Source organism: Burkholderia sp. SR8, assembly GCF_052851275.1.
The window spans coordinates 112,198-169,868 of record NZ_JAULUC010000003.1 but is presented as its reverse complement, the minus strand read 5'-3'; the positions used below and the strand labels follow the sequence as shown (position 1 = coordinate 169,868).

48 protein-coding genes (2 of these 48 only partly in view) are annotated in these 57,671 nt (G+C 67.8%); 33 read left to right on the top strand and 15 right to left on the bottom strand.

Annotated features, from left to right (window positions below; translation table 11 throughout):
• Nucleotides 1-405: the final stretch of an MFS transporter gene (locus tag Q3A80_RS04960; protein WP_446327955.1), read on the top strand. Its footprint begins 921 nt before the window's first position; the window shows 405 of its 1,326 coding nt (coding positions 922-1,326); its start codon lies off the left edge, out of view; its stop codon occupies nucleotides 403-405.
• A gap of 242 nt (nucleotides 406-647) precedes the next feature.
• On the top strand, nucleotides 648-1,190 hold the full coding sequence (locus Q3A80_RS04955; RefSeq protein WP_446327954.1) for a cysteine hydrolase family protein: 543 nt from the start codon (nucleotides 648-650) through the stop codon (nucleotides 1,188-1,190).
• A gap of 97 nt (nucleotides 1,191-1,287) precedes the next feature.
• Here Q3A80_RS04955 and Q3A80_RS04950 read toward each other — a convergent pair whose 3' ends face one another.
• The 5 genes from Q3A80_RS04950 to Q3A80_RS04930 form a co-directional block, all read right to left on the bottom strand.
• Nucleotides 1,288-2,391, bottom strand: coding sequence for a porin (locus tag Q3A80_RS04950; RefSeq protein WP_446327953.1), 1,104 nt, complete (start codon nucleotides 2,389-2,391; stop codon nucleotides 1,288-1,290).
• Nucleotides 2,392-2,454: 63 nt separating this feature from the next.
• On the bottom strand, nucleotides 2,455-2,874 hold the full coding sequence (locus Q3A80_RS04945; protein WP_446327952.1) for a DoxX family protein: 420 nt from the start codon (nucleotides 2,872-2,874) through the stop codon (nucleotides 2,455-2,457).
• Nucleotides 2,875-3,052: 178 nt separating this feature from the next.
• On the bottom strand, nucleotides 3,053-4,330 hold the full coding sequence (locus Q3A80_RS04940) for a c-type cytochrome (protein WP_446327951.1): 1,278 nt from the start codon (nucleotides 4,328-4,330) through the stop codon (nucleotides 3,053-3,055).
• A 2-nt stretch (nucleotides 4,331-4,332) separates the two neighbouring features.
• Complete coding sequence (locus tag Q3A80_RS04935) at nucleotides 4,333-5,952, bottom strand: GMC family oxidoreductase (RefSeq protein WP_446327950.1); 1,620 nt, start codon at nucleotides 5,950-5,952, stop codon at nucleotides 4,333-4,335.
• Nucleotides 5,952-6,458, bottom strand: a complete 507-nt coding sequence (locus Q3A80_RS04930) for a sugar dehydrogenase complex small subunit (RefSeq protein ID WP_446327949.1) — start codon at nucleotides 6,456-6,458, stop codon at nucleotides 5,952-5,954. Before Q3A80_RS04930 ends, Q3A80_RS04935 begins: the two co-directional genes overlap by 1 nt.
• Nucleotides 6,459-6,762: 304 nt before the next feature.
• Here Q3A80_RS04930 and Q3A80_RS04925 point away from each other — a divergent pair, with 304 nt between their 5' ends.
• Together Q3A80_RS04925 and pbpC are read left to right on the top strand one after the other, a co-directional pair.
• Entirely contained in the window at nucleotides 6,763-12,801 is a 6,039-nt protein-coding gene (locus tag Q3A80_RS04925; protein ID WP_446327948.1) for an alpha-2-macroglobulin family protein, read from the top strand.
• Between the two features lie 10 nt (nucleotides 12,802-12,811).
• Entirely contained in the window at nucleotides 12,812-15,073 is a 2,262-nt protein-coding gene (pbpC, locus tag Q3A80_RS04920) for a penicillin-binding protein 1C (RefSeq protein WP_446327947.1), read from the top strand.
• A 17-nt stretch (nucleotides 15,074-15,090) separates the two neighbouring features.
• On the opposite strand, the gene Q3A80_RS04915 is transcribed toward pbpC, so the two are convergent.
• A complete protein-coding gene (locus tag Q3A80_RS04915; protein WP_446327946.1) occupies nucleotides 15,091-15,711 on the bottom strand; it encodes a LemA family protein in 621 nt (206 codons plus the stop codon).
• Between the two features lie 66 nt (nucleotides 15,712-15,777).
• Nucleotides 15,778-17,037: a TPM domain-containing protein gene (locus Q3A80_RS04910; protein ID WP_446328132.1), complete on the bottom strand. Its 1,260-nt coding sequence runs from the start codon at nucleotides 17,035-17,037 to the stop codon at nucleotides 15,778-15,780.
• Nucleotides 17,038-17,497: 460 nt separating this feature from the next.
• On the opposite strand from Q3A80_RS04910, the gene Q3A80_RS04905 reads away from it, so the two are divergent.
• Nucleotides 17,498-18,190, top strand: coding sequence for a hypothetical protein (locus Q3A80_RS04905; protein ID WP_446327945.1), 693 nt, complete (start codon nucleotides 17,498-17,500; stop codon nucleotides 18,188-18,190).
• A 96-nt stretch (nucleotides 18,191-18,286) separates the two neighbouring features.
• Here the strand turns inward: Q3A80_RS04905 and Q3A80_RS04900 are convergent, their stop codons facing one another.
• Nucleotides 18,287-19,534 carry a multidrug effflux MFS transporter gene (locus Q3A80_RS04900; RefSeq protein WP_446327944.1) on the bottom strand — a complete coding sequence of 416 codons (1,248 nt, stop codon included), beginning with the start codon at nucleotides 19,532-19,534 and terminating at the stop codon, nucleotides 18,287-18,289.
• 349 nt (nucleotides 19,535-19,883) lie between these two features.
• Between Q3A80_RS04900 and Q3A80_RS04895 the strand changes: the two genes are divergently transcribed.
• A complete protein-coding gene (locus Q3A80_RS04895; protein ID WP_446327943.1) occupies nucleotides 19,884-20,420 on the top strand; it encodes a hypothetical protein in 537 nt (178 codons plus the stop codon).
• A gap of 90 nt (nucleotides 20,421-20,510) precedes the next feature.
• Here the strand turns inward: Q3A80_RS04895 and Q3A80_RS04890 are convergent, their stop codons facing one another.
• Nucleotides 20,511-21,407, bottom strand: coding sequence for a glutamate/aspartate ABC transporter substrate-binding protein (locus Q3A80_RS04890; RefSeq protein ID WP_446327942.1), 897 nt, complete (start codon nucleotides 21,405-21,407; stop codon nucleotides 20,511-20,513).
• Nucleotides 21,408-21,809: 402 nt separating this feature from the next.
• On the opposite strand from Q3A80_RS04890, the gene Q3A80_RS04885 reads away from it, so the two are divergent.
• The 4 genes from Q3A80_RS04885 (at nucleotide 21,810) to Q3A80_RS04870 (ending at nucleotide 27,781) form a co-directional block, all read left to right on the top strand.
• Complete coding sequence (locus Q3A80_RS04885) at nucleotides 21,810-23,462, top strand: S8 family peptidase (protein ID WP_446327941.1); 1,653 nt, start codon at nucleotides 21,810-21,812, stop codon at nucleotides 23,460-23,462.
• Nucleotides 23,463-23,973: 511 nt separating this feature from the next.
• The gene (locus Q3A80_RS04880) at nucleotides 23,974-24,132 is read left to right on the top strand and encodes a hypothetical protein (protein ID WP_446327940.1); all 159 of its coding nucleotides are present in this window, start codon (nucleotides 23,974-23,976) and stop codon (nucleotides 24,130-24,132) included.
• 47 nt (nucleotides 24,133-24,179) lie between these two features.
• A complete protein-coding gene (mgtA, locus tag Q3A80_RS04875; RefSeq protein ID WP_446327939.1) occupies nucleotides 24,180-26,969 on the top strand; it encodes a magnesium-translocating P-type ATPase in 2,790 nt (929 codons plus the stop codon).
• Between the two features lie 65 nt (nucleotides 26,970-27,034).
• The gene (locus Q3A80_RS04870; RefSeq protein ID WP_446327938.1) at nucleotides 27,035-27,781 is read left to right on the top strand and encodes a transporter; all 747 of its coding nucleotides are present in this window, start codon (nucleotides 27,035-27,037) and stop codon (nucleotides 27,779-27,781) included.
• 71 nt (nucleotides 27,782-27,852) lie between these two features.
• On the opposite strand, the gene Q3A80_RS04865 is transcribed toward Q3A80_RS04870, so the two are convergent.
• Nucleotides 27,853-28,137: a transcriptional regulator gene (locus Q3A80_RS04865; protein ID WP_446327937.1), complete on the bottom strand. Its 285-nt coding sequence runs from the start codon at nucleotides 28,135-28,137 to the stop codon at nucleotides 27,853-27,855.
• A gap of 71 nt (nucleotides 28,138-28,208) precedes the next feature.
• On the bottom strand, nucleotides 28,209-29,084 hold the full coding sequence (locus tag Q3A80_RS04860) for a LysR family transcriptional regulator (protein WP_446327936.1): 876 nt from the start codon (nucleotides 29,082-29,084) through the stop codon (nucleotides 28,209-28,211).
• A 93-nt stretch (nucleotides 29,085-29,177) separates the two neighbouring features.
• Between Q3A80_RS04860 and Q3A80_RS04855 the strand changes: the two genes are divergently transcribed.
• The 6 genes from Q3A80_RS04855 (at nucleotide 29,178) to Q3A80_RS04830 (ending at nucleotide 34,992) form a co-directional block, all read left to right on the top strand.
• Entirely contained in the window at nucleotides 29,178-29,414 is a 237-nt protein-coding gene (locus tag Q3A80_RS04855) for a hypothetical protein (protein WP_446328131.1), read from the top strand.
• Nucleotides 29,415-29,610: 196 nt separating this feature from the next.
• On the top strand, nucleotides 29,611-30,687 hold the full coding sequence (locus tag Q3A80_RS04850) for a serine hydrolase (protein WP_446327935.1): 1,077 nt from the start codon (nucleotides 29,611-29,613) through the stop codon (nucleotides 30,685-30,687).
• Between the two features lie 176 nt (nucleotides 30,688-30,863).
• Nucleotides 30,864-31,319, top strand: a complete 456-nt coding sequence (locus Q3A80_RS04845; protein WP_446327934.1) for a MarR family winged helix-turn-helix transcriptional regulator — start codon at nucleotides 30,864-30,866, stop codon at nucleotides 31,317-31,319.
• A gap of 76 nt (nucleotides 31,320-31,395) precedes the next feature.
• Nucleotides 31,396-31,959: a cysteine hydrolase gene (locus tag Q3A80_RS04840; protein ID WP_446327933.1), complete on the top strand. Its 564-nt coding sequence runs from the start codon at nucleotides 31,396-31,398 to the stop codon at nucleotides 31,957-31,959.
• Complete coding sequence (locus tag Q3A80_RS04835; protein ID WP_446327932.1) at nucleotides 31,956-33,410, top strand: DHA2 family efflux MFS transporter permease subunit; 1,455 nt, start codon at nucleotides 31,956-31,958, stop codon at nucleotides 33,408-33,410. Before Q3A80_RS04840 ends, Q3A80_RS04835 begins: the two co-directional genes overlap by 4 nt.
• A gap of 340 nt (nucleotides 33,411-33,750) precedes the next feature.
• Nucleotides 33,751-34,992, top strand: coding sequence for a mechanosensitive ion channel family protein (locus Q3A80_RS04830; protein ID WP_446327931.1), 1,242 nt, complete (start codon nucleotides 33,751-33,753; stop codon nucleotides 34,990-34,992).
• 58 nt (nucleotides 34,993-35,050) lie between these two features.
• Here Q3A80_RS04830 and Q3A80_RS04825 read toward each other — a convergent pair whose 3' ends face one another.
• Complete coding sequence (locus Q3A80_RS04825; protein WP_446327930.1) at nucleotides 35,051-36,472, bottom strand: aminotransferase-like domain-containing protein; 1,422 nt, start codon at nucleotides 36,470-36,472, stop codon at nucleotides 35,051-35,053.
• A 160-nt stretch (nucleotides 36,473-36,632) separates the two neighbouring features.
• Between Q3A80_RS04825 and Q3A80_RS04820 the strand changes: the two genes are divergently transcribed.
• The 17 genes from Q3A80_RS04820 (at nucleotide 36,633) to Q3A80_RS04740 (ending at nucleotide 55,506) form a co-directional block, all read left to right on the top strand.
• On the top strand, nucleotides 36,633-38,957 hold the full coding sequence (locus Q3A80_RS04820; protein ID WP_446327929.1) for an FdhF/YdeP family oxidoreductase: 2,325 nt from the start codon (nucleotides 36,633-36,635) through the stop codon (nucleotides 38,955-38,957).
• A gap of 80 nt (nucleotides 38,958-39,037) precedes the next feature.
• The gene (locus Q3A80_RS04815) at nucleotides 39,038-39,217 is read left to right on the top strand and encodes a hypothetical protein (RefSeq protein WP_446327928.1); all 180 of its coding nucleotides are present in this window, start codon (nucleotides 39,038-39,040) and stop codon (nucleotides 39,215-39,217) included.
• Nucleotides 39,218-39,432: 215 nt separating this feature from the next.
• Entirely contained in the window at nucleotides 39,433-39,765 is a 333-nt protein-coding gene (locus Q3A80_RS04810) for a sugar ABC transporter ATPase (RefSeq protein WP_446327927.1), read from the top strand.
• 136 nt (nucleotides 39,766-39,901) lie between these two features.
• Nucleotides 39,902-41,491, top strand: coding sequence for an ABC transporter substrate-binding protein (locus tag Q3A80_RS04805; protein ID WP_446327926.1), 1,590 nt, complete (start codon nucleotides 39,902-39,904; stop codon nucleotides 41,489-41,491).
• 349 nt (nucleotides 41,492-41,840) lie between these two features.
• The gene (gene sapR, locus Q3A80_RS04800) at nucleotides 41,841-42,728 is read left to right on the top strand and encodes a sap1 transcriptional regulator SapR (RefSeq protein ID WP_446327925.1); all 888 of its coding nucleotides are present in this window, start codon (nucleotides 41,841-41,843) and stop codon (nucleotides 42,726-42,728) included.
• Nucleotides 42,729-42,744: 16 nt separating this feature from the next.
• Complete coding sequence (ddpX, locus tag Q3A80_RS04795; protein ID WP_446327924.1) at nucleotides 42,745-43,308, top strand: D-alanyl-D-alanine dipeptidase; 564 nt, start codon at nucleotides 42,745-42,747, stop codon at nucleotides 43,306-43,308.
• Nucleotides 43,309-43,372: 64 nt separating this feature from the next.
• A complete protein-coding gene (locus Q3A80_RS04790) occupies nucleotides 43,373-44,971 on the top strand; it encodes an ABC transporter substrate-binding protein (RefSeq protein ID WP_446327923.1) in 1,599 nt (532 codons plus the stop codon).
• A 10-nt stretch (nucleotides 44,972-44,981) separates the two neighbouring features.
• Nucleotides 44,982-46,052: an ABC transporter permease gene (locus Q3A80_RS04785; RefSeq protein ID WP_446327922.1), complete on the top strand. Its 1,071-nt coding sequence runs from the start codon at nucleotides 44,982-44,984 to the stop codon at nucleotides 46,050-46,052.
• Between the two features lie 66 nt (nucleotides 46,053-46,118).
• Nucleotides 46,119-47,033: a nickel transporter permease gene (gene nikC / locus Q3A80_RS04780; RefSeq protein WP_446327921.1), complete on the top strand. Its 915-nt coding sequence runs from the start codon at nucleotides 46,119-46,121 to the stop codon at nucleotides 47,031-47,033.
• Nucleotide 47,034: 1 nt separating this feature from the next.
• The gene (locus Q3A80_RS04775; protein ID WP_446327920.1) at nucleotides 47,035-47,949 is read left to right on the top strand and encodes an ABC transporter ATP-binding protein; all 915 of its coding nucleotides are present in this window, start codon (nucleotides 47,035-47,037) and stop codon (nucleotides 47,947-47,949) included.
• The gene (locus Q3A80_RS04770) at nucleotides 47,946-48,722 is read left to right on the top strand and encodes an ABC transporter ATP-binding protein (RefSeq protein WP_446327919.1); all 777 of its coding nucleotides are present in this window, start codon (nucleotides 47,946-47,948) and stop codon (nucleotides 48,720-48,722) included. The genes Q3A80_RS04775 and Q3A80_RS04770 overlap by 4 nt, the downstream gene beginning before the upstream one ends.
• 462 nt (nucleotides 48,723-49,184) lie before the next feature.
• Nucleotides 49,185-49,736 carry a fimbrial protein gene (locus Q3A80_RS04765; protein ID WP_446328130.1) on the top strand — a complete coding sequence of 184 codons (552 nt, stop codon included), beginning with the start codon at nucleotides 49,185-49,187 and terminating at the stop codon, nucleotides 49,734-49,736.
• 110 nt (nucleotides 49,737-49,846) lie between these two features.
• Nucleotides 49,847-50,587 (top strand): fimbrial biogenesis chaperone, encoded by a 741-nt coding sequence (locus tag Q3A80_RS04760; protein ID WP_446327918.1) that lies wholly within the window; start codon nucleotides 49,847-49,849, stop codon nucleotides 50,585-50,587.
• A 194-nt stretch (nucleotides 50,588-50,781) separates the two neighbouring features.
• Entirely contained in the window at nucleotides 50,782-53,379 is a 2,598-nt protein-coding gene (locus tag Q3A80_RS04755) for a fimbria/pilus outer membrane usher protein (RefSeq protein ID WP_446327917.1), read from the top strand.
• Nucleotides 53,380-53,691: 312 nt separating this feature from the next.
• Nucleotides 53,692-54,396 carry a fimbrial protein gene (locus Q3A80_RS04750; RefSeq protein WP_446327916.1) on the top strand — a complete coding sequence of 235 codons (705 nt, stop codon included), beginning with the start codon at nucleotides 53,692-53,694 and terminating at the stop codon, nucleotides 54,394-54,396.
• A 154-nt stretch (nucleotides 54,397-54,550) separates the two neighbouring features.
• The gene (locus tag Q3A80_RS04745; RefSeq protein WP_040140091.1) at nucleotides 54,551-54,805 is read left to right on the top strand and encodes a GlsB/YeaQ/YmgE family stress response membrane protein; all 255 of its coding nucleotides are present in this window, start codon (nucleotides 54,551-54,553) and stop codon (nucleotides 54,803-54,805) included.
• Nucleotides 54,806-55,170: 365 nt separating this feature from the next.
• Nucleotides 55,171-55,506: a type 1 fimbrial protein gene (locus Q3A80_RS04740; protein ID WP_446327915.1), complete on the top strand. Its 336-nt coding sequence runs from the start codon at nucleotides 55,171-55,173 to the stop codon at nucleotides 55,504-55,506.
• A gap of 23 nt (nucleotides 55,507-55,529) precedes the next feature.
• Here the strand turns inward: Q3A80_RS04740 and Q3A80_RS04735 are convergent, their stop codons facing one another.
• The 3 genes from Q3A80_RS04735 to Q3A80_RS04725 form a co-directional block, all read right to left on the bottom strand.
• Nucleotides 55,530-56,402 (bottom strand): LysR substrate-binding domain-containing protein, encoded by an 873-nt coding sequence (locus Q3A80_RS04735; protein ID WP_446327914.1) that lies wholly within the window; start codon nucleotides 56,400-56,402, stop codon nucleotides 55,530-55,532.
• A gap of 97 nt (nucleotides 56,403-56,499) precedes the next feature.
• Nucleotides 56,500-57,399 carry a class A beta-lactamase gene (gene bla / locus Q3A80_RS04730; protein WP_446327913.1) on the bottom strand — a complete coding sequence of 300 codons (900 nt, stop codon included), beginning with the start codon at nucleotides 57,397-57,399 and terminating at the stop codon, nucleotides 56,500-56,502.
• A 202-nt stretch (nucleotides 57,400-57,601) separates the two neighbouring features.
• Nucleotides 57,602-57,671 carry the 3' portion of a peptidoglycan DD-metalloendopeptidase family protein gene (locus Q3A80_RS04725; protein WP_446327912.1) on the bottom strand. The gene runs 782 nt beyond the window's last position, so only the last 70 of its 852 coding nucleotides appear in the window; its start codon lies off the right edge, out of view; it ends in the stop codon at nucleotides 57,602-57,604.

Sequence of the window (57,671 nt, the reverse complement as noted above, 5' to 3'; positions counted from 1 at the left end):
GGCCATCTGTCCGACGTGTTCGGCCGCAACCGGATCGTCTGGTGGACGCGCATCGCGCTGATGGCCGCGATCTATCCGGCGTTCATCGCGCTGAACCGCTGGCCGGGCGCCACGTCGCTGCTGTCGATCATCGCCGCGCTGTCGATCGTGCACGCGATCAACATCGGTGCAACCGGTGCGATGCTCGGCGAGCTGTTCCCGCGTGCGGTGCGAGCGACCGGCGGTGCGCTGGTGTACAGCGTCGGCGTCGCGATCTTCGGCGGCTTCGCGCAGTTCTTCGTCACGTGGCTGATCGCGGCCACCGGGAATCCGAATGCGCCTGCGTGGTATGCGATCGGGTGTGGCGTGCTGACGCTGCTCGCGATTCGCTGCATGGACGAGAAGGCCGGGAAGGCGCTCGATTGAACGGCGCGTGATGCGTGAGTGCGCGACGGTCGTCATTGACGTCACGCACGCGCATCGGGCATGATCGTTCCATGCACCACGCCACGACCTTCCTTTCGACGACCACGCGCACGACCGCCTTCGGCGGGCCCGTGCGGCGAGTGCGCGCAAGATCGTAGCGTCACCGATTCCCACAGGCCCCGCCGGTTCCGGACGGGGTCTCGCCGTTTCTCCGTCTGCATCGGCCACTCAGGAGAAACGCAATGTCCGAAACCCCTTCCCCGAAACGTGCACTGCTCGTCATCGACATGCAGGTCGGGCTGTTCCATGGCTCCGATCGTCCGCATGATGGTGAACGCGTACTGGCGAATATCAACCGGCTGATCGATCGCGCGCATGAAGGCGGTGCCCCCGTGTTCGCCGTGCGTCACACCGGCCCGGCCGGCTCGCCGATCGCGCCCGATGCACCGCTCGCCGCGTTGCTGCCGGAGCTTGCGATCGATGCGACGCGCGACATCGTGTTCGACAAGACGCGGCCGAGTTGCTTCGCGGGCACGCGGCTCGCCGAATGGCTGGACGCGGCAGGGATCGGCGAGGTCGTCATTACCGGGATGAAGACGCAATACTGCATCGACACCGCGTGCCGTGCGGCCGCCGATCTTGGTTTTCGAGCGGTGCTCGTTGCCGACGCGCACACCTGCACGGACACGCCCGCGCTACCGGCCGAGCGGATCATCGCGCATCACAATGCGACGCTTGGCGGGCCGTTTGCGACGCTGACGACGACCGAGGCGTGCGTGTTCTGACCGGCAACGCATACGGTGCTCGACACGCATGCCGACCGTCAACGCAACAAGGCACGGGCTGCCCTCACCCGTGCCTTGCCTGCACTACGCTTCGCCCTCAGAACGTATGCATCATCCCCACATACGCGCCCGTCTGCGACTCGCCCGTCATCGGGCTCGTGCCCGACGTCGCGTCGCGCGGCGACGCGAACAGCGAGAAGTTCGAATTCCCGCCGTTGCGCACATACGCGACCGTCCCGTACAGGAACGTCCGCTTCGACAGGTTGTACGTCGTGCCGAGCACGTACATGATCGCGTGGCCGGACGGATCGTGCGACGCATCACCGCCGCCGTCGCCGACCTTCACGTAATACCCGCCGCCCGTCACGGCCCACTGCGGCGTGGCCGTGTAAGTCGCGCCGAGCCAGTAGTGATCCGCACGATCGGCGACGCCGGCCGGGCTGTCCGGCGCCTGGTAGTGCGTGTACGCGCCCTGGATCTTGAACTTCGACACCTTCACGTTCGCGCCGACGAAGTACTCGCGCGATGCTGTGAAGATGTTGCTGAACTTGCCGTTGTTGTCGCGCAGCTCGTCGTAGATGCCGCGCACGTCGAGCACCGGCGAGTGGTACGAGATCATGATCCCGTCCGAGCGGCCGAAATCGTCGGCCGCGCCGTAGTTGAACCCGCGCGACTGATTGCCGAACGCATACTGCGCCTGCACGTCGAAGCCGCCGATCACCGGGCTGTGATATTCGATGTTGTTGCTGCTCTGCTGCCAGTTGCGGCCGCGCACGAGCGACGCCGACGAAAACGCCTGCTGGACGAACGGATCGAATTCCCACACGCCGTCGCTGTCGATGAACAGGTTGCGGCCGGCCTGCAGCTGGCCCCACGTGTCGCTCTTCAGCCCGACATACGCGCGGCGCGACCACATGCGTCCGCCGCCCGTCGTGCCGTTCATCACCTGGAACGCGGTTTCCAGGTTGAAGACCGTCGACATCCCGCCGCCGAGATCCTCGAAACCCTTCAGCCCGAACATGCTGGTGCCCCAGTCGCCGCCTTCCGCGCTCCAGCGCGTCGAGCTGCCGTTCGGTGTCGCGATGTGGTTCAGGTATTCGACGCCGCCGTCGATACGGCCGTACAGCGTCACGCTGGTCTGTGCGAACGCGGCCGCCGGTGCGGTGGCCGCGATCAGCCATGCGAAGTGTTTGAGTCGCAAAATGATGCCCCCTCGAAGTCTCGACCGTCCGACCCGCGCCCTATGCACGGACCGGCGGTCCGTTCACCCGCGATCGACCGAAAAACGCCCGGGGCCCGCCGCGCACAGCGCGAGCAAGCCGCCCGAGATCGCGATGTTCTTGTAGAAATGAATCATGTTGTCCATCTGCTCGCCGCCCGTCATCGTCCAGTAGTGGTGGCCGATGAACGCGGTGCCGATCGTGTACAACGCAAGCAGCAGCGCGAGCGGCCGCGTCTGGAAGCCAACGAGCAGCGCGATGCCGACGATCAGCTCCATCACGACGGCGATCGCCGCCGAAATGATCGGCGCCGGCGCGCCCTCGCTTCCCATGAACGCGATCGTACCGGAGAAGTCGACGATCTTCTTCCAGCCGAACATCACGAACAGGATCACGAGCAGGATTCGGGACAACAGCAGCAGCACATCGCGCTGGGACGCGAGAAACGGTTGATTCGGTGTCATGGTGTGATCAACGAAAACGATGCGCGCAACCGCACGCACCGGATTGCCAACGAACCAGGACGGGCGGCCGCCAAAGCCGCCCACCCCGCCTTGCAACAACCGGCATCGGGGCCAACCGATGTGCTGTGCCTCCTCTCCTTGTCAGTGTTGCGCTGCCTGTGCCCGGTCGTGCCCGGCGTCAACGCGCCTTCGCGACGTCCTGCTCGGTCACCTTCGCGGCCGGGTTGCCGAACTGCCCCGTCACGTAGTTCGCCAGCGCGGCGATCTGCGCATCCGTCAGCTCGTTGCGGAACGCGGGCATCCCGACGTCCTCGCTGCCGGCCTTGCGCTCCACGCCGTTCAGGATCACCTGCACGAGGTTGGACGGATTCGACGCGCCCACCGTCGAGTTGTGGAACAGCGACGGGTAGTAGCCATCCGGCGTGCCCTTGCCCTGCATCTGGTGGCACGTTGCGCAGTTGCCGAGGTACAGCCGCGCCGGGTCGATGCCCGACGACGCGAGCGGCACGCCGCGCAGCTTCAGGCCGTCTTCCGCGGGCTTGCCCCACGACGAACGCGACTGCTTCGCATCGCCGTTGGCGACGGCAGGCACCGTGCGGATGTACGTCGCGATCGCGCCGATATCGGCGTCGGTCATCTTCGAGAAGCTGTGCTCGACCGCCTCGGCCATCGGGCCGGCCGCCTGCGCGACGCCCGGCACGCTGCCGGTGCGCAGGTACTGGACCAGCTGCTGCTGCGTCCACCCGCCGATCCCCGCGTTCGGGTCGGACGTGATGTTGTAGCCGTCCCAGCCTGCCAGCACCGAGCCCGACAGGAAGCTGCCGCCCGTTTCGTCGAGCGACTTCTCCTGCATCGCGATGCCGCGCGGCGTATGGCAGGTGCTGCAGTGCGCGAGGCCCTGCACCAGGTACGCGCCGCGATTCCACTCGGCGCTCTGCGCCGGCTTCGGCTGGTACGCGCCGTCCTTCAGGAACAGCCAGTTCCAGATCTTCAGCGGCCAGCGCATGCTCAGCAGCGCGGGGATCTCGTTCTTCGGCGGCGCCTGCTTCACCGGTTCGACACCGTGCATGAAGTACGCGTACAACGCCTGCACGTCGTCGTCGTTGATCTTCGCGTACGACACGTACGGCATCGCCGGATACAGGTTGTCGCCGTTCTTCGACACGCCGTGACGCAATGCGCGCTCGAAGTCCTCGTACGTCCACTTGCCGATGCCGGTGTCCGGGTCCGGCGTGATGTTGCTCGTATAGATCTTGCCGAGTTTCGGCACCGGCATCGGGAGGCCGCCCGCGAACGGCTTGCCGCCCTTCACGGTATGGCACGCCATGCAGTCGCCCGCGACCGCGAGATATTCGCCGCGCTTGATCTGCGCGGGATCGGCAGAATCGGCCGCGCGCACGAGGCCCGGCAGCGCAAAGCAGCCGGCGAGCAGGAAGGTCAGGGTAGATTTCCGCACGGTCAGACTTCCTTCTTCAGCGTGTCCGACATCCGCAGCGCCAGCGCCGCGATCGTCAGCGTCACGTTTACCGTACCGACGGTCGGCATCGTCGAGCTGCTCGAGATGAACAGGTTCGGATGGTCGAACGTGCGGCAGTCCTTGTCGACGACGGAGTCGCGTGCATCGGCGCCCATGATCGTCGACCCCGTGATGTGGTTGTTCGGCGCGAACTCGTCGTTGAACACGACGTCCGTACCGCCGAGCACCTTCGCGGCGGTCGCGTAGACCTCGCGCGTATGCACGGCGCCGCGCTTCACGTAGTCGTCGATCGCATACGTGATTTCCGGGCGCGGAATGCCGATCGCGTCGGTGGCCGTCTTGCTCGGCACGATGCGGTTCTCGGGTTGCGGCAGGATCTCGTGGAAGCAGTCGAACTGCACGTAGCGCGCGGAGCGGTCGCGGATCTGCGCGTCGAGCTCGTCCGGCTTCATCAGCTTGCCGGCCTTGAAGATCTTCTGCGTCTCCTGGTTGATGCGCGACATGTTCGACAGGTGGATCTTCTTCGCGGCTTCGGTCGCACGGAACGGGCCGTCGCGGAAGCCGATCAGCGACGTCATCTCCTGCGGGCCGCGGCCCGGCCACAGCTTCTCGCTCGCGTAGAACGACACGCCCGTGCCCGGATGGTCCATCAGGTTGCGCCCGACCATGTCGGAGCTGTTCGCGACGCCGTTCGGGAAATCGCGGTTCGCCGACATCAGCAGGATCTTCGGCGTCTCGATGCCGTTCGCGGCCACCACGAAGTACTTGCCTTCGACACGATGGTCGGCGCCCGTCTTGTCCTTGTAGATCGCGGCGACGATGCGCTTGTCCGGGCCCGTCTCGAGCTTGTAGACGACCGCGCTGTCGATCAGCTTCGCGCCGGCCTGCTCGGCCTTCTGCACGTGCACGATACCGTTGTACATCGCGCCGATCGGGCAGATCGGCATGCAATTGTTGTTCCCGCAACAGGTCGGCCGGCCGTCGTACGGACGGCTGTTGCGCGCGACCGGCTCGGTCACCACGTGGAACTTCGGGTCATAGCCGTTCAGCGCGCTCTTGATCGTCTGCTCGTTGAACGACAACGGCAGCGGCGGCATCGGGTACGGCTGCTTGCGCGGCGAGTACAGGTCTTCCTCGGGACCGGGGCCCCACACGCCGAGCTCTTCCTCGGCGCGCTGGTAGTAATACTCGAGGTCGTCGTACTGGATCGGCCAGTCGCGGCCGACGCCGTACACGGTCTTCATCTTGAAGTCGTTCGGGATGAAGCGCCACGCGGACGCGGCCCAGTGCCACGTCGTGCCGCCCACCGCGCGGATGTACTGCGAGTTGAACTTGTGCTCGCCCTTCAGGATCAGGTAGTCGTTCGGCGGGCCGTATTCCGGATGCGGCGCCCACGGGCTCGACGGGTACGGCGCCATGAAGTCCGTCTTGTCGGGCTGGTTGCGAAAGCGCTCGACGATGTCGCCGCGCGGCATGCGCGGGCCTGCCTCGAGCAGGATCACCGACTTGCCGGCCATCGCCAGTTGGTGCGCGACGATCGCGCCTGCGACACCGGACCCGACGACCACGACGTCGGCTTTTTGCGTATCGGTATCGGCCATCAGGCTTGCCTCTCGATCGGTTTTTCGGCCCAGAAGCCGGGTTTGTTGGGGCAATACGAAGGAATCACGAGCGTATCGGACACGACGCTGAACATTAATGCTTCTTCGTATGCAATCACGACGTTGTCGACGATGCCGAGATACCAGGCGCCGAGCGTCGACAGCGCGGCGGCTTCCTGATCGGGGGTCAACGAGCCGGACGCAAGCGCGCCGGCGAGTTGCGACAGCGCGTCGGCGGTCTTGAACGAGCCCTTCTGCAATGCCTGCAGGTAGCGTTCGCCGAGCACGCGGCTCAGCCCTTTCTTGCCTGTCAGTGCTTCGGAGAGCGTCATGAACGCATCGAGCGGCGCGGTGCCGGGGTTGTCGGCCAGGGCCCGCAACGCCAGCGAGCCGGTGAGGCCCGCCGCCGTCAGCGCCAGTGCGCCCTGCAGCCATTGACGCCGCGTGATGCCGGTTGCGGCTGCGTCGCTGTCGCGACGCGAGTGGGGGGTGTTGTCGTTGTGCATGTTTCCTTCTCTCGAACACCGGATTCGGGAAAACCACGCTTGATATTTCTCAAACTTCGCGCGGCCCTGAAATGTACGCGCACAAACTGAATCGGACAATGCCTTTATAGTCCATTAAATGTTCCGCAATCCGAGACAATCGACATTTCGCTGCATCTTTGTGTCGTCGACGCGACAATTCTGCATCGGGAAGGTATGTGTCGCAAGCCGGTGACACATTGCCTTCCGTCATCCGCCAGAAAGTCCGTCGGTTAGAATCGCGTGCTGCAATCAAACAGAAAGCTTCCCCCGAGGGCATCGAGCGATGAAGCCGCACGACAAACACAACAACCCGAATCGAAACGACCACACCACGCGGCTGCTCTGGCGCATCGGCACGATCGCCGCGCTCGGCACCGCCGCCGCACTGTCGCTGCACGCGGGCGCGGCGCGCACCGTCAGCGTGTCGCCGCAAGGCACCGTCACCGAAGTGCGGCAGAGCGTCGTCAAGTTCGACGAGCCGATGGTCGCGTTCGGGTCGGCGTCCGCGCCGAATCCCGCACGCATGACCTGCAACGATTCCGCTGCCGCACGCGGCCAGGGTCGCTGGCTCGACGACAAGACGTGGGTGTACGACTTCGAGAACGACCTGCCGCCGGGCGTGCGTTGCTCGGTCGCGCTCAACGACACGCTGCGCTCGGTGGCCGGCAATGCGGTCGGCGGCCCGCGCCGCTTCACGTTTCAGACCGGCGGCCCGTTCCCGGTAACGGTGCGTCCCGGCTCGCGCGAGATCGAGGAACGCCAGGTATTCGTGTTGAAGCTGAACGGCCCGGCCGAGCCGCGTTCGGCGCTCGCGAACATCTGGTGCGAGGCGGCCGGGATCGGCAACCGCATCCCCGTCACCGCCGCCGACGATGCGACGCGCCACGCACTGCTCGACCACTTCGGGCTGAAGAAGGACGCCGCGCGCGTGCTGACGCTGTCGTGCGCGCAGGCGCTGCCGGCGAGCACGAAGATGCAGCTCGTGTACGGCAAGGGCGTCGCGAGCCCGAGCGGCATCGCGAACGATACCGAACGGCGCTTCGACTTCACCGTGCGCGCGCCGTTCGCCGCGAGCTTCTCGTGCGAGCGCGAGAACGCGAAGGCACCCTGCACGCCGCTGCGCCCGCTGACGCTGTCGTTCAACGCGCCGATCTCGCGCAAGAACGCCGAAGCGATCAAGCTGCGCGGCCCTGACGGTTCGCTTTCGCCGAGCTTCGCGGCCGACGACCACAGCGACGAAGTGACGACCGTCACGTTCAAGCCGCCGCTGCCCGCGCAGACGAACCTGACGATCGAGCTGCCGTCCGGCCTGCGCGACGTGACCGACCGCTCGCTCGCGAACGCCGACCTGTTCCCGCTCGCGACGCGCACCGCGCCGATGCCGCCGCTTGCAAAATTTTCGTCGGGCACGTTCGGGATCGTCGAACGCTTCGCGCAACCCGATACGCCGGCGCTCGTGCCCGTCACGCTGCGCAACGTCGAAGCCGATCTTCATATCGCAGGCCTCAATGCGGGCGGTGCGCAATTCGCGAACCTGAAGGTCGAGAACGACACCGCGATCCGTCAATGGATGCGAACCGTCGACCGCTTCGACAACTGGTCGATGACGGCCGGCACGATCGACGAGCGCATTCCGGGGCTGCTGCAACGCAAGGGCCAGCGCCCCGTCTACGTGCCGCTCCAGGCCGGCGAGAAAATGCCCGCGCCGCAGGATCGCCGCATCGACGTGCGCTCGCTGTCGCTGCTGACCGGCGAACCGGGCGTGCAGGCGCTGACGCTGCCGAAGGCCGATCCGAAGGCGCTGCGTCCGTTCGAGGTCGTCGGCGTGCCGATCGACAAGCCCGGCTTCTACGTGCTCGAACTCGCGTCGCCCGCGCTCGGCCGCTCGCTGCTCGCGAAGCCGTCGAGCATGTACGTGCGCACCACCGTGCTCGTCACGAACCTCGGCGTGCACCTGAAACAGGGCCGCGAGAACAACCTCGTATGGGTCACGACGCTCGACAAGGGCAAGCCGGTGCCGAACGCGCAGATCCGCGTGTCGGATTGCAACGGCGACGAAATCGCGTCCGGCAAGACCGATGCGCAGGGGCTGCTGAGCATCGACGGGCCGTTCGAGCCGAAGCACGAATGCAACCAGTCGGAACGCTTCGACGACTACTTCGTGTCCGCGCGCGTCGACGATCCGAAGACGGGTCCCGACATGGCGTTCGTCAGTTCGAACTGGAATCGCGGGATCGAGTCGTGGCGCTTCAACGTGCCGACCGACACCGACAGCGCGCCGACCGTGCGCGCGCATACCGTGTTCGACCGCACGCTGCTGCGTGCCGGCGAAACCGTGTCGATGAAGCATTTCCTGCGCACCGAGACGCTGCAGAGCCTCGCGTTCCCCGCGCAATATCCGACACGCGTGACGATCCGCCATCTCGGCTCGGACCAGACCTACAAGCTGCCGCTCACGTGGGCGGCCGACCATAGCGCGGACACGCGGTTCACGCTGCCGCCGGCGGCGAGGCTCGGCGAATACAGCGTCGCGCTCGAAGGCGGCCCGGACGATGCGCCGACCGCCAGTTACTACAGCGGCAGCTTCCGCGTCGAGGCGTTCCGGCTGCCGGTGCTCAAGGGGACGATCAGCGCGCGCGACGCGCAGAAGAGCCCGCTCGTCGCGGTCAAGGAAGCGCCGCTCGCGGTGCAGATCGACTACGTGTCGGGCGGCGGCGCATCGAACCTGCCCGTGCAGGTGTCGGCGCTGATGAAGTGGGCGTCGCCGCCGTTCGCGGATCGCTTCGAGGGCTTCAGCTTCACGCCGTATCGTCCCGACCGCGGCGACGGCAACGCCGACGACGATGCGCAGGACGGCGACAACGCGTCGGCCGCGAACGACGATCCCGACGCGACCCGGCTGATCGCCGACAAGCTGCCGCTGACGCTCGACCGCAACGGCGCGGGTTCGGTCACGCTCAAGGGCCTGCCCGACGTCGACGCGCCGAAGCGCATCGCGCTCGAGGCGACGTTCGCGGACCCGAACGGCGAAGTGCAGACGATTCGCGGCGACACGATCTTGTGGCCGGCCGCGGTCGTCGCCGGCATCAAGGCCGGCCGCTGGGTATCGGTCGGCCAGCGCGTGCCGGTGCAGGCGCTCGCGCTCGACCTGCAGGGCAAGCCGCATGCATCGGTATCGATCGAGATCAAGGGCGTCGCGCACATCATGACGTCATCGCGCAAGCGGATGGTCGGCGGCTTCTACGCGTACGACAACAAGAGCGACACGCGCGACCTCGGCGTGCTGTGCTCGGGCAAGACCGACGACAAGGGCCGCATGGCCTGCGACGCGACGCTCGAACAGGCCGGCAACGTGGAGCTGATCGCAGTCGCGAAGGACGGGGACGGCCGCACGTCGAACGCGTCGACGTCGGTATGGGTCACGCGCGAGGACGAGCTGTGGTTCGGCGGCGACAACACCGACCGGATCGACGTGATCCCGGAGAAGACGTCCTATGAACCGGGCGAGACGGCCCGCTTCCAGGTGCGCATGCCGTTCCGCTACGCGACCGCGCTCGTCGCGGTCGAGCGCGGCGGCGTGATGGAAACGCACGTCGTGCAGCTGAACGGCAAGAACCCGACCGTCGATCTGAAGGTCGCCGAATCGTGGGGGCCGAACGTCTACGTGTCGGTGCTCGCGCTGCGCGGCCGCATCCGCGAAGTGCCGTGGTACTCGTTCTTCACGTGGGGCTGGAAGGCACCGGTCGAATGGGCGCGCGCGTTCTGGCGCGAGGGCCGCCACTACGAAGCGCCGACCGCGTTCGTCGACCTGTCGAAGCCGGCGTTCCGCTACGGGCTCGGCGAGATCAAGGTCGGCACCGGCGTGCATCGTCTCGGCGTGACCGTGACGACCGACGCGACGCGCTACACGGTGCGCAGCAAGGCGCAGGCGCACGTGAAGGTGACGCTGCCGAACGGCCAGCCCGCACCGGCCGGCACGCAGATCGCGGTCGCGGCCGTCGACGAGGCGCTGCTCGAACTGATGCCGAACAACAGCTGGGACCTGCTCGACGCGATGCTGCAGCGACGCGCGTACGGCGTCGAGACGGCCACCGCGCAGATGGAAATCGTCGGCCGCCGCCACTTCGGCCGCAAGGCCGTGCCGGCCGGCGGCGGCGGCGGCAGCGCACCGACGCGCGAGCTGTTCGACACGCTGCTGCTGTGGAACCCGCGCGTGACGCTCGACGCGAACGGCAGCGCAACCGTCGACGTGCCGCTGAACGACGCGCTCACGCGCTTCCGGATCGTCGCGATCGCGGCAGTCGGCGCCGACCGCTTCGGCACCGGCAGCACGTCGATCCGCAGCACGCAGGACTTGCAACTGATCTCCGGCCTGCCGCCGCTCGTGCGCGAAGGCGATGCGTTCCGCGCGCAGGTCACGCTGCGCAACACGACCGACCGCGCGATGCAGGTCGTCGTGACGCCGCGCGTGACGGGCCTCGACGTCGCGCCGCAAACCGTGTCGCTCGCGGCCAATGCGGCGGCCGAGGTCGCGTGGACGATCACCGTGCCCGAGCAGGCGCTCGACGCGGCCGGCGCGCTGAACTGGCGCATCGAGGCGGCCGAGCAAGGCGGCAAGCGCGCGTCCGACGCGCTCGCCGTCGCGCAGAAAGTCGTGCCCGCGCTGCCGGTGACCGTGCAGCAGGCGACGCTCGCGCAGGTCGACGGCACGCTGACGGTGCCCGTCGCGGTGCCGGCCGGCGCCGTCAACAACGCGCAAGGCGCGCCGCGCGGCGGTATCGCCGTGTCGCTGCAGTCGAAGCTCGCGGACGGCCTGCCCGGCGTGCGGCGCTGGTTCGAGCGCTATCCGTACCGTTGCCTCGAGCAGCAGACGTCGCGCGCGATCGGCCTGCACGACGCCGCGCAATGGCAGGCGCTGGTCGCGCGGATGCCCGTCTATCTCGACAGCGACGGGCTCGCGAACTACTTCCCGCCGTCGTCCGACGATGCGCACTACGGCAGCCCGACGCTGTCGTCGTATCTGCTCGCCGTATCCGATGAAGCGAGCCGCCTCGATCCGCGCTTCGCGCTGCCGGAAGACGTGCGCACGCAGCTCGAAGCCGGGCTCGCGCGCTTCATCGACGGCCGCATCGAGCGCAACGCGTGGGCGCCGCGCCAGGACCGCGACCTGCGCAAGCTCGCCGCGATCGAGGCGCTCTCGCGTTACGGCGCCGCGCAAGGCCGCATGCTCGGTTCGATCGAGATCGCGCCGAACCAGTGGCCGACGTCGGCGTTGATCGACTATCACGCGATCCTCACGCGCGTGAAGGACATCGCGCAACGCGACGAGAAACGCGCGCAGGTCGAGCAGATCCTGCGTGCGCGCCTTACGTATCAGGGCACGCAGCTCGTGTTCTCGACCGCACGCGACGACGACCTGTGGTGGCTGATGACGAGCAACGAGACCAACGCCGCGCGTCTCGCGCTCGAATTCGCAGGCGACCCGGCGTGGAAGGACGAGATGCCGCGCGTCGCGACCGGCCTGCTCGCGCTGCAACGCCAGGGCGCATGGCAGACGACGACGTCGAATGCGCTCGGCCAGCTCGCGATCGAGCGGTTCTCGCGCACCTACGAGAGCACGCCGGTCGCCGGCACGACGAAGGTCGCGCTCGGCGGCAACGAGCGCGCGATCTCGTGGTCGCAAGCCCCTGCAGCCGTACCCGCCGATACGCCGGCGTCGGCCACTGCCGCGACCCGCGCCGCCGCCGCGCGCAGCGTGCTGATGCCGTGGCCGCGTGCGGCGCAAGCGCCGGCCACGCTGTCCGTCACGCAGGACGGCACGGGCCGGCCGTGGGCGACCGTCGAAAGCCTCGCGGCCGTGCCGCTGCGCGCGCCGTTCGCGGCCGGCTACCGGATCGCGAAGACCGTCACGCCCGTGTCGCCCGCCGTCAACGGCGTGCTGACGCGCGGCGACGTCGTGCGCGTGCATCTCGACATCGATGCGCAGAGCGACATGACGTGGGTCGTCGTCAACGATCCGATCCCGTCCGGCGCGACGATCCTCGGCTCCGGGCTCGGGCGCGACTCCGAGGCGGCGACGCAGGGCGAGAAAACGCCGGACGGTGCATGGCCGGCGTTCATCGAACGCGACTTCGACGGCTACCGCGCGTATTACGACTATCTGCCGAAGGGCAAATTCTCGGTCGAATACACGGTGCGGCTGAACAACGTCGGCACGTTCGGGCTGCCGCCGACGCGCGTCGAGGCGCTGTACGCGCCGTCCGTGTACGGCCTGTGGCCGAACCCGCCGATGACCGTGAAGGCGGCCGACGCGGGCAAGTAACGAGACCGTGATGATCGATCGTGAATGGCCGCGGCCGGCGCGTTTCGCCGGCCGCATCTTCGTCGCCGTCGTGCTCGCCGCGCCGCTCGTCGCGCATGCGCTGCCCGGCTACGACGACGTGCGCCGCAACTGGCGCAGCTCCGACTGGGTGCTGCTCGCGCGCGACGGCACGCCGCTGCAGCGCACGCGGGTCGACCTCACGGAACGGCGCGGCGACTGGGTATCGCTCGCCGACGTGTCGCCCGCGTTCCGCGAGGCGATCGTCGTGTCCGAGGACAAGCGCTTCTACGAACACAGCGGCGTCGACTGGCGCGGAATCGCCGGTGCCGCGTGGGGCAACCTGTGGAACGAGCGCACGCGCGGCGCGTCGACCGTGACCATGCAGCTCGCCGGGCTGCTCAGCGACTCGCCGCGCCGCTCGGGCCAGCGATCGCTGCCGCAGAAGGCGACGCAGGCGATGAACGCACTGCTGCTCGAACGCGGCTGGCGCAAGGACCAGATCCTCGAGGCGTACCTGAATCTCGTGCCGTTCCGCGGCGAGACGGTCGGGCTCGCCGCGCTGTCGCAGGTGCTGTTCGGCAAGGCGCCGTCCGGGCTCGACGCGCGCGAGGCCGCGGTCGCTGCGGCGCTGGTGCGCGCGCCCAATGCCGCGCCGGCGAAGGTCGCCGAGCGTGCGTGCCGGATCCTGCGCGACATGCGTGCGGAGCAGGCATGCGCGTCGCTCGACGGCTACGTGCAGCTCGTGATCGCGCGCCCGGCCAACGCCGCGCGTAACGACATCGCGGCGGACGGCGCCGCCCTCGCCCCGCACTTCGCGCGCCGCATCGCGGCCGAGGTCCGGCCGGCGGCCGGCGCGCAGGTGCGCACGACGCTCGACGCGCGGCTGCAGCGCTTCGCGCGCGACACGCTGACGCGCGCGCTGACCGAGCTCGACGCGCCCGCGCACCGGCGCAACGTGCAGGACGGCGCGGTCGTCGTGATCGACAACGCGAGCGGCGAGATTCGCGCGTGGGTCGGTTCGTCGGGTGCGTTGTCGAGCGCGCGCGACGTCGACGCCGTGCTCGCGCCGCGCCAGGCCGGCTCGACGCTGAAGCCGTTCCTGTATGCGCAGGCGATCGACGAGAAGCGGCTGACGGCCGCGTCGCTGCTCGACGACGCGCCGATCAACCTCGCGGCCGGCGGCGGCCTCTACATTCCGCAGAACTACGACAGGGATTTCAAGGGCTGGGTGAGCGCGCGCAGCGCGCTCGGCGGCTCGCTGAACGTGCCGGCCGTGCGCACGCTCGTGCTCGTCACGCCGCATCGCTTCGCGCGCACGCTGACGTCGCTCGGGCTGCCGCTTGCGCAGGAAGGCGACTATTACGGGTTCAGCCTCGCGCTCGGCAGCGCCGACGTCACGCTGCTGTCGTTGACCAATGCGTATCGCGCGCTCGCGAACGGCGGCGTCGCGCGCAACGTCGTCGACCTGCCGGCGGCACCTCCCGCTGCCGGCGCATCGGCGTCGTCCGCAACGATGAAACGAGCGGATGCCGGCACGCGCGTGTTCAGCGAAGCGGCCAGCTTCGTCGTCACCGACATCCTGGCCGACAACAACGCACGCGTACGCACGTTCGGCTTCGACAACCCGCTCGCGACGCGCTTTTTTTCCGCGGTGAAGACCGGCACGAGCAAGGACATGCGCGACAACTGGACCGTCGGCTTCACGTCGCGCTACACGGTCGGCGTGTGGGTCGGCAATGCCGACGGTTCGCCGATGTGGGACGTGTCGGGCGTCACGGGCGCGTCGCCGGTGTGGTCGGCCGTCGTCGGCTATCTGCATCGCGACGTGCCGAGCCGCGCACCGCGCCCGCCGGCCGGCGTCGAGACGCGCCGGATCACGTTCGAGCGCGACGTCGAACCGTCACGCAACGAGTGGTTCGTCGCGGGCACCGCGCTCGACACGATCCGGCTCGCGGCGCCCGTCACGCCGGGCAAGGACGGCGCACGCGCGCCGCTGACGATCGGCGCGCCGACTGACGGCACGATCTTCGCGATCGATCCGGACATTCCGCCGAAGAACCAGCGGATCTGGTTCGAGCGATCGTCCGGGCACGCCGCGCGGTTTGCGTGGCGGCTCGACGACAAGGTGATCGGACATGCGGACCGCGTCGCGTGGATGCCGTGGCCGGGGCGGCACCGGCTGGAACTCGTCGACGCGCGCGGCAACGTCGCGGACTCGATCGGGTTCGAGGTGCGAGGCGCGTTTGCGAAGGCGGCTGGGGGCAAGCGCTGAACGCCTGGGCCCGGAGCTTACTGGCCCGCTGCGTTCGTCTTCGGCGGCTGGGCCGAGAAATCGATGACGGGCGCGGTCGAGATCGCCGCTTCGTTCGCGACGCTGAAGTTCGGGCGCGGCTGGTAGCCGAAGATCCGCGCGATCACGACGCCCGGGAACTGGCGAATGCGCACGTTGTACTGCTGCACCGTCTTGATGTAGCGGCCGCGCGCGACCGCGATGCGGTTCTCGGTGCCTTCGAGCTGCGTCTGCAGATCGCGGAACGCGTCGTTCGCCTTCAGTTCCGGATAGCGCTCGGACACCACCATCAGCCTGCTCAGCGCGCCCGACAATTCGCCTTGCCGCTGATCGAACGCCGCCAACGCGGCCGGATCCTTCGCCATCTCCGGCGTCATCTGCACGCTGCCCACCCGCGCGCGCGCGGACGCAACCTCGGTCAGCACGCGCTCCTCGTGCGACGCATAGCCCTTCACCGCGGCCGCAAGGTTCGGCACGAGATCCGCGCGCCGCTGATACTGGTTCAGCACTTCGGACCATGCCGCGTTGACGTCTTCATCGGACGACTGGATCGCGTTGTAGCCGCAGCCGGCAAGCGGTGCGAGCGCGCAGCATACGAGCAGGATTCGAAACCATTTCATTTTGTGTGACTTCCGGTTGGACGCTCCGCACGGAGCGGTCAGTTGAAAAGAATGCGCACACGGCGGCTACCAGCGCCCCGATGCGCCACCGCCGCCGCTCGCGCCGTCGCCGCCGCTAAACGAGTCGGCGTCCGAGTCGGATGAACCGGACCTCGAACCGGACGACCAGGATGAAGACGACGACGTACCGCCGCCCGTCAATTTCGCCCAGATCACAGCGAGCACGCATAGCACGCCGAAGATCCCTGACAACACTTCCCCGATCGAATACTCCATCTCGCGGCCGATCGCGATCAGCATGAACAGCGTCCCGCCCCCGATCGCCGTGTACTTGCGCACGCGCGCGGACCGGAACAGGCAGATGCCGAGCACGCATGGCGCGGCGCCGGCCGCAGTCGGAACGAGCAATGCGGCGCCGAACATCGCAGCCGGATTGCCGCCGAAGATCGCGCCGACGGGCAGCATCACGATCGGAACGGCGGCCGCCACAAGACAGGCAGCGGCGAGCGAAAAAGTACGGCGGAGCTTGCGCCACTCGGCGAGCACGCCCAGCACGACGTTGGCGACGCCGAGCAGGAACCAGAACCGGATGCTGCCCGTGTTCAGGGATTTGCGCACCGGCAAACCGTTCGATTGATACTTTCCGCTGTCGGCCCGACGGACGCGCGGCTGTGCGTCGATGGTTTCCGCCACCGCCGCCGTGTCAGGCGCGTAGGGGGCGTCGCGTCCATGCATCGCCGCGTCCGGTGCTGCCCGATCCGGTGTGGCACTCTCCGGCGGCGTCATCTCGCGCACCAGCGCATCGACGGCATCGCTCATGCCGGCTTCGATACGCTGCTCGCGAAACGCCGGCACGATGCGCTCGCGGATGATGCGCCCGGCGGCGATGTCCGGAATCGCGCCTTCGAGGCCGTATCCGACTTCGATCCGCACCGTGCGGTCGTTCAGTGCGGCAACGAGCAACAGACCGTTGTCGATCTTGCTCTGGCCGAGACGCCATTTTTCGAACACCGTGGTCGCAAATTGCTCGATGGTCGACTGGCCGGTCGAACCAACCAGCAGGATCGCCATCTGCACGCCGAGCCGTCGCTCGAGATCGGCGAGCCGGTCGGTCAGTTCGGACGCGCACGCGACACTCAGCACGCCCGTCAGGTCCGTCACGCGGCCTTTCAGCGGCGGCGCCGCTTCGGGTGTGTCGGCGACCGGATAGGACGCCGCGGCAGCAATGTTCGTGCAGACCGACGGCGCCCCGGCTGCCGACGGAACCGCGCGCTCGCCAGTATCGACATCGGCCAACGCGGCAGACGCCGTGCCGCCAACGAACATGACGCCGGCCAGCACCACGGCGGCCAGCGCCGCGTTGCCGATGCCGCCGGCGCCTGCATTGCGTCGCGCGCGGGCGAGCCGCGGGAGTGTGCGGGTCGCGCATCCCGCCGGATCGCCCTCGCAATCCGGCGCGCATGGCCGCCCCGCCAATCGTTTCAGGTTCATGTCGGAAACATCGCGCCCGTTCCGTCGAAACGGCGCGCGCTCTCATCGTTTTTTAATCGTCCCGCAGCATAACTAATTGCGAACGGAATCGAAAGGTTCAGGACGCCGATCGCGCCCGTCGCGCGGGCGTGGCACGCCGCTCCCGCACGCAAACAACGCGACACGCGCCGCCAGCCACGCTCCCCGCACTCACCCGGAAAACGGCTGAGCACCGCACCGATTCGAGACCTAGAATATGAGCGGCGCCACACCTGCGGCGCACGGCGGTTGCCCCTTCTCACGATTGGCCGCGATCATGAACACTCGCCATCCGCGCTTTATTTTCTCCGCGCTGCGAACGCTCGGTATCGCCGCCGTTGCGTCGCTTGCCGGCTGCAACGGCGACGCCTGTTTCGGCGTCGATGTCTGCTTCAACGACAACAACACGCAGCTGGTCGCACTGTCCGGCACCGCCGCCACGGGCCGCGCGCTCGCCAGCGCATCGGTCACGGTGAGTTGCGCGCAGGGGTCGGCCACCACGCTGACCGACGGCGGCGGCAACTACCGGGTGACGGTCAATGCCGCGCTTCCTTGCGTGATTGCCGTCGCATCGGGCGGCACGAGCCTGCATTCGCTCGCGTACGGAGGCGGCACCTTCAACACGACACCCGAGACCGAGCTGATGCTCGTCTACGTCGCCGCGCAGCTCGGCACGAACACGGCCGGGCTGATCGGCAATTTCCAGGGCAATGCGCGCTTCCAGCAGGCGATGGGCAGCCCCGAGACGGTGCAGGCCGCGCAATCGGCGGTTGCGGCAAATCTGCAGCAGCGTTATTCGGTGATGCTGTCGACGCCCGCGTTCCTCACCACGCCGTTCGTCGTCGGGCAACCGGGCGTGGACGGCGATCTCGACGCGCTCGCGAAGGCCGGCGCGATCGACCCGAACGGGATGCCGGATCCGGCCGCGGTGTCGCTGCTGACGCAGGCGGGCGCGGCGCACCCGCTCTGAGCGGCGCCTGGCGCCGGGCACGCGCAGGCCATCGGTCGCCCGCGCCCCGCCGCCATCGGCATCGGCATTGTGCAGCCGCGCCCACCGTGTCGGGCGTTACGCCGCTTCCCCGCTCCCGCACGCGATGCTCGCGGCCTGCTGCCGGGACAGATAGCGCAGCAGCTTCGTGACCATCCATACGACGATGAACGACAGCGCGACGAAGAACACCGCAAGCGGCGTCAGCACCTGCACCGACACGAAGCCGGCCAGGCCCATCATCGCGGACGACACGAGCAGCAGCGCACATCCGAGGATCGCACTCGTCAGCCCGGCGATATGCGGAAACAGCGAATTGCCCTTGGCCATCAGCGTCGGATACATCGCGCCCGCGCAGAAGCCCATCACGAGCACCGGCGTCGCGAGCGTCCACACGCGCAGGCCGATGGTCAGCGCCAATACCAGCATCACGACCGCCGCGCCCGCCATCACGCGAGCGCCGATGCGCAGCCGCTGCTCGGCGCTCGGCAGCCCGCGTCCGTGGATCCGGTTCGACAGCCCGCCGAGGAAATACATCAGCCCGATCCCGAGCGCGAGATAACCGAAGAAGGTCGGCGGCTTGTGCAGCGTGGTCTGCACCATGAACGGCCCGACGATGTTGAACACCAGCAGGATGCTGTAGCACAGCCCCTGCGCGAGGAAGCAGCTCTGGAACACCGGGCTCGCGAGCACCTTGCCCGCGTTGGCCATCAGCGTGCGCGGCTCGAGATGGACCGGTTTCGGCAAGGTCTCGCGGTAGCGCCACAGCAGCGCCCACATCACCAGCGAATACACCAGCAGGAACACGAGGCACGCGCGCCAGCCGAACCATTCCTGCAGGTGTGCGCCGATCACCGGCGCGATGATCGGCGCGAGCCCCCACGCGATCGACATGTAGGTAAACGCGTGCATCAGCGCCTGGCCCGAGAACGAGTCGGTGATGATCGCCTTCGCGAGCAGGTTCGTCGTCGCGATCCCGAAGCCCTGCAGGCAGCGCGCCAGCACGAAGGTCTCGAGATTCGGCGCGCCCAGCGAAAGCAGGCAGCCGATCGTATAGATGACGAGCCCGAACGCGAGCACGCGCTTGCGCCCGTACGCGTCGGCCACCGGGCCGAAGATCAGCTGGCCGAGCGCATAGGCGGCCATGTAGCCGGAGACGCTCGACTGGATCGCCTGCGGCGTGGTCGCGAACGAGCGCGCCATGTCCGGCAGCGCGGGCACGTAGATGTCGATCGCAAGCTGGCCGGCGGACGCGAACAGGCAGATCAGGAACAACAGGAAGCGCGGCGAGTTCGATTCGCGCGCGGGAGCGAGGGAGACGTTCATGACAACCGGGAAGGATTCGGACGGCGGCGCGCGCCAGCGTGTTCGAATGGCGAACAGCGGTGCGTGGCGAAGCGCATATTGTGCCTGTTGTTGCGCCATGCAGCAGGAATTCCCTGGCGCGGGCGAGGTTGAATGCCGGTCGCCCGACCTTCGCCAACACGCCGCCCGGACTCCGGCCGCCCTGCTCGGGCAGGTTTCGGCATCCTGCCGCCGGCTCGTCCGGGAAGCCCGGGGCGGTTTTAATCCTGCTTTAAGCCAGCGCTCGCATAGTCGCTGGTGGCTCCATCCGTGAGCCGCACACTTCATTCATTGTTGATTCGATCAGTCTTCGTTTGATGGAGATACGAATATGCGATTCCATTCGTATATGGCGGCGGGCGCGCTGGCGCTGATGCCCGTGCTCGCGATGGCCGGACAGGCCGGCGCAGCCCCGGCCGCGCAACCGATGTTCGTCAACGTCAACGGGCAGGCCGTGCCCGTCAAGGCCGAAACGCGAGTCGTCCAGACGGCCCTCGGCCCGATGAAGGTCAGCACGTGGAGCTGGCACAGCCCGCAAGGCGGCGCGAGCTTCGAGATGCAGACGTCGTCGGGCGGCATGCCGCCGGCAGCCGCACTGCGGCAGATGCAGGCCGCGCAGTATCAGATGCAGGCGGCCCAGGCGCAGATGGTCGCGATGCAGCAGCAGATGTTGGCGCTGCAGCACGTCGCGTTCGCCAACGCGTTCGCGATGCCGATGCCGCAACCCGTCGCATTCGCGATGCCGCTGTGGGCGATGCCGGAACCGGTCGTCGTGCTCGTGCCGGCCCAACCGTCGACGCGTGCACTGGCGCCCGCCCCGTCGGCGCCGGCCCGTCCGGCCGCCCGCGGGCCGGAAATCAAGGCCTGACGCGCGCGAGTCCGGCGCACCAACGACCGGGCTGAAAAGCAAAACCGCCGGCACGTGCCGGCGGTTTTTTACTTGCAGGCCGATCGACGATCAGTACTGCGCCTGATCCGTCGGATTCCTGAACAGCTGCTTCATCTCCGGCGAAAGCGGATAGTTGAGGCTCACGCCCTTCGGCGGAATCGGCTGCATGAACCACTGATCGTAGAGCTTTTCGGCCGCGCCCGAGGTCTGCATCTTCGCGATCACGCCATCGACCACGTGCTTGAACGCCGGATCGTCCTTGCGCATCATGCATGCATAGTTTTCGTGGACGAGCGGCGTGCCCGTCACCGTGTACGCACCCGGGTTGCGATCCTTCGCGATCTCGCCGTACAGCAGCGGCTCGTCCATCACGAACGCCACCGCGCGGCCCGTCGTGACGTTCATGAACGCTTCGGCGTGATCCTTCGCGCTGATGATCGTCATGTTCATCCCTTTCTCCTCGTTCAGCTTGCGCAGCAGGCGCTCGTCCGACGTGCCGGCCGTCGTCGCGACGGTCTTGCCGGCCAGGTCCGGAAAGTCCTTCACGCCCGAATCCTTGCGCGTGCTGAAGCGAATCCCGTACAGAAAGATGCTGTTCGAGAACGCGGCCTGCTTCTGCCGCTCCAGCGTGTTGGTCGTCGACCCGCACTCGAAGTCGATCGTGCCGTTCTGCAGCAGCGGAATCCGGTTCTGCGACGTGATCGGGATCTCCTTCACCGTCAGGTTCGGCGCCTTCAGCTCGGTCTTCAGCTGATCGATGATGCGCGCCGCGATGTCGCGCGAATAACCGATGTTCTTCTGCTGGTTGTCCGAGTACGAGAACGGCACCGACGATTCGCGGATACCCAGCGACACGACGCCCGTGTCCTTGATCTTCTTCAGCGTGCCGGTAAGGGCCTGCGCGTGCGCGGTGCCGGCCAGCGCACAGGTCAGCGCAACGGCCAGCCAACGGAAGCGGCGATCCATGCTTTTCTCCTGACGAAACGTTGATCGAATCGCGATCCTACGCCCGACAAAATTCGCGTCGCATCAGGGAAAGCGTAATGAACCCGCCGCGCGCGGCGCACGGCTTTCCGTGGCGCGCAAACGCGTCGGCGTCGCGCGTGACGCCCGCCCGGCCCCGCCCCGTCCCGGCACGCATGCAACGGCCGCTGCCTCGGAATCGTCATCGCGCTGCAATGCAGCAACGTAATCGTTTGCGTCCAGCCCGATTTTTCTCGCGAAAGAGGCTCAAGAAGCGTCGGCCGCGGCCGTTACCCAGTGCATGGCGCGTCGCAGCAACCTTGCCGCGACCGTCAGACGAAAGCGACAAGGTCCGGTCTTCGCCGGACCGGGCACGACGGCCATCTTCGAGGATCGAGTTTCACCATGAGAGCCAAACGTTCGAATTTCACGCTGGCCCGCCCTGCTCATGCGCGCGTGCTCGCCGGCATGCTGTCTGCCGCCGCGCTGCTTCCCCTCGCAAGCTGCGGCGGCGGTGGCGGCGACGGCAGCAACCCGTCTTCTTCCAACGCGGCGCCGGCCCCGGCCCCCGCGCCGTCCCCGGCTCCGACGACCCCGGCGCCGACCAACGGCAGCAATACGTGTGCGACACAGCAGGCCGCGGCCCAGATGGCCGCCCAGACGACCGAGTCGGCCGAGCCGCCGGTCGATCACCTGATCGTCAGGCTGAAGACGCTGACGGCTGCACGCGCAATGGCCGCCGTCGACCCCGGCACGCGGCTCGACGCGGTAATCCAGCGCTCGATGACGCGCTGGACGGCGCCGACCGCAACGGGCGCCGCACGTGCGTATGCGGCGGCGACGACCTCGCAGGCACCGCTGAACGTGCAGGTCGAGCGGACGCTGTCGAACGGCGCGGCGGTGCTGTCGATCGGCCAGCGCATTGCGGCCGGCGACGCGGCCGCGCTTGCGCAGACGTTCGCGGCCGACGCCGACGTCGACTATGCGGAACCGGATCATCCGATGCGCATCCGCGACACGCCGAGCGATCCCGCGTACAGCCAGCAGTGGTACCTGTCCGATGCGAGCGTCGGCATCAATGCGCCGCCCGCGTGGACGCGGACCAAAGGCTCGCCGACCGTCGTCACGGCCGTGCTCGACACCGGCTACCGGCCGCACCCCGACCTCGTCGGCAACCTGCTGCCCGGCTACAGCTTCATCTCCAACGTCAACACCAGCAACAACGGCCAGACGCGCGGCAGCGACGCCACCGATCCGGGCGACTGGGTCACGCAGCAGGAACTCGACAACGCGAGCGGTCCGTTCTATCACTGCGCGAGCGAACCGAGCGACAGCAGCTGGCACGGCACGCGCGTGATGGGCGTGATCGGCGCGACCGCGAACAACGGCATCGGCGTCGCCGGCGTGTCGTGGCTCGGCCGCATCCTGCCGGTGCGCGTGCTCGGCAAATGCGGCGGCACGACGAGCGACATCGCCGACGCGATGCGCTGGGCGGCCGGCATTCCCGTCAACGGCGTGCCGACGAACCCGAATCCCGCGAAGATCATCAACCTGAGCCTCGGCGGCGTCGGCGCGTGCAGCACGACGTTCCAGCAGGCGATCGACGACGTGAATGCGAAGGGCGTGACCGTCGTCGTCGCGGCCGGCAACGACGGGCTGTCGACCGGGCTCGACCAGCCCGCGAACTGCCGCGGCGTGATCAGCGTCGGCGCGACGGACTCGACCGGCCGCCGCGCGTCGTTCAGCAACTTCGGCGCCGACGTTGCGCTGAGCGCGCCGGGCGTCGGCATCCTGTCGACGGCCAACAGCGGCACGACGACGCCGGGCACGGACACGTACGACACGGCGAGCGGCACGAGCCTCGCGACGCCGCAGGTGTCGGGCATCGTCGGATTGATGCTGTCGGTGAACGGCAACCTCACGCCGACGCAGATCCAGCAGAAATTGCAGGGCGGTGCGCGTGCGGCGATGCTGCCGGCGAGCACGTCGTGCACGGCCCTGCCCGCCGGGTCCGGCATTGCGGACGCGGGCGCTGCCGTCGCGGCAGCCACGCAGTAACCGGCACGTTGCATCGATGCCACCGCGCGCATGCCTGCCCGGCGTGCGCGCGGTTTTTTCATCCGTGACGCCGGCAGCGACGCGCTAACGTTCTGCAAACATTGCGTGAACCAAGGGCGGAAAAAGGGTTGACGCTTCGCACGACGACCCATTACCATCGCCCCCGTCTGATTACATGGAGTGTTCTGTGAACACCGATGCGAGTTGTAGTTGGTCCTCGACCAACTTGACTGCTGCCTGAGGAAACCGCGCAGAGCCTCGTCTTCTGCCGCATCCCGGGAAGCAGGATGCGGCGCCCTTCCGGCCTGACCGGCCAGAATCCCCGCCGAATTTTTTCGATATCGCCGAATGCCCGCGCCATGCAGCCGCACGCTGTCGCGCACGTGCATTCGCGCCGCGCGCAACGCGAGCTGCGTGCGTGTTCCGTTCGCGTGCCGTGCGGCCGCGCGCCGTCGTGCGTGCGCGGCCGTCGATCGCCCGTGCCGCCTACCCGCAACCGACAGGAGTGCAGATGAACTCAGACGACAGTAGTCGATTACCGCTCGCCGGTGCGAAGCTGCGCGCCGACGGTCCGTCCGTGCGCCACGCGCCGGCGAGCATTCCCCTCTTCACCGATCCACAGCCGATCGCGCCTGACGCGACGCGGCGGGGAGCGCTCGTGCGTCGATAACGTCACGGTCGCTCCCCGCCCGCCGCGTCGTGCGCAAGGAGCGACTCATGACACAACGAAACACATCGCAAAAGAAACAGCGCGGCTTCATCAACGCGGGCCCCGGTCAGCACGACGAACCGCGCGTCATGCGTGCCGCGCAGGAAGCGGCCCGCCCGCTGGAAGACACCTTCAAGGCGCTGCGCACCAGCACGCGCGGCCTCACCTACGAACAGGCCGCCGATCGCCTGCAGCATCACGGTCCGAACGAAATCGCGCACGACAAGCCGCCGCACTGGACGCGCCAGCTGCTGCACGCGTTCCACAACCCGTTCGTCTACGTGCTGCTGGTGCTGGCCGCGATCAGCTTCTGCACCGACGTCTATTTCGCCGCGCCCGGCGATCGCGACTACGTCGGCATGACGATCCTGCTGACGATGGTCACGATCAGCGCGCTGCTGCGCTTCGTACAGGAATTCCGGTCGCTGCGCGCGGCCGAGAAGCTCAAGGCGATGGTCCGCACGACGGCGACCGTGCAACGCTCGGTGACCGACACGTCGGAGCCCGCGCGCCGCGAGGTGCCGATGCGCGAAGTGGTGGTCGGCGACATCGTGCACCTGTCGGCCGGCGACATGATTCCCGCGGACGTGCGGCTGCTCGCGTCGCGCGACCTGTTCATCAGCCAGGCCGTGCTGACCGGCGAAGCGCTGCCGGTCGAGAAATACGACACGCTCGGCGCGGTCGCCGGCAAGTCGGCCAATACGACCATGACCGGCACGGCAGGCACGGCAGGCGCGCCGGACGCCGCGAACGATGCGTCGGCGTCGCTGCTGGATCTCGAGAACGTGTGCTTCATGGGCACCAACGTGGTGAGCGGCACCGCGACGGCCGTCGTCGTCGCGACCGGCGAGGACACCTACTTCGGTTCGCTCGCGCGCAACGTCGTGAGCCACAAGCGCATCGAGACGAGCTTCGACCGCGGCGTCGCGAGCGTGAGCTGGCTGCTGATCAAGTTCATGTTCGTGATGGTGCCGGTCGTGTTCATGATCAACGGGCTGACCAAGGGCGACTGGCTCAGTGCGCTCACGTTCGCACTCGCGGTGGCCGTCGGCCTGACGCCTGAAATGCTGCCGATGATCGTCAGCGCGAACCTCGCGCGCGGCGCGATCGCGATGGCGCGCCGCAAGGTTGTCGTGAAGCGGCTGAATTCGGTGCAGAACTTCGGCGCGATGGACGTGCTGTGCACCGACAAAACCGGCACGCTCACGCAGGACAAGATCATCCTCGAACACCATCTCGACCTGTCCGGCCACAAGAACGAGGACATCCTCCGACTCGGCTGGCTCAACAGCTTCCATCAGAGCGGCCAGAAGAACCTGATCGACATCGCGGTCGTCGCGCGCGCCGACGAGATCGGCGACCGTGTGAAGCCGCAAGGCTACAGGAAGATCGACGAGCTGCCGTTCGACTTCGTGCGACGCCGGCTGTCGGTGGTCGTCGAGGATACGCACGGCGCGCATCTGCTGATCTGCAAGGGTGCGGTCGAGGAAATGCTCGCGGTGTCGACCCACGTGCAGGACGAGGACGGCGTGCGCCCGCTCGACTTCGTCGCGCGCAAGCGGCTGCTCGAACAGGCGAACGCGTACAACGAGGACGGCTTCCGCGTGCTGGTGCTCGCGACGCGCCCGATCCCGCGCGGCGACGAACGCGAACAGTACCGCACCGCCGACGAACGCGACCTCGTCGTGCGCGGCTTCCTGACCTTCCTCGATCCGCCGAAGGAATCGGCCGCGCCGGCGCTCGCCGCGCTGCGTGAGAACGGCGTCGCGGTGAAGGTGCTGACGGGCGACAACCCGACGGTCACGATGAAGGTCTGCCGTCAGGTCGGCCTCGAACCGGGCAAGCCGATGCTCGGCGCCGAGATCGACGCGCTCGACGATGCGACGCTTGCGCAGGTCGTCGAACGCATGACGGTGTTCGCGAAGCTCACGCCGCTGCAGAAGGCGCGCATCGTGAAGGCGCTGCAGTCGAACGGCCACACGGTCGGGTTCCTCGGCGACGGCATCAACGACGCACCCGCGCTGCGCGACGCCGACGTCGGCATCTCGGTCGACAGTGGTGCCGACATCGCGAAGGAAACTGCCGACATCATCCTGCTCGAAAAGAGCCTGATGGTGCTCGAGGAAGGCGTGATCAAGGGGCGCGAGACGTTCGGCAACATCCTGAAGTACCTGAACATGACGGCCAGCTCGAACTTCGGCAACGTGTTCTCGGTGCTCGTCGCCAGTGCGTTCCTGCCGTGGGAGCCGATGCTCGCGACCCAGCTGCTCGTGTTGAACCTGATCTACGACACGTCGCAGATGCTGCTGCCGTGGGACCGGATGGATCCGGAATTCCTGAAGAAGCCGCGCAAGTGGGAGGCCGGCAACATCGGGCGTTTCATGCTGTGGGTCGGACCGACGTCGTCGGTTTTCGACATCACGACCTACGTGCTGATGTGGACCGTGTTCGGCGCCGGCGCGCTGTATCAGCTGCACGGCGGTTCGGGCGGCCAGATCGTGATGAACTCCGGCTGGTTCATCGAGAGTCTCGTGTCGCAGACGCTCGTCGTGCACCTGCTGCGCACGCAGAAGATTCCGTTCCTGCAGAGCACGGCCGCGCTGCCGGTGCTGCTGTCGACGTTCACCGCGATCGCGATCGGTTGCTGGCTGCCGTTCTCGCCGTTCGCCGATTCGCTGGGCTTCATGCACCTGCCGGGCACCTACTGGCTGTGGCTCGCGGCGACGATGGTCGGTTACATCGTGCTCGCGCAGATCGTGAAGACGATCTACGTGCGTCGCTACAAGCAGTGGTTCTGACTCCTCCGGCTACGGCGTGCCGGCCCGCGCGGGCCGGCCGCCGCCGACACCATACGGGTAACGTGATGAAACGAAGAATGCTTCCGCTCGCGGCCGCGAGCGCGCTGCTCGCGCCGCTGCACGCACATGCGGCCCATCCGCTCGTCAGCGACGACACGGGCACACAGGGCAATGCGAACTGGCAGCTGGAGTTCAACGGCGAGGAAACCGCGAAACAGGACGAGAACGGCCGCCATCAACTCTGGAACGCGACGCTCACGCGCGGGTTCGGCGAATACGTCGATGCCTACGTGAACGCGCCTTACACGCATCTGCAGACGCGGACCGACGACAACGGCGACGGAATCGGCGATGTCGAGGTTGGCATCAAATGGCGCTTCGTCGAACGCGGGCCGCTGTCGCTCGCGCTGAAACCGAAGCTGACGATGCCGACCGGCAACGACAGTCGCGGCCTCGGCACGGGCCGTGTCGGCACCGGCGCGACGCTGCTCGCGCAGGTCGACGTGGCCCGCGTGTCGGTGCTTGCGAATGCGGGCCTGGCCTACCAGCCGAATCGTCAGGGCGACCTGCGCTCGGTGTGGGCCGTGTCTGCCGCGGCGCTTTACAAGGCGACCGACACGCTGCAACTCGTGGCCGACGTCGGCATGTCGCGCAACACCGAAAGCACGGCAGGCGCGAACCCGGCGTTCGTGATCGCCGGTGCGATCTACTCGCCGAAGCGCTGGCTCGATCTCGACGTCGGCTACCGGCACGGGCTGAACGACCAGACCTATCGCCGCTCCGTCATGGGCGGCGTAACGGTGCGGTGGTGATGCCGCCGTAATCCGGGCGACGCCGCCTGTCGAACCGCACGATCACGGGCCGCCTTCGAGCGGCCCTTTTCTCATCTGGCGTCGTTCGCGCCGAACAGCTCCGCACACACCGCGCGCCCCTCGTCGGTGAGCGCGGCGCTGCCCGTGCCGTCGTCGTTCAGCGTCGTCGCGCTCAAGCCGGCGGCATCGAGCTGCGTCAGCACGCGGCGCAGCGTGCTCATCGGCAATTGCGCGCGCTTCGCGATCTTCGGCAGCGACCACGTCTTGCCGGATGGATCGGTCGCGGCTTCGTTCAGCGTCGCGAGCGTCGCCACGATGGCGGGATCGAGCGGGGAATCGTCGGATTCTGCAGTCATCGGCTGGGGTTCGTGAGCCAGCGCGGGGCCGGCATGCATGAAGGATGCGATCGACGACACTATACGCCCGGTCACGCCCGCTTGATCGCCGCGCGCATGAACGACACGAAACGCGCGGTCACGGGATCGTCGCGGCCGGCCAGCCATGCGAGCCCGACGCGCCATTTCGCGTCCCGGCCGTCGAGCGGCAGCACGGTCGCATCGCGCAGCAGGTACTGCGCGCGCGACGGAATGAACGCGACGCCGACGCCGGCCGCGACCGACGTGAGCACCGATTGCACGTCTTCCGCCTGCTGCGTCACGTGCGGCACGAAGCGCCGCTCGACGCACCATCGATCGATCTGCGCGGCGAGCCCGGGGCCCCGCGCGCGCTGCAGCGCGATGAAGCCGATCTCGTTCAGCATGTCGAGATCGGCCGGCACGCGCTTGAAACCGAGGTGCGGCGGCACCGCGAGCGCGAGCCCTTCGTCGATCACCTTGAACGACGCCAGGCCTTCGTCGGAAGGCAATCGCAGGAACCCCGCATCGAGCTTGCCGGCACGCAGCCGGCGGGTCTGCTCGGCCGACGACAGGTCGCTCAGCGTGACCGCGATACCGGGATTGCGGCGCCGGAACTCCGCGACGAGCTTCGGCACGAGCGTCAGCACGGACAGGCAGATGCCGAGCCGCAGATGCCCGCGCTGCCCGCTGGTCGCCTCGCGCGCCCGCACGAGGATCTCGTCGGCATCGCGTACGAGCGCCTGCGCGTCGGGCAGGAAGCGTTCACCGAACGGCGTCAGCTCCGCGCCGTGCCGGCCGCGCTCGAACAGCTTGCCGCCGAGGCTCGCCTCCAGCGCGCCGATCTGCTTGCTCAGCGCCGGCTGGCTCATGTGCAGCACATCGGCCGCCCGGCTGAAATGGCTGAGCTCGGTGACGGTCAGGAACGTGCGCAGCAGTTTCAATTCCATTCTTTAAAGGAATCGTATCGATCGAAACATTCATTTTACTGATCGAACGGCGTGACGTTCAATACGGGCATGCCCCTCCTGGAACTCACCGTCATGTCCGTTGATCTCGAAGCCGATTGCTTGACCGATGTGCCGTGCGACGCGGTTGTCGCCGGCGAAAGCCGGGCCGCGGCCGCCCCGCCGGTGTCCGAAGCTCGCGCCGCCCGCGCCGACGGACGCAGCCGCCGCTTTCGCTACGGCGATGCGCTCGACGACGCGCCGCCGCGCGCCGTCACGGGTTCGATCGCGATCAGCTTCGCGGTCGTGTCGCGGCGGAACTGGCCGCGCTGAGTCGCTGTGTCGTGAGCGTGCCATTGCACGCACACCTTCGATCATCCGCAAAAAACCGCACGAATCCGCCCGTATCACGCATCATTGCGTGCACATCCATCGTCATCGCCCCGCGATCGACCGTATAATTTCCGGCACCCGCTGCCCGCCCACGCATTTCGCGCCGCCGCAACGCGCGTGAAAAGGAGACTTTCGTTTGACCGGCCTCATCGCGCGCCTGCCCCGCGCCCGGACCACCCTGATCCTCGCCCTGTCGTTCCTGACACTCGCGTTCGCAACGAACGCGTCCGCGCAGCGCGCACAGCCGCATCGCACTGCAGCGCCGCAAGCCCATGCCAAAGTCGTCAAGAAGAAGCCCGCCCACCGCAGGAAGAAGGCCGTCAAGCAGCGCCGCCCGCGCGTGAAGCATCATGCGGTCAAGCGCCACGCGGCGCCCGCCCCGCACCGGCGCGCGAAACGCACGAGCGCGGTTCGCGCGCGCCCCGCCACGAAACCGCATCTGCTCGCGCGCTGCGGCTACACGCCGCGTGCGGTGCGTTCGCTGCATTCGCGAGCGGCTTACGTGCTCGACGTCGACTCCGGCACGCCGCTGCTCGCCCGCAACGCGCGCACCGTGCGACCGATCGCGTCGATCTCGAAGCTGATGACGGCGGTCGTCGCGCGCGACGCGGACCGGCCGCTGAACGGCGTGCTGCGCGTCACCGCGCGCGATCGCGACACGATCAAGTTCACCGGTTCGCGGCTGCCGATCGGCGCCGAACTGTCGCGCCGCCAGATGTTCCATATCGCGCTGATGTCGTCGGAAAACCGCGCGGCGGCCGCCTTGAGCCGCGACTATCCGGGCGGCCGCGCGGCATTCGTGAACGCGATGAACCGCGAAGCGCGCCGGCTCGGAATGCGTCATACGCATTTCCGCGAACCGACCGGTCTGTCGCCGCGCAACGTATCGACGGCCGAGGATCTCGCACGGCTCGTCGGCGCGGCCGCGCAGGATCCGCTGATCCGCTATTTCTCGACGGACACGTCGACCACCGTGCAGGCCGGCGACGGCGAGCTGCTGTACGTGAATTCCGATCCGCTCGTGCGCGACGGCCGCCTGCCGATCCGGCTGCAGAAGACGGGCTTCATCAACGAATCGGGCCACGGCGTCGTGATGCGCATGCGCGTGAAGGGCCGCCGCGAAACGATCGTGCTGCTCGGCGCACCGACGCGCGCCGGCGTGTCGAGCGATGCGGTGAAGATCCATCGCTGGCTGTCCTGCTCGATCCAGTAAGCACGGCGCGACGACGCGTTCAGCCGGCACGTTGCCGGCTGCTCGCGATCCGCAGCGACAATGCGCGATCGCGCAACGGTCGCGCGCTCCTGCCGCCCAATCACGCTGACGCATCACGCGCCACCGGCTCGCATCGATTTCGACAGTTAAACTTGCAAGTTTGACTGTCGTATCCTATGATTCGCCGCATGACACCGCCACGCACACCCGGCGTTTCCGCCGACACCGTCGCCGCCGACCTGACCCTCGCGGTCGGCCAGCTGATCCGCCGCCTGCGTTCCGAGATCGACTCCGAAGGGCTCGGCATGTCGCAGACGAGCGCGCTCGCGCGGCTCGAGCGACAGGGCCCGATGACGACTGCCGATCTCGCCCGCGCGGAAGCGATGAAGCCGCAATCGATGAAAGCGATTCTCGCGAGCCTCGAGGAAGACGGGCTCGTCGAGCGCAAGCCGCACCCGACCGACGGCCGCCAGATCCTGTTCCTGCTGACCGCAGCCGGCGTCGCGGCACGGCGCAAGCGCGACACCGCGAAGCACCAATGGCTCGGCGCCGCGATCGAGCGGCTCGATCCCGACGAAATCCGCGCGCTCGCCGCCGCGATTCCGCTGATCCGGCGCATCGGCGAGCAGTAAGCCGCAAGCGCCGCTGGCGTGCCGCGCGGCAGCGCGCGGACGCGTTCCCTCGCCCAATTCACGGAGCATCCGCATCATGAGCACAACCCGTCTCGACACGAACACGGCGCTCGTCGTCATCGACCTGCAAAAAGGCATCGTGTCGCTACCCACCGCGCATCCTGTCGCGCCGGTGATCGAACGCACGCGCGAACTGCTCGACGCATTCCGCAGCCGCGGGCTGCCGGTCGTGCTGGTCAACGTCGCGGGCGGCGCACCGGGCCGCACCGAGCAACCGCCGCGCACGGCGCCGTTGCCCGCCGACTGGGCCGAACTCGTGCCCGAACTGAACCGCCAGCCGAACGACCACGTCGTGACGAAGAAAACCTGGGGCGCGTTTACCGGCACCGACCTCGACGCCTACCTGAAGTCGGCCGGCGTCACGCAGATCGTGCTGACCGGCATCGCGACCAGCATCGGCGTCGAATCGACTGCCCGCCAGGCGCACGAGCTCGGCTACAACGTGACGCTCGCGGTCGACGCGATGACCGACCTCAACGCGGACGCGCACACGAACAGCGTCGAGCGCCTGTTTCCGCGGCTCGGCGAGACGGGTTCGACACAACAGATCCTCGCGCTGCTCGACCGGCGCCGCGCGTGAGCGACGACCGCAACGAGCCGGCGCCGGGCCTCGCGGTCGGCCGGCTCGCGCCGTCGATCTGGAAAGTCAGCGCGGTTGCGACACTCGGCTCGCTGCTGTCGCAGCTCGACGCGACGATCGTCAACGTGTCGCTGTCGAGCCTCGCGACCGATCTGCACGCGAGCCTGTCGACGATCCAGTGGGTGACGAGCGGCTATCTGCTCGCGCTCACGCTGGTGCTGCCGCTGAACGGCTGGCTGGTGGATCGCATCGGCGCGAAGGCGCTGTATCTGTGGTGTTTCTCCGCGTTCACGCTGACCTCGGCGCTGTGCGGGCTCGCGTGGTCGGCGCCGTCGCTGATCGCGTTCCGCGTGCTGCAAGGCGCGAGCGGCGGGCTGCTCGCGCCGATGGCGCAGATGATGATCGCGCGCGTGGCCGGCCAGCAGATGGCGCGCGTGATCGGCTATGCGGCGGTGCCGGTGCTGATCGCACCGATCCTCGGGCCCGTCGTCGCCGGCGCGATCCTGCAGCACACGTCGTGGCGCTGGCTCTTTCTCGTGAACCTGCCGGTCGGCGCGCTGGCGCTCGCGCTGGCCGTGTGGTTCCTGCCCGGCGACCGCGATGAAACGCAGCGGCGCGAACTCGACTGGGCCGGCCTCGCGCTGCTGTCGCCGGCGCTCGTGCTGTTCCTCTACGGCGCGGAGCGGATCGATGCCGTGCCCGGCATCGGCGCGATCGCGGTGTCCGCGCTGCTGCTCGCGACGTTCCTGCGCGTCGAGCGTCGCAAGGGCGAGCGTGCGCTGATCGACCTCGCGTTGTTTCGCTCGCGCGTGTTCGGCGCGGCGGCCGCCACGCAGTTCCTGTCGAACGGCGCGATCTACGCGGGCCAGATGCTGATTCCGGTGTTCCTGATCGAAGCATGCGGCCGCTCGCCCGGCGAGATGGGCTGGCTGCTGGCGCCGCTCGGGCTCGGCATGCTCGTCACCTATCCGTCGATGGGCGCGCTGACGAGCCGGTTCGGCGTGCGTCGGCTGGCCGCTGCCGGCGCGCTGCTCGCGCTCGCCGCGACGCTGCCGTTCGTGTATCTCGCGCTCGCCGGCTACGATCCGTATGTGCTCGTGCCCGCGCTGTTTCTGCGCGGGATGGGCCAGAGCGCGATCGGCGCGCCGTCGATTTCGGCCGCGTATGCGTCGGTCGAGCGGCACAACCTGCCGATGGCGACGACGTCGCTCAATATCGTCCAGCGTCTCGGCGGGCCGACGTTCACGACGATGTGCACGCTGTTGCTCGCATGGCGACTGCAAGCCGCATCGGTGCCGGCGGGCGGCACGCAGGGCGCCGCGTACGCATGGGCGTTCGGTCTGCTGTGCGCGCTGCATGCGGCGAGCTTCGTGACGACGCTGCGGCTGCCGACGTGGTCGAGCGGCGCGGGCGGGCGGACGGCGAAAGCCATGCGGGCCGGGTCGCGGTGAATGGCGCGACGGCCAGCTTCCATTGCAATCTTGCACGCGTGAAATGCGTGCACGACGTGGCTGCGCGGTTCGCGAAGTCGTTCGCGCAGCGCCCCCCGAGCGGCCATCGCCTGGCAAGTACACCGTCTGTTCGTCGGCGCGAACGCAACGGGACGAAGGTATCGACACACCGCGAAATGCCGCGCGACGGTGAGCATGTTTCGCAATCCGGACGAAGGCCATTCGCCGCGCCCGCGCGGAACCCGATGGCACAATCACGGTCCCTTTCATGTGCCCTTCACCGGGCATGCGCCGCATCGCGGCGCCGATTCAATGTACGAGAAGGACCCTGCCTGCCCCTATGACCTTGAACGAATCCTGGTTTGCGCCGCTCGTCGGCATCCTCATCCTGCTCGCGGCCGCCGGCGCGATCGCGGCCGCCGTCCACTTCCTGCTGTTCCGCGTGGTCGCGCGCCTGGCGCGGTTGTCGGCCACCCGCATCGACGACGCGCTGTTCGAGTTCGGCGCATTCAAATGGCTGAACCGCATCGTGCCGTTCATCGTGATCAAGCTCGGGCTCGGCGCGGTGCCCGGCATTCCGGCCGGCGCCGCGCAGGCCGCCGACAAGGTGCTGTTCGCGTTCATCGTGTTCCTGCTGTCGATGACGATCAGCGCGACGCTGTCTGCGCTCGAACACACGCACCGCACGAGCCGGCGCGACCAGCCGCGCCTGTCGCTGAAAGGCGCGATGCAGCTCGTCAAGCTCGTGATGTTCATCACGGCCGCGCTGGTCGTGATCGGCGACGCGACCGGCAAGCAGATCGGCCTGCTGCTGTCGGGCATCGGCGCGATGTCGGCAGTGCTGATGCTGATCTTCAAGGACACGCTGCTCGGCCTCGTCGCCGGCGTCCAGCTGTCGTCGAACGACATGCTGCGGATCGGCGACTGGATCACGATGCCGTCGGCCGGCGCGGACGGCACCGTGATCGACATCACGCTGAACACGGTCAAGGTCGCGAACTTCGATCACACGATCATCACGGTGCCGACGTGGAAGCTGATCACGGAGAGCTACCAGAACTGGCGCGGGATGACCGAAGCCGGCGGGCGGCGCATCAAGCGCGCGCTGTTCATCGACGCGACCAGCGTGCGCTTTCTCGCGAACGACGAGATCGAGCGGCTCGAACGCCTGACGCTGCTGAAGGACTATCTGGAAGACAAGGTCGACGCGATCGCGCAATGGAACGGCACGCTCGGCGCGGCCGGCGACTGCCCGGCGAACCGCCGCCAGCTGACGAACCTCGGCACGTTCCGCGCGTACGTCGCGAACTACCTGAACGGGCATCCGCGCATCCGGCGCGACATGACGTGCATGGCGCGCCAGCTGCCGCTGACGGCCGAAGGCATTCCGCTCGAACTGTACTGCTTCACCGACACGACGACCTGGGTCGACTACGAGACGATCCAGGCCGACCTGTTCGATCACCTGATCGCGGTGCTGCCGGAATTCGGACTGCGTGTGTACCAGCATCCGTCGGGCTTCGACATGCGCCGGATGGCCGGCGCGGCACAGGCCGAGCTGCAGGCGTCGCCCGCGCGGTAATGCTCGACGCGGCGGCCCGCAACCGGCCGCCGCCCCGCCGGGGCCGCCGCAGCCCCGCTCACTGCCCCGCGCACTCGGACGCGAGCCGCCCGAGCACCTTCAGCGCGTCCTCGATCTGCCGCGACCACGGATAGCTGTAGTTGAGCCGGATGAAATGCCGGTAATCGTTCGTCGCCGAAAACATGTGCCCGGGCCCGACCGTGATCCGTTGCGCCAGCGCGAGCGCATACAGCTTCATCGCATCGACCTGCCGCGGCAGCTCGACCCACAGCACGTACCCGCCCTGCGGCTGCGACAGCCGCGTGCCTTCCGGGAAGAAGCGCCGCACCATCGCGCTCATCAGGCTCGCCTGCTGCGCATACTGCTTGCGCATGCGCCGCAGGTGAAAATCGTAGCCGTCGTACTTCAGGTATTCGGCGATCGCGAGCTGCTCGATCGCGGGCGTCGCGAGCGTGTTCAGGAATTTCAGCTTCTCGACCTGGTCGCGGTAGCGCCCGGGCATCGCCCAGCCGATCCGGTAGCGCGGCGACAGGCTCTTCGTGAACGACGCGCAATGCAGCACGAGCCCGTCGCGGTCGTACGACTTCAGCGCGCTCGGCGTCGCGTCGCCGAAATGCAGCTCGTGATAGACGTCGCTCTCGATCGCGGGCACGCCGTGCTTCGCGAGCAGCTCGACGAGCGCGCGCTTGCGCGCATCGGGCATCTGGAAACCGAGCGGGTTCTGGAAATTCGGCATCACCATGCATGCGGCGATCCGCTCGCGCGCGAGGATCCGTTCGAGCGCGTCGAGATCGATGCCGTCGCCCGGGTGCGTGGCGACCTCCAGCGCGCGCATGCCCATCCGCTCGATCGCGTGCAGCATCGCGTAGAACGTCGGCGATTCGACGGCGATCGTGTCGCCGGGCTTCGCGACCGCCTGCAGGCACAGGTTGATCGCCTCGGTCGCGCCGATCGTCACCACGATCTCGCCCGGCTCGACCGCGATCCCGCGCTCCGCGTAGCGCCGCGCGATCTGGCGGATCAGCTCCTGGTTGCCGGGCGGCAGGTCGTCGATCACGCCCCAGCGCGTGCGGCGCCGCCCGATCGCCTGCGCATAGCGCGCGAGACGCTGCACCGGGAACTGCGACGCGTCCGGATACGGCGAGCCGAGCGGCACCGCATCGTCGCGCGAGATCGAGCGCAGCGTCGACAGCACGAGCCGGCTCACGTCCACCGCCGACGGCTCGGCGGCCGGCGCCGACACGTGCAGTTCGGCCTCGGCCGGCGCCGTGGCCCGCGCCCGCACGAAATAGCCGGACTGCGGCCGGCTCTCGATCAGCCCGCGGCTCTCCAGCACGAGATACGCACGCAGCACGGTCGTCACGCTGAGCTGCTGCTGGCGGCTCGCCTGCCGCACCGATGGAATCCGCTCGCCGGGCCGGTACACGCCGCGCTCGATCTGCGCCTGCAGATCGTCGGCCAGTTGTTCGTAACGCTTCACGCGCCTCCCTTTCCACTCCGCTTCAACAACACAGTTGCGCTCCGCACTGCCTGACTGGCCGAAACTGTACTCTTTTTTGAAGATGAAAGGTGTACACACAGCGGCCGGAGCGCCGCGCGTACTCTGCGTGCATCGACCCCGACACCTGCATCGCAGCATCATGAAAAAGAAATCCGCCGCCGCGCGCATCGAACCGTACACCCACCCGGCCGCCGGCTGGGGCGCGCTGAAAGCCGTCACGATCAACCTGATCAAGGAAAAGGTCGCGGGCGGCAACTACCGCACGCTGCTGCGCCAGAACCAGCCGGACGGCTTCGACTGCCCCGGCTGCGCGTGGCCCGACCGCCAGCACGCATCGACGTTCGAATTCTGCGAGAACGGCGTGAAGGCGGTGGCCGCCGAAGCGACGAGCAAGCGCGTGACGCCGGCATTCTTCGCCGCGCACACGGTCACCGAGCTGCTCGAACAGTCGGATTTCGAACTCGAACAGCACGGCCGCCTGACCGACCCGATGGTGTACGACGCGCAGACCGACCGCTACGTGCCGATCGCATGGGACGACGCGTTCGCGCTGATCGCGCGCCATCTGCGCGCGCTGCCGGACCCGAACCAGGCGGCGTTCTACACGTCCGGCCGCGCGAGCAACGAGGCGGCGTTCCTGTACCAGTTGCTGGTGCGGCTGTACGGCACGAACAACTTCCCCGACTGCTCGAACATGTGCCACGAGGCGACGAGCCGCGGGCTGCCGGCGTCGGTCGGCGTCGGCAAGGGCACCGTCACGCTCGACGACTTCGAGCACGCGGACACGCTGCTGATCTTCGGCCAGAACCCGGCGACCAACCATCCGCGGATGATGGGCGAGCTGCGCGAATGCGCGAAGCGCGGCGCGACGATCGTGTCGATCAACCCGCTGAAGGAGCGCGGGCTCGAGCGTTTCGCCGATCCGCAGAGTCCGCTCGAGATGCTGACGATGTCGGGCACCAACATCGCATCGACGTTCATCCAGCCGACGATCGGCGGCGATTTCGCGCTGATCAAGGGGATGGCCAAGCGCGTGCTCGAACTCGACGATGCCGCGCGCGCCGCAGGCGCGCCGCGCGTGCTCGACACCGCGTTCATCGACGAGCACACGGCCGGCTTCGACGCGTTCGCCGACGATCTGCGCAACGAGAGCTGGTCCGCGCTGACAGCCGAAAGCGGCGTGCCGTACGAGCAGATCGACGGCCTCGCGCAGCTCTATGCGCGCAGCGAACGCGTGATCGCGACGTGGGGGATGGGCATCACGCAGCACAAGCATTCGGTCGCGACCGTGCAGATGCTGACCAACCTGATGCTGATGCGCGGCAACATCGGCCGCCCCGGCGCAGGCCTGTGCCCGGTGCGCGGCCACTCGAACGTGCAGGGCAACCGCACGGTCGGGATCGAGGAAAAACCGTCGCAGGCGTTCCTCGACCGGCTCGGCCATGTGTTCGACTTCGAGCCGCCGCGTCACCACGGCTACGACGTCGTCGAGACGATCGAGGGGATGCTCGAAGGCCGCGTGAAGGTGCTGATCGGTCTCGGCGGCAACTTCGCGATGGCGACGCCCGACACGCCGCGCACGTGGGAAGGCATGCGCCGCTGCGACCTGTCGGTGCACATCACGACGAAGCTGAACCGCAGTCACCTGATCCACGGCCGCGACGCGCTGATCCTGCCGACCCTCGGCCGCACCGAGATCGACCTGCAGGACAACGTCGCGCAAGGCGTGACGGTCGAGGATTCGATGAGCATGGTCCACGTGTCGTACGGGATGAACAAGCCGGCTTCCGCGAACCTGATGTCGGAGCCGGCGATCGTCGCGCACATCGGCCATGCGCTGTTCGGCAGCGGCAAGATCGACTGGCTCGCGTACAAGAACGACTACGCGAAGATCCGCGACGCGATCGAGGCGACCTTCGACGGCTTCTACGACTACAACGCCCGCATCGCGCGGCCCGGCGGCTTCCACCTGCGCGTCGCGTCGCGCGACCGCGAATGGCTGACGCCGACGGGCAAGGCGAACTTCATCGCGCATGCGCTGCCGACCGACACGCCGATCCAGCGCGCCCGCGCGCTGCACGGCGAGCGGCTGATGACGCTGATGACGACGCGCTCGCACGATCAGTACAACACGACCGTCTACGGGCTCGACGACCGCTATCGCGGCGTGTACGGCCAGCGCCGCGTGGTGTTCGTCAATCGCGACGACTTGGCAATGCTCGGCCTGAAGGCCGGCGACTGGGTCGACATGGAAACGGTGTGGCACGACGGCATCGAGCGGCGCGCGGACGGCTTCCTGCTGGTCGAATACGACATCCCGCGCGGCTGCATCGGCGCGTACTACCCGGAAACGAATCCGCTGGTGCCGCTCGACAGCGTCGGCGACGTGTGCAACACGCCGACGTCGAAATCGGTGCCGGTGCTGCTGCATCGCGCGGCCGCGCCGGCGTCGGCCGCCGCCTGAACGGGGCGCCGCGCCGATCGCCCGGCGAAGCGTTCGCCGCGCGCGCCGATGCAGGCCGTCTCGCCGAAACGCGCCTGTGGATGCTCGATGCGTACCTGCATCGTGACGACCGCAAGATCCGCCGCGAAGAGCGGGACATGGCCGCGCAGGATCGCCGTCAGCTTGCGCAGAGCGAAAAGCACGTGCCGAACCGGCGGGAAAATGCCGGTCGGCCACACGATCGGCCCGCAACGGCGGCAACGCCGATTCGCCATCGTTGAAACGCCCGCTGCCGCCGAGCGCCAGCGGGCGCTTGTGTTGTATCGAATCGTTTCAATCGGCCGCTCGCGTCACATGCCGCAGGTATACTCCGACGTCAGCCGCCTCCCGTATCGACCGTCAGGAAACGGCACGATGCCGGCGGTTTCGTCGCGAAGCTCCGCGTTTCGCGTACCCCGCGCCCCAGCCTCGACACGAGACACACGACGATTCCGATATGAAACGATTCCTGCTGCTCCTTCCCGCCGCGCTGCTTGCCGCCTGCGGTTCCGCGCCCTCGTCCGACTCGGCCGCATCCGGCTCGGCGCCGATGATCTACGTGTCGTCGGCGCGCCCGGCCCACGCGATCGCGAACTGCCTCGACAGCCGCCTGTCCGGCACCGAGCAGTCGCAGCACAACGGCGTGACCGACATCACCGTCGGCTCGCGCTCGTACTTCGTCACGCTGACGCCGTCGGGCAGCGGCTCCGTCGTCAAGGTCGTGCGCGGGTCGGGCAGCGAGCCTGCCGAGGAAGCGATGCGCTTCGCGATCGCGCGCTGCGTGATCTGATCTCCGCACGCGCCGGGCGCCCTGCCCGGCGCGACAGCATCGGCGCGGGCGCCCGCCCGCGCGCCCGCCGAATATTTTCATCCGGGCCGCCGTCGATGAGAGAATCGCACCACGATTCCCTTTCCACGGAGCCCGCATGAAGCATCTGCTGTCCCGGCTATTCGTCAGCGCCGCGCTCGTCGCACTCGTTCCGGCGCTGCCGGCGCAGGCCGCGACGCCGCCCGGCATTTTCGTCGTCGCCACGCAGCTCGGCGAATTCACGACCCTCGATCCGAGCGAAATCTACGAGCTCGTGCCGTCCGAGTACGTCGCGAACACTTACGAACGGCTCGTGCGCGTCGACCTGAAGGATCCGACGCGCTTCGACGGACAGATCGCGCAATCGTGGACGGTGGGCGCCGACGGCATCACGTACACGTTCAAGCTGCGCCCCGGGCTCACGTTCCATTCCGGCAACCCGGTCACCGCGGACGACGTCGCGTGGTCACTGCAACGCACCATCCTGCTCGACAAGGGCCCGGCCGGCGTGCTCGCCGATCTCGGCCTCACGAAGGCGAACGTGATGCAGAAGGTGCGCGCGGTCGATCCGCAGACCGTCGTGCTCGAAACCGACCGCAAGTACGCGCCGAGCTTCGTGCTCAACGTGCTGAGCGCATGCCCGGCGTCCGTGCTCGACAAGAAGCTGCTGACGTCGCACCAGCAGGGCAACGATTTCGGCAGCGGCTGGCTGAAGACCAACGATGCGGGTTCGGGCCCGTACCAGCTCGTCAAGTGGACGCCGAACGAAAGCATCGTGCTGCAGCGTTTCGACAAGTACCGCGCGCCGTATCCGATGAAGCGCGTCGTGCTGCGCCACGTGCCCGAGGCGTCCGCGCAGCGGCTGCTGCTGGAAAATGGCGACGTCGATGCCGCGCGCAACCTGAGCCCCGACAGCCTCGCCGCGCTGACCAAGGCCGGCAAGATCAAGGTCGCGTCGTGGCCGGTGTCCGCGCTGCTGTACCTGAGCCTGAACACGAAGAACCCGAACCTCGCGAAGCCGGACGTGCAGCAGGCGATGAAGTGGCTCGTCGACTACGACGGCATCCAGCGCAACATCGTCAGCACGACCTACAAGGTGCACGAGACGTTCCTGCCGGAAGGCTTCCTCGGCACGCTGAATTCGAATCCGTACAAGCAGAACGTCGCGAAGGCGAAGGCGCTGCTCGCGAAGGCCGGTTTGCCGAACGGCTTCGACGTGACGATGGACATGCCGAACGACTATCCGTACATCGAGATCGCGCAGGCGCTGCAGGCGAACTTCGCGCAGGGCGGCATCCGCGTGAAGCTGATTCCGGGCGATGCGAAGCAGGCGATCGGCAAGTACCGCGCGCGCCAGCACGACATCTTCATCGGCGAATGGTCGCCCGACTACATGGACCCGAACAGCAATGCGCGCGGCTTCGCATGGAATCCGGACAACTCGGACCAGTCGAAGACGAAGATGCTCGCGTGGCGCAACAGCTGGGACATCCCGCAACTGACGCAGGACACCGAGGCCGCGCTCGTCGAGCCGTCGCCCGCGAAGCGCGCGCAGCGCTACGAGGCGCTGCAGAAGGCCGTGCTCGCGAACTCGCCGTTCATCATCATGTTCGAGAAGGTCGTGCAGGTCGCGACGCGCCCCGGCACGACGGGGCCGGAGATCGGGCCGATCAACGACCTCGTGTCGTACCGGACGCTGAAGAAGTGAGTCAGCGACGCTGCACGCGCGGCCGCTTCGGGTTGCCGCGCGTGCGCCGTCGTCGTGTTCGCCGCCTTCCCCTCGACCGGCCGGAGCGGCATCGCGTCGTAGAGCGGCGTCAAATGGAAGCGGCCGTACGGCAGCACCCGTCAACGCGAATGATCTGCTACAGGCATAAACGCACGGTATGTCTGTCAGCAATAATCGGAAATCGGGCAGCCCTCTCCCGTCGCTTCGCGCACCTACTAGATCCTATCACTCGCCTCCAGGCCATAGTTTTTATCCGCTGGCGCGAATGATTTTGGCTTTGTTAGATGGATGACACCGAACCATCCGATGACAACGATCTAACAGCCCGATGACCTGTGCGTTCGCCCATACCGTCGAATCCCGCTTTGCCGAACTGACGCCGACCGCGAAGCGCATCGCGAGCTACATGCTCGCGAACCTCGACCGGCTGGGGCTCGAAACCGCCGACCAGATCGCGCAGCAGACCGGCACCAGCGGCATTTCGGTCGGGCGTTTCCTGCGCAGCGTCGGTTACCGGAATCTCGACGACCTGAAACGCGAACTGCGCGGCGGCAGCGACCGCCCGTGGATGATCACCGACCGCCTCGACGAGTACCGCCGCGCCGCCGCCACGCAACCGGCCGCCGGCGATCCCGGCGGCCATCGCAGCGACGGCGCGCTCGCAACGTCGCTCGAGCGCGAACTCGACGCGATTCGCCACGTGTACCGTCTCGCCGAAGAACCGGTGTTCGCGCAGGTCGCGGACCGGATCGCACATGCCGATGCGGTATTCATCCTCGGTATCCAGTCGACCCGCGGGATCAGCAATGCGTTCAGCAGCTATCTCGAATACCTGCGCCCGCGCGTGTTCTATTCCGACGGCCAGTCGGGCTCGTACGTCGATTCGCTGAATTCCGAATTCGAACGGCCGTACTGCATCGTCACCGACACGCGCGCGTATTCGCGCAGCGCGCGCCGCTATTGCCAGGCGGCAGCCGAACGCGGCCAGCCGTTCGCGCTGGTCACCGATCTGTATTGCCCGTGGGCGCGCGAATGGCCGGCCGATCTGCTGCAGGTGAAGACCGACGTCGGCCAGTTCTGGGATTCGCTCGCGCCGCTCACCTGCCTGTTCAACCTGCTGATCACCGCCGTGGTCGACCGCCTGGGTCCCGCGATCGACCGGCGCGTCGCGCGCAACCGCGAACTGCAGCGCACGTTCGACCAATTCGAATCCTGAGCGAACCGGACCGCCGATGAACCGTCACCGCCTCGTCGAAATCACGCCCGCCACGCATCGCGTCGAGATCGATCTCGTCTACGCGACCGGGCACAACCTGACCGGCAAGCCGATCTATCGCAACGCGCACTGTCTGTTGCTCGAGCCGGCCGAAGCCGCGCTGCGCCGTGCGGTCGACGTCGCCGCGCAGGCCGGCTTCATGCTGCGCATCTACGATGCGTACCGGCCGCCGCAGGCGCAGCAGGTGCTGTGGGATTTCCTGCCGGATCCGAACTTCGTCGCCGATCTGGGCCGCGGGTCGAACCACAGCCGCGGCACCGCGCTCGACCTGACGCTCGTCGGCGCGAACGGCGAGCCGCTCGACATGGGCACCGGGTTCGACGAGATGGTGGCCGCGTCGGGTCACTTTCACGCCGGGCTTCCCGAGCACGTGCAACGCAACCGGCTGCTGCTGCTCGGCGTGATGCATGCGGCCGGCTTCGCGCACATCGACAGCGAGTGGTGGCACTACGAGCTGCCCGGTTCGCGCGCGCTGCCGCAGATCGACAACGCGGCGAGCGGCCCGTGGCGCCTGATGTGACGACGCTGCACGCCCCCTTTTTCATGCACGTTCAACGACTCAAACGACAGATGGAGAAGCGCCCATGAAATTCCCGACCTCCCGGCTCGTCGCGGCGCTGGCCGCCGCGTCCCTGTTCGCCGCCGTTCCGCTTTCCGCCCGCGCGGAAACGCCGAAGGACATGTTCGTGATGGCCACGCTGCTCGACGAATTCACGACGCTCGATCCCGGCGAGATCTACGAGCTGGTGCCGGAGGAATACGTCGCGAACACGTACGACCGGCTCGTGCGCGTCGACCTGCGCGATCCGTCGAAATTCAACGGCGACGTCGCGCAGTCGTGGACCGTGAGCCCCGACGGGCTCACCTTTACGTTCAAGCTGCGCTCTGGCCTCAAGTTCCACTCGGGCAACCCGCTGACGGCCGACGACGTCGCGTGGTCGATCCAGCGCGCGGTGCTGCTCGACAAGGGCCCGGCCGCGGTGCTGACCGGCATCGGGCTCACGAAGGCCAACGTCGCCGCGAACGTGAAGAAGCTCGACGACCAGACGGTGTCGATCACGACCGATCACAAGTACGCACCGACCTTCGTGCTGAACGTGCTCGGCTCGTGGCCCGCGTCGGTGGTCGACAAGAAGCTGCTGCTGTCGCACCAGCAGGGCAACGACTTCGGCAACGCGTGGCTGAAGACCAACGAGGCCGGCTCCGGGGCGTACAAGCTCGTCAAGTGGTCGCCCAGCGACAGCATCGTGCTGCAGCGCTTCGACGGCTACCGGCTGCCGCTCGCGATGAAGCGCATCGTGCTGCGCCACGTGCCTGAAGCGGCGAGCCAGCGGCTGCTGCTCGAAAACGGCGACGTCGACGCGGCGCGCGACCTGAGCCCCGACGATCTCGCGTCGGTCGTGAAGTCGGGCAAGGCGAAGGTCATGGCCTCGCCGCAGGCGACGCTGCTGTATCTCGGCCTGAACACGAAGAACGCGACGCTCGCGAAGCCCGACGTGCAGGAAGCGCTGAAGTGGCTGGTCGACTATGCGGGCATCCAGGCCAACGTCGTGAAGACGACCTACAAGGTGCACCAGACCTTCCTGCCCGAAGGCTTCCTCGGCACGTTGAACGCGAATCCGTACAAGCTCGACGTCGCGAAGGCGAAGGCGCTGCTCGCGAAGGCCGGCGTGCCGAACGGCTTCTCGGTGACGATGGACGTGCGCAACGACTATCCGTACACGGAGATCGCGCAGGCCGTGCAGGCGAACTTCGCGCAGGCCGGCGTCAAGGTGCAGCTGATCCCCGGCGACAACAAGCAGACGCTCGCGAAATACCGCGCACGCCAGCACGACATCTACATCGGCGAATGGTCGGCCGACTACATCGACCCGCACAGCAACGCGCAGGGTTTCGCGTGGAACCCCGACAACTCCGACAAGTCGAGCTATAAAATGCTGGCCTGGCGCAACAGCTGGGACATTCCGCAACTGACGAAGGAAACCGACACCGCGCTCGCCGAGCCGACCGCCGCGCAACGCGCGCAGCGGTACCAGGCGATGCAGAAGGAGATGCTCGCGCGCTCGCCGTTCGTGATCATGTTCGAGAAGGTCGCGCAGGTCGCGACACGGCCCGGCGTGAGCGGGCTCGAGGTCGGGCCGATCAACGATCTCGTGTCGTACCGTAACCTGAAGAAGCAATGAGATTCGCCGCATGTCGACTCCCGCCTCCTCCCTCGAAACCCTGCGCACGCTGCCCGCGCGGCGTCCGGCCGTACGCTGGGCGCTGCGCGTGCTGCGCTGGGCGCTCACGCTCGCCGTCACGTTCGCGGGGCTGCTCGCGCTGACGTTCGTGATCGGCCGCAAGGTTCCGATCGATCCCGTGCTCGCGATCCTCGGCGATCGCGCGTCGGCCGACGCGTATGCGGCCGAGCGCATCGCACTCGGCCTCGACAAGCCGCTCGTCACGCAGTTCCTGATCTACGCGCGCGACGTGCTGCACGGCAATCTCGGCATGTCGCTGCTGACGTCGAACCCCGTACTCGACGACATCCGGCGCGTGTTCCCCGCCACGCTCGAGCTCGCGACGATCGCGACGTTGATCGGCATCGCGATCGGCGTGCCGCTCGGCGTCGCGGCCGCGGTGAAGCACAACCGGCCGATCGACCACATCGCACGCTTCGTCGGCCTGATCGGCAATTCGGTGCCGGTGTTCTGGCTCGGGCTGATGGGGCTGCTGCTGTTCTATGCGCGGCTGCACTGGGTCGGCGGCCCGGGCCGGCTCGATCCCGTGTACGACGGGATGGTCGACCCGCGCACGGGCAGCCTGCTGATCGACGCGGCGCTCGCCGGCGAATGGGACGTGTTCCGCAACGCGGTGTCGCACATCGCGCTCCCCGCCGCGATCCTCGGCTATTACTCGGTCGCGTACCTGAGCCGGATGACGCGCTCGTTCATGCTCGACCAGCTGAGCCAGGAGTACATCGTCACCGCACGTGCGAAGGGCTTGTCGGAACGCCGCGTGATCTGGCGGCATGCGTTCGGCAACATCGCGGTGCCGCTGCTCACCGTGATCGCGCTCACGTACAGCAACCTGCTCGAAGGCTCGGTGCTGACCGAGATCGTGTTCGCGTGGCCGGGAATCGGCTCGTACCTGACCGGCGCGCTGCTGAACGCCGACATGAACGCGGTGCTCGGCGCGACGCTCGTGATCGGCGCGATGTTCATCACCGTCAACCTGCTGACCGACGCGCTGTACCGCGTGTTCGATCCGCGTGCGCGTTGAGGATCGTCCCGACATGACCGTTTCCACCCTGCTTCCTTCACCGTCCATGCCGAAGGCCACCCGACCATGAATGTCGAGCGTCTCACGCTGCGCGCGTGGCTTCTTTCCGATGCGCCCGCGTCGCGCTCGCAGGCCGCGTTCGGCCTCGCGTACCGCCGCTGGCGCCGCTTCGCGATCAACCCGCTCAACCTGTTCGGGCTCGCGATTCTGCTCGCGCTGATCGTCGTCGCGATCGTCGGCCCGTCGATCATGCCGCACGATCCGCTGCATCAGGTGCTGTCCGACCGCCTGCTGCCGCCCGGTTCGGCATCGCACTGGTTCGGCACCGACCAGCTCGGCCGCGACATCCTTTCGCGGATGATCGCCGGTTCGCGCCTCACGCTCGGCATCGCGCTGCTCGTCGTCGTGATCGTCGTGCCGATCGGCCTGCTGATCGGCATGACGGCCGGCTATTGCGGCGACTTCGTCGACAGCGTGCTGATGCGCTTCACCGACATCGCGCTCGCATTCCCGAAGATCGTGCTCGCGCTCGCGTTCGCGGCCGCGCTCGGGCCGGGCGTGATCAACGCGGTCGTCGCGATCTCGATCACCGCGTGGCCGGCCTACGCACGGCTTGCACGCGCGGAGACGATCCGCATCGCACAGGCCGACTACATCCACGCGGCGCGGCTGCAAGGCGCATCGGGCCCACGGATCCTGCTGCGCTACATCATGCCGCTGTGCATGTCGTCGGTGATCGTGCGTGCGACGCTCGACATGGCCGGCATCATCCTGACCGTCGCGGGCCTCGGCTTCCTCGGTCTGGGCGCGCAGCCGCCGAGCCCCGAATGGGGCTTCATGGTCGCGTCGGGCCGCAACGTGCTGCTCGACGCATGGTGGGTCGCGACGCTGCCCGGCATCGCGATCCTGCTCGTCAGCCTCGCGTTCAACCTGCTCGGCGACGGGCTGCGCGACGTCTTCGATCCGCGTCATGGAGCGTGACATGTCATTGAATTCCGCCCACGCCGCCGCGCCGCTCTGCGAGATCGACGGCCTGAAGATCGGCTTTCGCGGGCACGACGGCGTCGTCACCGACGCGGTGCGCGACCTGTCGCTGACGCTCGCGCCCGGCGAACGGCTCGGCATCGTCGGCGAATCGGGCTCCGGCAAGTCGCTGACGGGCCGCGCGCTGCTCGGCCTGCTGCCCGACGCCGCGCGCTGGTCGGCCCGCACGATGCGCTTCGCGGGCCAGGACCTGCTCGCGTTGTCCGCGAGCGAACGCCGGCGCCTGTGCGGCAGCCAGATGGGGATGATCCTGCAGGATCCGAAGTATTCGCTGAACCCGGTGATGACCGTCGCGAAGCAGATGGGCGAAGCGTTCCGTCTGCACGAACCGGGCTTGCGCGGGCGCGCGCTGCGCGAGCGGATCGTCGACGCGCTCGCGGCCGTGCAGATCCGCGACCCGGCGCGCGTTGCCGATGCGTATCCGCACGAATTGTCCGGCGGCATGGGCCAGCGCGTGATGATCGCGATGATGGTGTCGACGGGCCCGCGCCTCTTGATCGCCGACGAGCCGACGTCCGCGCTCGACGTCGCGGTGTCGATGCAGGTGCTCGCGGTACTCGACGCGATGATCGCGCGGCACGGCACGGGGCTGATGTTCATCAGCCACGACCTGCCGCTCGTGATGTCGTTCTGCGATCGCGTCGCGGTGATGTACGCGGGCCGCGTCGTCGAGACCTGCGCCGCGCGCGACCTGCGCGACGCGACGCATCCGTACACGCGCGGACTGCTTGCGGCGAACCCGCCGCTCGCGAATCCGCCCGACGAACTGCCGGTGCTGCGTCGCGACCCGGCATGGCTCGACGCCGCTGCGCCGGCGCCGGCTCCGCACGAACCGCAGGAGGCCGCACGATGATCGACGTCGATCACGTCTCGATCCGTTTTCCGACCCGCACGGGTCATGTCGATGCCGTGCGCGACGCGAGCTTCGCGGTGCGCGACGGCGAGGTGTTCGGGCTCGTCGGCGAATCGGGCTCCGGCAAGTCGACGCTGTTGCGTGCGCTGACGGGACTCGCGCCGCTCGCGGGCGGCAGCCTGTCGATCGACGGCCGGCCCGTCGGCGGCACGCCGGATCGCGCATTGCGCCGGCACGTGCAGATGGTGTTCCAGGATCCGTACGCGTCGCTGCATCCGCGCTTCACGGTCGACCAGACGCTGCGCGAGCCGCTGTCGATCCATGGAATCGACGACGCCGACGCGCGCATCGCCCGCGCGCTGTCCGAAGTCGGGCTTGGCCCGTCGTTCCGCTTCCGCTATCCGCACCAGCTGTCGGGCGGTCAGCGCCAGCGTGTCGCGATCGCGCGCGCGCTGATCGTCGAGCCGCGCGTGCTGCTGCTCGACGAGCCGACTTCCGCGCTCGACGTGTCGGTGCAGGCCGAAATCCTGAACCTGCTGCGCCGCCTGCATCGCGAACGCAACCTGACGATGATCCTCGTGAGCCACAACCTCGCGGTGATCGGCTTCCTGTGCCAGCGCGTCGCGGTGATGCAGCATGGCGAGATCGTCGAACAACTGCGGATCGAGGACGTACGCGCCGGCCAGGTCGCACGCGACTACACGCGCACGCTGCTGCGCGCGACCGAAGGCTATCGCCGCCTCGATCCGGCTATCGACGCGCCCGCCGCCTGACACGAGACGCCCGGCAATATCGCGACCGTTCGCGCCCGCGAACGTTGTTCGACGGGTTCCGCCACGACACGATGACACGATGACCGGCCGCCGACGGGCGCGGCCGGCCCGCCTTTCCGCATCGAACCGGCGCTGATCCGGTTCGCTTCGCTTCAAGCCGCTTCACACCGCGTCAACCCGCTTCTCCCAGCCAATCGCATACCGCACTGAATCGGCGCCTCGCGCCGGTTTCGTGGCGGACGATTGCGCTCGTCCGCCCTCGAGCGCTGGGCCTGCGCCGGGATACCGCGTGCGGCAAAAAGAAATCTTTAGTACTTGTCCGACAAAAACTGCAAATACGTTCGTACTTGTCAAATTACAAAAACATTACACAAGCGCGAAAATTCACTCCGAAACGCGCCATACGGAGATTTAAATTCGATTGACGCTTTCAATCATCGCAGTTTATTTGGAGATTCAAACATGACCATCATCAAGCGCAGCGCAATCCCGTTCCTCCTGCTCGCCGCCGGCGCCGCCTTTTCGTCCGCAGCCAATGCGGCGGACGGCACCGTCAACTTCCACGGCAAAGTCATCGCGTCGACCTGCAGCGTCGAAGGCGGATCGGACCTCACCGTCCCGCTGCCGCCGGTCAGCACCACCGCGCTCGCCAACGTCGGCTCCGTCGCCGGTCGCAGCGCGTTCTCGCTGGCGCTCAAGGGCTGCACGGTCGGCGACGACAATCCGGTGAAGGTCGGCGTGATCTTCGAGAACGGCACGAATGTCGATCAATCGACCGGCCGACTGACGGTCGACTCGGGCGACAAGGCCGCGGAAGGCGTGCAGATCAACGTGCTGGATGATCAACAGAAGCTGATCCCGATCGGCGCGCAAACCGCCGCAAGCACTCAAATCGCCGATATCGACGCCGAAGGCAACGCAAAGCTGAACTACTTCGCCGAGTACTACGCGTCGGGCGCCGTGAAGGCCGGCGACGTCAACTCGCGTGTCGAGTACTCGCTGATCTACCAGTAAGGACGAACGCGTGGAGGTCGCCGCCCGGCGATCTCCGCCCCGACACGCGGCGCGGTGCGGAAACCGCCGTTTCCGTCCGCTTCCTGCCAACGATCCGACTCTCTACGCCCATGAAACTGTTGAAGCTCTTCCGTACGCTCGCCGTCGTCGTCACCGCACTCGCATCGCAGGCCGATGCGAGTGTCGTGATCGCCGGCACGCGCGTGATCTTCCCGTCCAGCGAGCGCGAGGTCACGATCCAGCTGACGAACGACAGCAAGCGTCCGGCGCTGGTGCAGGCGTGGCTCGACGACGGCGACAGCGGCGCGTTGCCCGAGAACATCGACGTACCGTTCACACTGACACCGTCGATCTTCCGAATGGAGCCCGGCAACGGTCAGACGCTGCGTCTCGTGCACACCGGCGAACCGCTGCCGGCCGACCGCGAATCGCTGTTCTGGCTGAACGTGCTCGAAGTGCCGCCGAAGGCGTCCGCGGAAGAAGACCGGAACCGCATCCAGCTCGCGTTCCGCTCGCGCATCAAGATCATGTATCGCCCCGAAGGATTGGCCGGCAACGCGGACGATGCGCCGAGGCAGCTCGACTGGCGCGTGGTGCGCGCCGAGGGCGGCTACGCGCTCGAGGCAAGCAATCCGACGCCGTTCGTCGTCAATTTCGGCAACGTGCAGCTGAAATCGGCAGGCCGCAAGCACGACGCCGGCATGGGCTACGTGCTGCCGCGAAGCACGCAACGGTTCCCGATCAAGGATCTCGCCGGCGCGCCCGCTGCCGGTGCGACGGTCGAATTCGGCAGCATCAACGACTGGGGCCGCGCAACGGACATCGAGCGTCCGGTCGCCATCGCCCCGTAGCGCGGCCGAGGCCGGCAGCCCGCAGCACTCGCGCGCCGCCCGCTCCGCCTCTTCGTCCGCCGCCATTTCCGCCGTCCCGGCCGGACGGCACGGTTTCCCCGGATTCGGTATTCGCCATGTCGCGGCGCGTCCACCCGCGCGACCGCGCCGGCGGAACGCGCCCGCCCGATCCGACATCATCTGGAGTACTGCGCATGAACACGACTCGACTGCCGCGCCATGCCGTGGCCGACATGCCACGCATCAAGCCGATCCATCTGCTGGTCATGGCTTGCGTCGGCGCGTGGTCGAGCGAGGGCCGCGCGACGACGCAAACCGCCACCGCAAGCACGCTCGCGCAAGTCGAGTTCGACGGCGCATTCCTGCAGAATCGGCTGGGCAAGCATTTCGACGTCTCGCGCTTCGCGCAGCGCAACGTGACGGCGCCTGGCGTGTACACCGTGGACGTCCATGTCGGCCCCGACTGGATCGGCCGCTACGACGTGCGCTTCGCGGCCGCACCCGAGTCGGGCGACGCGCGGCCATGTTTCGACCGCACGCTGTTCGAGCGTGTCGGCATCGATTTCGGCAAGCTCGCGCCGGAGGTCGTCGCGCAGCTCGCCAGCAGCGACGCATGCCTGCGGATCGAGCAAGCGGTGCCGGAAGCCAGCGCGACGTTCGACTTCGCGCGGCAAACGCTGCGGCTGTCGATTCCGCAGGCATCGCTCGCGCGCAAGGCACGCGGCTACGTGAGCCCCGATCAATGGACGTCGGGCGAAACGGTCGGCCTGCTCGGCTACAACTTCAACCTGTACACGTCGAAGGCCAGCGGCCATACCGCGCAGACGCAGGGCTACCTCGGCCTGAACGGCGGCGTGAATCTCGGCGCCTGGCGCTTCCGGCACGAAGGTTCGTATTCGTGGTCGTCGCGCGGCCAGAGCCGGTACCAGGGCATCGCGACCTATCTGCAGCGCGACCTGCCGTCGCTGTCGTCGCAACTCGTCGTCGGCGAAAGCTACACGTCGGGCGAACTGTTCGATTCGACGCAGTTCCGCGGCGTGCGTCTGTCGACGGACGACCGGATGCTGCCCGACTCGCTGCGCGGTTACGCGCCCGTCGTGCGCGGCATCGCGAACAGCAACGCCAAGGTCACGATCCGCCAGAACGACGTGACGATCTACGAGACGACGGTCGCGCCCGGCAATTTCGAAATCGACGACCTGTACCCGACCGGATATGGCGGCGACCTGCAGGTGTCGGTCACCGAGGCCGACGGCTCCGTGCACACGTTCTCCGTGCCCTACGCCGCCGTGCCGATGTCGCTGCGGCCGGGCATCGGCCGCTACAGCTTCGTCGCGGGCGCGCTGCGCAATCCGTACGGGTCGAGCCAGCCGCTATTCGCGCAGGCAACGTACCAGCGCGGTCTGACCAACCTGCTGACCGCGTACGGCGGCGCCACGCTCGCTGCCGGTTACGCGTCCGCGATGCTCGGCGGCGCCCTCAATACGTCGTTCGGCGCATTCGGCGCGGACGTCACGCATGCGATGACCTCGATCCCGGGCGCGAAGCGGTACAACGGCTCGAGCGTGCGCGTCAGCTACGCGAAGTCCGTCGATGCGACCGGCACCGACATCGCGCTCGCCGCATACCGTTATTCGACCGACGGCTATTTCGGCCTCAACGATGCGATGCAGGCGCGCGATGCCGCGCGCGACGGCCGCTCCGCGCATTCGGTGTGGCGCCAGCGCCATCGCGCATCGCTCGCGCTCACGCAGCGCCTCGGCACCAACGGCGGCCGCATCAACGCCACGGCGTCGGCCGTCGACTACTGGAACCGCTCGGGCTCGGACGTCAACTATTCGATCGGCTACACGAACCGGTTCCGCAACGTGTCCTATAGTCTGACGGCCACGCGCCAGCGCAATGCCGGTGGCGACATGGGCACGCTCTATTACGCGAGCGTCACGATCCCGTTCGGCCGCGAGCGCCCGATGACCGTCTCGGGCAACGTGTCGCGCGACACGCTTGGCCGCACCCGGCTGCAGTCGACACTGTCCGGCTCGCTCGGCGACGATCACGCGCTGTCGTACAGCGTCAGCGCGAATCACGCGTCCGGGCCGGACTCGGTCACGGACGGCAGCGCGAACGTCACGTACCGAGCGCGCATGGCCGAGATCAATGCGAGCGCGGGCGCGAGCACCGACTTCCAGCAGGGCTCGCTCGGCGTGCGCGGCGCGCTCGTCGCGCACCGCGGCGGCATCACGTTCTCGCAGCCGGTATCGGAAACGTTCGCGATCGTCGAGGCCCCGGGCGCTGCGGGCGCGCGCATCACGAACGCGGCAGGCGTCAAGGTCGACGGCAACGGCTTCGCGGTCGTCCCGTACCTGACGCCATACAGCCTCAATACGGTCGCGCTCGATCCGAAGGGCATCTCGATGGACGTCGAACTGAAGGAAACCAGCCGGCAGATCGCGCCGCGCGCCGGTGCGGTGCCGCTCATCCGGTTTGCAACCGACACCGGCCGCGCCGCGCTCGTCCGGGCGCCGCAGGCCGACGGCACGCCGCTGCCGTTCGGCGCCGTCGTGCACGACGAGACCGGCAAGGAAGTCGGCGTCGTCGCCCAGGCGAGCAAGATCTTCGCGCGCGGGCTCGACGACCGCGGCTCGCTGACTGTTCAGTGGGGCACGGATTCGCGTTCGGTCTGCCGGATCGCCTATGGCCTGCCCGTCGCCGAGCATCGCCGGCAGGCATCGGGAATTCAGACCGTCGACGGCGTCTGCCAGCCCGATCCGACGACCGTCGATATTCAATAAGGAACCGACATGCTCAACATTCGTTCATCGTCTGCATTGATTCGCGCGGCGAGTCCGGCAGAGATCTCGCGCACCCGCTCCGTACACGGCCGCCTCGAGCGGCGCCAGCCCTGTGCGATCGCGCTTGCGTCGATGCTGCTGCTCGCATGTGCCGGATTCGCGACCGACGCGATGGCGGACTCCCTCTATGCATTCGGACAGGCGACGATTTCCAGTCCCGCCAACGCACCGTCCGGCGCGGTCGTCGCGCGCCACTACTTCACGCCGCAGGACGTGTGCGGTGCCAGCAGCTGCGAAATCACCGATATCTCGATGTACGACAAGGGCAACATCGTGGGCCTCAGGCCCGGCCCCGATCTCGAGACCAACGTATCCGGCTTGTCGACGCGGATGGCGATCGACGGCACGGTGGCCGTCTCTTCGACGAAGACGACACTGCGCAACAGACTCGAAGTCATGCTGTTTCGCGACAGCCGGCAGCCGAAGGACGGGTCGCTCAATTCGGGCTGGCTCAGTGCGTATTACATGGTTCGTTACAAGTCCGGTATTCTCGGCGGGTCATCGCCGGTCTTCCTTGCGGCAAAGGTCGGCTTCATCAACGGAACGTGCTCGATTCCCGACCAGACCGTCACGCTGCCGCCGGTGCAAGGCCGCGCGTTCAACGGTATCGGTTCGACCGCCGGCGCGACCGATTTCCAGGTGCAGTTGAACAACTGCCCGGCCGGCTACAACCGGATCGGATACCAACTGGCCCCGCTGGACGACGTCGTCGCCGGCATTCCCGGCGGGATGCAGTTGCGCCCGGATGCAACGGCCGCAGGCATCGGCATCCAGATCGCCGACGGCACGACCGGCCAGCCGCTGGCGCTGCGGCAATCGCACACGGTGACGAACTACAACCGGGCCACCGGCGGATCGCCGTCGATTTCCCTCCGGGCCTCCTACCTGCAAACGGCTGCGAAGATCGGCGGCGGTTCAGTCAACGCCGCCGCGCAGGTGGTGCTCGACTATCAATGACCGATATGCACGGCCGGCAGCGCCGACATCCGGACGACACGGTGCCATGCGATACTCGGCACGCCGCGCACGGGTTCGCCGGCGCCGGGAACCCCGGTGCGCCGCGCAGGTCCATGTCGTTTCGTCAACAACTCAACAGCAACAGGGGGCATCCATGCTGCAATTCATCGAAACCCTGGTGGTCGGGCTCATCGTCGGCCTCCTCGCCCGTGCACTGAAGCCCGGCGACGACAAGATGGGCATCGTGATGACCGTCGTGCTCGGCGTCGTCGGTTCACTGATCGCCGGCTACGTCGGCCGCGCCGCCGGCTGGTATGCACCGGGCCAGGGCGCCGGCTGGATCGCGTCGATCATCGGCGCGATCGTGCTGCTCGTGATCGTCGGCGCGGTGCGCAAGCGCGCAAGCTGACCGCCGCATCGCCGGCTTCAATGCCGAACGGCCGCTCGTCACGCACGAGCGGCCGTTTTCTTTTTGACGCACCGCGATTCGCGGGCGCGTCGATTCGTTGAGTCCTCAACGATTTGCCCGCAAGCGCTGCGTCCGTCGACGCGCGTCAGCCGAGCGTATGCCACCGGCAATACCCCGACTTGCGGCCCGACAAATATGAGATAAATTGATTGAAGGAATACGGCCTCATTTGCCGATCGCCGGTATTTCGGATGTTCCACTCAAGAGGTTCGATGAAGTTGCCGTTTACGCATACAGCACCGCAGCGTTGACGGACTGCCATTCGAGCGGCCTCGCAGCGATGCGCTTCCTCTCTGGAGCCTGTCATGAAGCATCGCCTGTTTGCCGCCTCGTCTGCCCTGGCTGCCTCGCTTCTGGCCTCGTCCTCGTCATTTGCCGCCGGCGCGTCCGGCATCATCCATTTCACCGGCACGATCGTCGAGCCGCCGTGCTCGTTCGCGCTCGATACGACCGATGCCGCGCATGCGCGCGTGCGCCCCGACTGCCCGCGCCCGGCGACCGGACAGGTCGCGTTCGTCGACGCGGCGAGCCTGCGCACGATCAAGACCACGACCTTTACGCAGGCGTCGCGCGCAATCGTTTTACCCGACCGTCCGGGCAGCGCGCACGCGCCGATGATCGCCGTCGTGACCTACGAGTAAGGTCGGCCGCGAGCGGTCGTGCATCAGTCGCGGTGGCTCGCGATCCAGTCGCTGAACGCGCGGATCTTCTGCTGGCTGCCGACGTTTTCGGGATAGACGAAGAAGTAGCGGGCGCCGGTTTCGAGCACGATGTCGAACGGCCGTTCGAGCCGGCGCGCGGCGACGTCGTCGTCGACGAGCGTCACGTCGCCGATCGCGACGCCGAAGCCCTGCATCGCCGCGTTCGTCGCGAGATCGAGCGTGTCGAAAGTCGGCCCACGCTCCGGATCGACCGCCCGCTCGCCCGCGTGGTCGAGCCATGCGCGCCAGTCGCGATGGTCGCGCGTCGGATGCAGCAGCGTATGGCGCGCGAGATCGCCGACCGCGTCGAGCGGCGCGCTCTGTCGCAGTTCGGGCGCACACACGGGCGTCAGCCGTTCGTCGAACAGCGGCAGCGCGAACACGCCCGCGCCCGGCGACGTTCCGTAGACGACCGCCGCGTCGAACGGCTCGGTCGAGAAGTCGACCACGTGCTGCCACGCGGTCGTGATCTGCACGTGGAGATCGGGATGCTCGCCCTGGAAGCGCATGATGCGCGGCAGCATCCAGCGCATCACGCAGGTCGGCACCTTCAGCGCGAGATCGGTGCGCTGCCGCGTGAGCTTCATCGAGATGTCCTCGATCCGCGCAAAGCTCTCGTTGACCACCGGCAGCAGCTGCTCGCCCTCCGCCGTCAGCGTGAGGCCCTTCGCATGCCGCTTGAACAGCGGGAACCCGTAATGCGCTTCGAGCGTCTGGATCTGCCGGCTCACCGCACCCTGCGTGAGGCACAGCTGCTCGGCCGCGCGCGTGAAGCTGCGGTGGCGAGCCACTGTCGAGAAGATCTGCAGCGCGTGCAGGGGCGGAAGTCGGCGCATGACGGAGCGGGTAAACGGAAAATCGCGCGCCGGCGCCGGCGCACGCTGACCGACACGATAAGCCAAACGCCGGCTTTGCGCGAGGTGCGCCGAACCCTCACGCGGTCGCGGTGAGCGCGCCCGTCGCGATGCGCGCGGCCGACGCGACGACGTCCGAGCGAGCCGCCGCATCGGCACGCGGCTGCGTGAACGATACGGCCAGCACGATCGGCGCGCGCGACGGCGGCCACAGCACCGCGACGTCGGTCGTCGTGCCGTAGCCGCCGGTGCCCGCCTTGTCCGCGATGCGCCAGCCGGGCGGCACGCCGGCCGCGATGCCGGCGGCGGCGTGCGCGCCGCCCGTCATCCATTCGGTGAGCTGCGCCCGCTGCGGCTCGCGCAGCGTATCGCCGAGCAGCAGCCGCTGCAGCATGTCGACCATCGCGACCGGGGTCGACGTATCGCGCTCGTCGCCGGGCGCGGCGCGGTTCAGTTCGGGTTCCCAGTGATCGAGCCGGAACGTGGTGTCGCCGTTCTCGTGCGCGAACGACGTGACGGCCTGCGGGCCGCCGAGCACGCCCATCAGCAGATTGCCCGCGCCCTTGTCGCCCGACTGCAGCATGGCCGCGCAGAGCTGCGCGATCGTCATCCCGGTGTCGACATGGCTTTCCGTTATCGGCGAGCCGGCCACGACTTCATAGCGGCGATACAGGACGCGGCGCGGCAGCAGCGATGCATCGAGCGAACCGCGCGCGAGGATCGCCGCGGCCGCGACGACCGCATAGGTGCCGCACAGCGGGAAGCGTTCGCGCGCGTGATGCGCGATGCGGGTGCCGGTCGACGTATCGAGCGCGGCGACGCCGAGCCGGCCGTTCGATGCCTTTTCGAGCGCGGCGAGTTCGGCCTGCGCGGCATGGGCGCGCCCCTGGTCGGCGACGGGTGCCGACGAGCAGGCGGCGACGAACGGTGCAGCGACGGCGGCGAGCAACAGCGAGCGGCGTGTCGGAGAATGTTCCATGGATGAATGGCGTTCTGTCGGTATCAGTGGCACGAAGCAACGCATCGACGATGCGCGCGCGTTCACGCCGACGGACGGCTCGCGACAGCCTGCGCCGCGCATTCCCCCCTGGACGCCCGTCGGCCCCGCGCGCGGCGGGGCTCGCATGAACAGACCCTAGCGTAGCAGCGCGCGCTTCCGCGTTCCAGCCGCGCGGCCGGCTTCATCCCTGCGACGACGGCAGGTACGGCATCGGATTGACGGGCTTGCCGTCGCGGCGCACTTCGAACAGC

Coding starts and splice junctions, on each gene's coding strand:
- Q3A80_RS04925 (WP_446327948.1), top strand. CDS start 6,763: ATGAAGCCGCACGACAAACACAACAACCCGAATCGAAACGACCACACC.
- Q3A80_RS04855 (WP_446328131.1), top strand. CDS start 29,178: ATGTCCGTTGATCTCGAAGCCGATTGCTTGACCGATGTGCCGTGCGAC.
- Q3A80_RS04845 (WP_446327934.1), top strand. CDS start 30,864: ATGATTCGCCGCATGACACCGCCACGCACACCCGGCGTTTCCGCCGAC.
- bla (WP_446327913.1), bottom strand. CDS start 57,399: ATGGAACATTCTCCGACACGCCGCTCGCTGTTGCTCGCCGCCGTCGCT.
- Q3A80_RS04865 (WP_446327937.1), bottom strand. CDS start 28,137: ATGACTGCAGAATCCGACGATTCCCCGCTCGATCCCGCCATCGTGGCG.
- Q3A80_RS04910 (WP_446328132.1), bottom strand. CDS start 17,037: ATGTTCGTTGGCGGCACGGCGTCTGCCGCGTTGGCCGATGTCGATACT.
- Q3A80_RS04755 (WP_446327917.1), top strand. CDS start 50,782: ATGAACACGACTCGACTGCCGCGCCATGCCGTGGCCGACATGCCACGC.
- Q3A80_RS04820 (WP_446327929.1), top strand. CDS start 36,633: ATGAAAAAGAAATCCGCCGCCGCGCGCATCGAACCGTACACCCACCCG.
- Q3A80_RS04930 (WP_446327949.1), bottom strand. CDS start 6,458: ATGCACAACGACAACACCCCCCACTCGCGTCGCGACAGCGACGCAGCC.
- Q3A80_RS04805 (WP_446327926.1), top strand. CDS start 39,902: ATGAAGCATCTGCTGTCCCGGCTATTCGTCAGCGCCGCGCTCGTCGCA.
- Q3A80_RS04840 (WP_446327933.1), top strand. CDS start 31,396: ATGAGCACAACCCGTCTCGACACGAACACGGCGCTCGTCGTCATCGAC.
- sapR (WP_446327925.1), top strand. CDS start 41,841: ATGACCTGTGCGTTCGCCCATACCGTCGAATCCCGCTTTGCCGAACTG.
- Q3A80_RS04785 (WP_446327922.1), top strand. CDS start 44,982: ATGTCGACTCCCGCCTCCTCCCTCGAAACCCTGCGCACGCTGCCCGCG.
- Q3A80_RS04880 (WP_446327940.1), top strand. CDS start 23,974: ATGAACTCAGACGACAGTAGTCGATTACCGCTCGCCGGTGCGAAGCTG.
- Q3A80_RS04895 (WP_446327943.1), top strand. CDS start 19,884: ATGCGATTCCATTCGTATATGGCGGCGGGCGCGCTGGCGCTGATGCCC.
- nikC (WP_446327921.1), top strand. CDS start 46,119: ATGAATGTCGAGCGTCTCACGCTGCGCGCGTGGCTTCTTTCCGATGCG.
- mgtA (WP_446327939.1), top strand. CDS start 24,180: ATGACACAACGAAACACATCGCAAAAGAAACAGCGCGGCTTCATCAAC.
- Q3A80_RS04775 (WP_446327920.1), top strand. CDS start 47,035: ATGTCATTGAATTCCGCCCACGCCGCCGCGCCGCTCTGCGAGATCGAC.
- Q3A80_RS04830 (WP_446327931.1), top strand. CDS start 33,751: ATGACCTTGAACGAATCCTGGTTTGCGCCGCTCGTCGGCATCCTCATC.
- Q3A80_RS04770 (WP_446327919.1), top strand. CDS start 47,946: ATGATCGACGTCGATCACGTCTCGATCCGTTTTCCGACCCGCACGGGT.
- Q3A80_RS04760 (WP_446327918.1), top strand. CDS start 49,847: ATGAAACTGTTGAAGCTCTTCCGTACGCTCGCCGTCGTCGTCACCGCA.
- Q3A80_RS04815 (WP_446327928.1), top strand. CDS start 39,038: ATGCTCGATGCGTACCTGCATCGTGACGACCGCAAGATCCGCCGCGAA.
- Q3A80_RS04810 (WP_446327927.1), top strand. CDS start 39,433: ATGAAACGATTCCTGCTGCTCCTTCCCGCCGCGCTGCTTGCCGCCTGC.
- Q3A80_RS04735 (WP_446327914.1), bottom strand. CDS start 56,402: ATGCGCCGACTTCCGCCCCTGCACGCGCTGCAGATCTTCTCGACAGTG.
- Q3A80_RS04870 (WP_446327938.1), top strand. CDS start 27,035: ATGAAACGAAGAATGCTTCCGCTCGCGGCCGCGAGCGCGCTGCTCGCG.
- Q3A80_RS04890 (WP_446327942.1), bottom strand. CDS start 21,407: ATGGATCGCCGCTTCCGTTGGCTGGCCGTTGCGCTGACCTGTGCGCTG.
- Q3A80_RS04745 (WP_040140091.1), top strand. CDS start 54,551: ATGCTGCAATTCATCGAAACCCTGGTGGTCGGGCTCATCGTCGGCCTC.
- ddpX (WP_446327924.1), top strand. CDS start 42,745: ATGAACCGTCACCGCCTCGTCGAAATCACGCCCGCCACGCATCGCGTC.
- Q3A80_RS04905 (WP_446327945.1), top strand. CDS start 17,498: ATGAACACTCGCCATCCGCGCTTTATTTTCTCCGCGCTGCGAACGCTC.
- Q3A80_RS04740 (WP_446327915.1), top strand. CDS start 55,171: ATGAAGCATCGCCTGTTTGCCGCCTCGTCTGCCCTGGCTGCCTCGCTT.
- Q3A80_RS04885 (WP_446327941.1), top strand. CDS start 21,810: ATGAGAGCCAAACGTTCGAATTTCACGCTGGCCCGCCCTGCTCATGCG.
- Q3A80_RS04750 (WP_446327916.1), top strand. CDS start 53,692: ATGTACGACAAGGGCAACATCGTGGGCCTCAGGCCCGGCCCCGATCTC.
- Q3A80_RS04765 (WP_446328130.1), top strand. CDS start 49,185: ATGACCATCATCAAGCGCAGCGCAATCCCGTTCCTCCTGCTCGCCGCC.
- Q3A80_RS04790 (WP_446327923.1), top strand. CDS start 43,373: ATGAAATTCCCGACCTCCCGGCTCGTCGCGGCGCTGGCCGCCGCGTCC.
- Q3A80_RS04915 (WP_446327946.1), bottom strand. CDS start 15,711: ATGAAATGGTTTCGAATCCTGCTCGTATGCTGCGCGCTCGCACCGCTT.
- Q3A80_RS04935 (WP_446327950.1), bottom strand. CDS start 5,952: ATGGCCGATACCGATACGCAAAAAGCCGACGTCGTGGTCGTCGGGTCC.
- Q3A80_RS04900 (WP_446327944.1), bottom strand. CDS start 19,534: ATGAACGTCTCCCTCGCTCCCGCGCGCGAATCGAACTCGCCGCGCTTC.
- Q3A80_RS04860 (WP_446327936.1), bottom strand. CDS start 29,084: ATGGAATTGAAACTGCTGCGCACGTTCCTGACCGTCACCGAGCTCAGC.
- Q3A80_RS04945 (WP_446327952.1), bottom strand. CDS start 2,874: ATGACACCGAATCAACCGTTTCTCGCGTCCCAGCGCGATGTGCTGCTG.
- Q3A80_RS04955 (WP_446327954.1), top strand. CDS start 648: ATGTCCGAAACCCCTTCCCCGAAACGTGCACTGCTCGTCATCGACATG.
- pbpC (WP_446327947.1), top strand. CDS start 12,812: ATGATCGATCGTGAATGGCCGCGGCCGGCGCGTTTCGCCGGCCGCATC.